Source organism: Dactylosporangium sp. NPDC051087 (assembly GCF_055586325.1).
In genome coordinates this window covers 124,618-180,878 of the sequence record NZ_JBVJIJ010000022.1, presented here as the reverse complement: position 1 = coordinate 180,878, position 56,261 = coordinate 124,618, and the positions used below count along the sequence as shown (strand labels likewise).

The following is a 56,261-nucleotide window of genomic DNA, read 5'->3' as shown; positions in this document are numbered from 1 at the left end:
CCGGCTGCGCCCGCCGACCGGCGACCCGGACCCGGCGGCCGGCGAGCCCGCGGCGGCCGCCGGGCCGAAGGCCGTGTGGCGGGACCTGGCCGTCGGGGTGCGGTTCCTGTGGCGGACGCCGGTGCTGCGGGCCATCACCCTGCTGTACACCCCGGTGACCTTCCTCAGTCTGGGCCTGGTCGACGTCTTCATCTACTACGTGCGGCACGACCTCGGCCAGGGCGACCGGATCGTCGGCGCCCTGCTCGGCGCGGCCAGCGTCGGCTCGATCGTGGCCGCGGTGATCACCCCGGCGGTCCGCCGCCGGATGGGCTTCGGCCCGGCGTGGCTGGCCGCGTACCTCGCGTGCGGGGTCGCCATCCTCGCCGCGGGGCTCGTGTTCAACCTGGTGGTGGTGCTGGTCGCGGCGGTGGCGTTCGCGTTCGGGGAGACGATGGCCGCGATCAGCTCGGCCTCGCTGCGCCAGACCGTGACCCCTGATCATCTGCTCGGCCGGGTGACCGCCGGGTTCTGGATGGTCCACCACGCGTTCGGGCCGGTCGGCGCCCTGGTGCTCACCGCCGCGGTGGCGACCGTGGGGGTGCACGGGCCGCTGATCGCGGTGGGGGTATCGTTCCTGGCGGTGGTCGCCGCCGGGCTGCTCACCCCGCTGCGGGCCAGGCACGTCACTCCCGCCGGCAAATGATCACAGTCTGGCGCCATGCCACACGTTGTGTGGTCTGTCCCGGAATCCCGTCGGACGGGCCGGATCGCTGGCTATGCTCCGCCGGTGTCGACCATGCGACTCATGGTGCTCGGCCTGGTGTCATCGCTCCAGCCCGTGCACGGTCATGACATCCGCCGCGGCCTGTTGGCGTACGACGGAAGACCAGCGATGAGCGTCCCCGCGGGATCGGTTTACCACGCACTGCGCAAGCTCACGCAGGAGGGCCTGCTCGAGCCGGTGGAGACGGAGCGCAACGGCGGCCGGCCCGAGCGCACCACCTACCGGACCACCCCGGCCGGGGTGCGCGAGTTCCGGGTGCTGCTGCGGCGGTACTGGTGGCAGTACCAGCTGCCCAGCGACCCGTTCCTGTCGGCGCTGTCGTTCCTGCCGTCGCTGCCCCGCGCCGAGGCGATCCGGGCGCTGCGCACCCGCGCCGGGATCCTCTGGTCGTTCGCCGACCAGCAGCGCCGCGACCTCGACGACGGCGCCGTCGGCCGGCCCGAGCACGTCGACTGGCAGCTGGAGCGGGCCCTGCGGTGGTTCGAGTGCGAGGCGGACTGGTGCATGGAGATCGCCGACCGCATCGAGGACGGGATGGGCGTGCACGACGCCGACCTGCTGCCGGACGCACCCGCCGAGCTCGGCGAAGCGGCACCGGACACACTGGAGGGCACGCGGGCGGGTCATGATCCCCGCCCGCGGCCCCGCCCCGCGACGGGCAACCGCGCAACCGCGCCGGCCTGACCCGCCGCACCAGCCGTCCGCAGCAATCGAGGAGCCGCATGCCTGTCGTCCTGACCAACCGTCCTCCGGGTGGCACCCGGCTGCTCGGGATCGGCGCCTACCGGCCCGACCGAGTGGTGAGCAACGACGAGGTCTGCGGGCCGATCGACTCCTCGGACGAGTGGATCCGGCAACGGTCCGGGATCGTCTCGCGCCGCCACGCGCGGCCGGACGAGACCATCGCGAGCATGGCGGCCGCCGCCGCCAGGGACGCCCTCGCGTTCGCCGGGGTCCCCGCGGAGCGGGTCGACACGGTGATCGTCGCGTCGATGTCCAACCTGCAGCAGTCGCCGCCGATCGCGCCGGAGATCGCGCACCGGGCCGGTGCCGTGGCCGCCGCCGCGCTCGATGTCGGCGCCGCCTGCTCCGGGTTCTGCCACGGTCTCGCCGTCGCCGACGCGCTCGTGCGGGCCGGCACGGCGGGGTACACGCTGGTCATCGGCGCGGAGCGGATGACCGACATCATCGACCCGCGGGACCGCTCCACCGCGTTCCTGTTCGGCGACGGCGCCGGTGCGGTGCTCCTCGGCCCCGCCACCAGTCCGGGCATCGGGCCGGTCGTCTGGGGTTCCGACGGCGCCCGCAGCGGTCTCATCGCGCACACCGACTCGTGGCTCGCGGTCCGTGACAAGCCCGACTACTGGCCGACGATGCGGATGGCCGGGCAGGAGGTGTTCCGCTGGGCGATCCAGCAGGTGGCGCCGACCGCCCGCGCCGCCGTCGACGCGGCCGGGCTCGACGTGACCGACCTGGTCGCGTTCGTGCCGCACCAGGCCAACCTGCGCATCATCGACAAGCTCGCGTCCGCGCTGAAGCTGCCCGGCTCCGTGCGGGTCGCCCGGGACGTCGTGTTGACCGGCAACACGTCGGCGGCGTCGATCCCGCTCGCGCTGCACGCCATGCTGACCGGCGACGCGCCCCCACCGGCAGGGCCCGCCCTGCTGACCGGCTTCGGCGCCGGGCTGTCCTACGCGGCCCTCGTCGTCGAACTGCCCTCCTGACCCCCCGGCACCTCACATTGTCGGTCCCCTCCCAAGGAGATTGCATGACCAGACGACTGTTCACGTCCGAGTCGGTCACCGAAGGTCACCCGGACAAGATCGCCGACCAGATCAGCGACGGCGTCCTCGACGCGCTGCTCGCCCAGGACCCGCACAGCCGGGTCGCGGTCGAGACCCTCATCACCACCGGCCAGGTCCACCTCGCGGGTGAGGTGACCACGTCCGGGTACGCCGACATCCCGGCGATCGTGCGGGACGTCATCCTCGGCATCGGCTACGACTCGTCCGTGAAGGGCTTCGACGGCGCCTCCTGCGGCGTCAGCGTGTCCCTGGACGCGCAGTCGCCCGACATCGCGCAGGGCGTCGACACGGCCCTGGAGCGGCGGACCGGCGACGCCGCCGACGAGCTCGACGGGCAGGGCGCCGGCGACCAGGGCATGATGTTCGGCTTCGCGTGCACGGAGACGCCGGAGCTGATGCCGCTGCCGATCGCCCTGGCGCACCGGCTCGCCCGGCGGCTGGCCGCGGTGCGCAAGGACGGCACCATGCCGTACCTGCGGCCCGACGGCAAGACCCAGGTCACCGTCGAATACGACGGGCACCGGCCGGTCCGGGTCGACACGATCGTGGTGTCCACCCAGCACGCCGGCGACGTCGACCTCGACGGGCTGCTCACCCCGGAGATCAAGGCCAACGTCGTCGACCCGGAGCTGCGGGCGCTGGGCCTGGAGCACGAGGGCTACCGCCTGCTGGTCAACCCGACCGGCCGCTTCGAGGTCGGCGGTCCGATGGGCGACGCCGGCCTGACCGGCCGCAAGATCATCGTCGACACCTACGGCGGTTACGCCCGGCACGGCGGCGGCGCGTTCTCCGGCAAGGACCCGTCGAAGGTCGACCGGTCCGCGGCGTACGCGATGCGCTGGGTCGCCAAGAACGTGGTGGCCGCCGGGCTGGCCGAGCGGTGCGAGGTGCAGGTCGCCTACGCCATCGGCACCGCCCAGCCGGTGAGCACGTTCGTGGAGACGTTCGGCACCGAGACCGTCCCGGTCGAGCGGATCGAGGCCGCCATCCGGCAGGTGTTCGACCTGCGGCCGGCCGCGATCGTGCGGGACCTGGACCTGCTGCGGCCGATCTACCGTGAGTCCGCCGCCTACGGGCACTTCGGCCGGGAGCTGCCGCAGTTCACGTGGGAGAGCACCGAGCGGGCCGACGCGCTGAAGGCGGCCGCCACGTCTTGAGGGTCTGGTGCTTTCACCAGAAGGCACCACCCGTACGTGCGCACACTGTAGCCGTGTGTGGCGGGCGTCAGGCACACTGCGTTCATGGGTCGCAGCGAGACACGTCGATTCCTGACCGTTGCCCTGTGCTTGGCGCTCGCCGCCACCTCCGCCTGCACCCCCGAGAAGGGTGAGGCGACCACCGGCGTCCCGGCGTATGCGAAGCCACCACGGAGTTTCGCCGACGTGCTCGACCAGTCCGGCGACCGGCCGGTCAAGGCCGACGAGCACAGCCTGTCGGTCTCGCAGCGCTCGACGTCCTCGCGCGTCACCGACGACCTCGGCCAGGGCCTCGTCCTGCGCGACGGCGGTGTCACGCTCACCGCCCGCAGCACGGGGAAGGGCAGCGGCGGCACCGCGGCCAAGGGCGTCGTCGTCTTCCGCGACGCCGTCGCCGGCACCGACGTCGCCGAGCAGCTCCTCGCCCCGGACGCCGCGCGCATCTTCTACGTCGTGAAGGACGCGAGCGCGCCGACGTCGTTCGACACCACCGTCTCCGGCGCCACCGCGCAGCTCGCCCACGGCGGCGTCGTGCTGCGCTCGAAGGACAAGACCGTCGGCGCGGTCCCGCCGTCGTGGGCGTACGACGCCAAGGGCAAGCTCGTCCCGTCGCACTACGAGGTGCACGGCGGCACCGTCCGCCTGGTCGTCGAGCACCGGGCCGCCGGGGTCGCCTACCCGGTCGTCGCCGACCCGCCGTTCATGCTCGGCGCGGGCGGCCGGCTCGTCGGCGCACAGCTGCTCGGCGGGGTCTTCGAGTGGGTGGCGCTCGCCGCGATCACCTGGGGCGTGGTCAAGTTCGACTCCAACGGCTGCCTGACGCTGAGCACGTTCGCGTCGTGCGCACTGCACCCGCTGCAGCACGACTGGAGCAACAAGGCCGCGCCGAAGGCGTCGCAGTTCGACGCGAAGATGCCCGGCCTCAAGGGCAGCCGGCTGCCGGACGCGCAGACCAGGCTCAACCAGCTCGGCCTGCGCAACGTGCACCTCGTCGACGACACCGGCCAGGACCGCAGGGTCCTCGACCCGAAGAACTGGGTCGTCGCGTCGCAGACGCCCGCCGAGGGCACCACCGTGCACGCCAACACCGAGCTCACCCTGCGGGTGCGCAAGCCGTCGGACGGCGAGGGCGGCGCCGGGGACAGCGGGACGGTGCCCGACGTCATGTGCATGAACCTGCAGGAGGCGCAGGACAAGCTCAAGGCCGCCGGCTACCCCAGCGACTCCAAGGACCACACGTCGCAGGGGCGGCGGCAGGTCCTGGACCGCAACTGGCTGGTCGTGGCGCAGTCCCCCAAGGCCGGGACGGCCGCCGCGAAGGACACCCGGGTCACCGTGGAGGTCGTCAAGTACGGCGAACCGACCGGTTCGTCGGGCTGCAAGAGCTGAGGCGTCAGCGGGTCGCGTAGAGCAGGTGCAGGTCGGTCCCCCGGTACTCCGGCAGCTGCACCGTCGTGGTCCGCAGCCCGTTCGCGGCGAACAGCTTCTCCACCTGGGCCAGGTCACCGGCCACCTCGACGACGGCGTTGCGCACCAGGCCCCAGGTCGCGTCGTCGATGCCGCGCAGCATGGCCAGCTCGGCGCCCTCGATGTCGATCTTCAGCAGGTCGATGCGGGTGAGCCCGTGCGCCGCCACGACGCCGGGCAGCGTGTCGACCCGGCAGTCGACGAGCCGCTGCTCGAAGCGGCCGTCGAGCATCTCGTCGAGCCGGCCGAGCACCACCGCGCGCAGCTCGGGCTCCAGGTCGGCGGAGGTGTTCTCGACATAGGTGCGCACCAGCGCCCGGTCCGCCTCAGGTTCGGCGTCGATGCCGCTCATCATCGTGTACTGCGGGTAGTAGCGCAGCTGGGTGTGGTGCGGGTACTCGCCGAGCGCGACCCGGTGGGGCCAGACGCTGGGCACCGTGGCCGCGTTGCGCCGCAGCACCTCGAACACCTCCGGCGCCGGCTCGAACGCGTGCACGGTCGCGCCCGGCCAGCGGTCGGCGGCGAAGAGGCTGAACAGCCCGATGTTCGCGCCGGCGTCCACGACGACCGGGGCGGCGGGCAGGTCGAAGCCGTCCGGGTGCAGGTAGACCTGGTCGGTGAAGATCTCCCGGTACAGGTAGTCGGTCTCGCTGCGGTTGAGGCTCCAGACCGTCCTGCCGTCCGGCAATCGCATGCTGTGCGTCGTCATCCTGCAAGACTCCCCGCAGAACTCTGGTGGGATCACCAGGCTCTGCGGGGAATCTTGATCGCCGTCAGCAGGGGCCGTTGCAGGCCAGGACCTTGAGGCGGTCCAGCGCGCCGTTCCACTGGTTGGAGTCGCCGGCGAACGGGCCGGTGCTGGAGTACTGCCAGAACGACCACGTCGGCGCGCCGGCCGGCAGGGTGCCGGGGCTGCTGCTGTACCGGGCGAGCCACAGCGGCGAGTTGGCCCAGAAGCCGCTGTAGTTGCCGGTGCAGGTCACCCACCAGTCGGTGGTGGTGTAGATGGTCGCCCAGCGGCCGGTGCGGGTGTGGTACTGGTTCAGGAACGCCCGGATCCAGCTGACCATGCTCGCCTGGGACAGCCCGTAGCAGGTCGCGCCGTAGGGGTTGTACTCGATGTCCAGGGCGCCGGGCAGGGTCTTGCCGTCCTTGGACCAGCCGCCGCCGTGCGCGACGAAGTAGTCGGCCTGTGCGGCGCCGCCGCCACCGTTCGGGATCGCGAAGTGGTACGCGCCCCGGATCATGCCGACGTTGTAGGAGCCGTTGTACTGCTGGGCGAAGTAGGGGTTGGTGTAGTAGGTGCCCTCGGTCGCCTTGATGTACGCGAACCGTGAGCCGGCGCTCCACTGCGCCGACCAGTTGACGTTGCCCTGGTGGCCCGAGACGTCCTGGCCGTAGGTCACGGTGGCGGCCGAGGCGGGGCTGCCGGTGAGGGCGGTAGCGACCAGGGCGGTGGCCAGGGTCAGCGCCGCCAGTGCGCCGAGTCGTCGGATGGACACGGTGCCTCCTTGCTCCGGGGAGGGGGTTGTGGCATTTAGCTTCGCCGATTAGCTCACGGGTGTCGGAAACTTTCAATAGGTATCCGTCGAACTCCGCGAGAAATTTGCAGTGACTCAGATCGATAGACAGACGCCGCTGAGCAGGTGTAATGTGCCGCGCTGCAGGAAGTTTACGAACCTCAATGGAAGCGGTAACTTAGCACCGGGAGCTCGCATGGCTCGTCTCACCCGTCGCGGCGCCCTGCGCGGCGCCGTCCTGCTCGGCGGCGCCGCGGCGCTGCTCGCCAGCACCGACGCCGCCTTCGCCGCCGTCGAACAGCCCTCGATCGCCAGCTGCGGCGCATGGGGTGCCCGCCCGCCGTCCGGCGCGCTCACCATCGTCCAGCACAAGCCCAACAAGATCGTGGTGCACCACACCGCCCTGGCCAACTCCAACGACTTCTCGCAGGCACACGCCTTCGCCGACTCCCGCGAGATCCAGAACCTGCACATGGACGGCAACGGCTGGATCGACAGCGGGCAGCACTTCACCAACAGCCGCGGCGGCTGGCTCACCGAGGGCCGGCACGGCAGCCTGTACGCGCTGCTGCACAGCCAGACCATGGTCCAGGGCGCGCACTGCGTCGGCCAGAACGACCAGGCCATCGGCATCGAGAACGAGGGCACCTACCTCACCGAGCAGCCGCCCGCCGCGCAGTGGAACAGCCTCGTCGCGTTCTGCGCCTTCACCTGCCGGCAGTACGGCATCCCGGCCACCGAGATCTACGGCCACAAGGACTTCAACAACACCCAGTGCCCGGGCCTGCTGCACGACCGGCTCCCGGAACTGCGCTCGGCCGTCGCCGCCCGCCTGTCCGCACCGTAGGTGATCGGCTCGTACCCGGACCTGCCGCGCTGCGGGGCCGGCAGCCGGCCGGTCAGCCCGATGAGTACTCGCTGACCACCTCGTCGACGACGCGCGCGGCGGCCGGGTCGCCGCCCGCGTAGACGATCAGCGCCTTCCACAGCGCCCAGCCGTGGCCGCGGGCCCAGGTCCCGGCGTCGACGTCCACCGCCTCGCGGAACGCGGCACGGCTCTCACCGGAGAACAGGGTCCAGGCGATCGCCAGGTCGCAGGCGGGGTCACCGACGCCGCAGGTGCCGAAGTCGATGACCGCCGACAGGGTGCCGTCACGGACGAGGAGGTTGCCGGGCGCCACGTCGCCGTGGAACCACACCGGCGGGCCGTCCCAGGTGGCTCGCAGCGCCGCCTCCCAGATGCCGGTCACCGTGGCACGGGGCACGTGCCCGTCGAGCGCGTCGATCGCCCGGCGGGTCTGTGCGTCGTACACCTGCAGCGGGCCGCCGCGGAACCAGTTGTGCAGGCCGGGTCCGGGGCCGCCGCCCGGCTCCGCGTGCCGCAGCGCGACGAGGAAGCCGGCCAGGTCGGTCGCGAACCGGGTCAGGTCGGCGATGCCGTCCGGCCCGGCGGGCTGCCCGGGAATCCACTCGTAGACCGACCACTGGAAGCGGAACCCGGCCGCCGGCTCGCCGAGCGCCACCGGGGCCGGGATGGGCAGCGGCACCTGCGGTGCGAGCACTCCCAGCCAGCGGTGTTCCTTGTGGACGGCCTGCGCGTACTCCGCGGCGGTCGGCAGCCGCACCGACAGGTGCTCGCCGAGCCGGAACGTCTGGTTGTCCCAGCCGCTACGGTCGACGGGCCGCACCGGCAGCCGCGCCCACCGCGGGAACTGCCCGGCCACCAGCCGCCGCACGAGCCCGACGTCGACGAGCCGCCGATCCGGCACCGGAATGTCCACACCGCAACGTCGCACCGCCGGCGCCTCGCCGGCAACCGATTTTGGTTCGCCGGACGGCGGCCGGGTACACGTGCGGTCATGCCGACCCTCCGCGCGCTCGTGCTCGTGTGTTCGTTGAAGAGGTCCCCCGCGCCGTCGAGCTCCGAGCAACTGGGCCGGGAGGTGCTGGCCGCGCTCGCCGACCACGACGTGGACGGCGAGGTGATCCGGGTCGCCGACCACGACGTCCGGTTCGGCGTCTCGACCGACGAGGGCGATGGCGACGCCTGGCCGCGGATCCGCGCGAAGCTCCTCGACGCGCACATCCTCGTCGTCGCCACCCCGATCTGGATGGGTCAGCCGGCGTCGGTGTGCAAGGTGGTCCTCGAGCGCCTGGACGCCGAGCTGTCCGAGACCGACGGGCAGGGCCGGCTGCTGACGTACGGCAAGGTCGCCGTGGTCGCGGTCGTCGGCAACGAGGACGGCGCCCACCACGTGACCGCCGAGGTGTTCCAGGCCCTCAACGACGTCGGTTTCACCATCCCCGCGGCCGGCGGCACGTACTGGGTCGGCGAGGCGATGCGGAAGGTCGACTACAACGACGCCGGCCCGAAGCCCGACACCACGGGCGCCGCGACGAAGACCCTCGCCGCGAACGCCGCCCACCTGGCCCGGCTGCTCGACGCTTCCCCGTACGAACCGTCGAACTGACACCGGCGGCCCGAACCCGGCGGTGTCCGCGCCCGTCCGCATAGGATCGGGGTGATCGACGTTTCGGGGACCGGGGGTGGGGACGGATGCAGTACGTGCGGCTGGGCGGGACAGGGCTGAAGGTCTCGAGGATCTGTCTCGGGATGATGAGCTTCGGCGACCCCGGCAAGGGCAGCGACTGGGTGCTCACCGAGGACGCCGCCGAGCCGCTCGTGCGGCGGGCCGCCGACGCCGGGGTCACGTTCTTCGACACCGCCGACATGTACTCCGGCGGCACGAGCGAGGAGGTGACCGGGCGGGTCCTGGGCAGGATCTTCCCGCGCCGGGACGACTACGTGCTCGCCACGAAGGTGTACTTCCCGATGGGCGCCGGACCGAACGACCGCGGGCTGTCGCGCAAGCACATCCTGGCCGCCGTCGACGCGTCGCTGCGCCGGCTCGGGACCGACCACGTGGACCTGTACCAGATCCACCGGTGGGACGACGGGACGCCCGTCGAGGAGACGATGGAGGCCCTGCACGACGTGGTCCGCGCCGGCAAGGCCCGCTACATCGGCGCGTCCAGCATGGCCGCCTGGCAGTTCGCGAAGGCGCAGCACACCGCCGCCGGGCACGGGTGGACCCGGTTCGCCTCGATGCAGAACCACTACAACCTGCTCTACCGCGAGGAGGAGCGGGAGATGCTGCCCCTGTGCCGTGACCAGGGCGTCGGCGTCATCCCGTGGAGCCCGCTCGCACGGGGGCTGATCGCCCGCGCCGGGTCGGCGGGGACCGGCACGGCCCGCGCGAGCGGCGACGACGCCGGCCGTCAGGCGTCGCTGTACGGGCGCGGCGACGAGCGGATCCTGGGCCGGGTGGCCGAGGTCGCCGCGGAGCTGGACCTGCCGCCGGCGCAGGTCGGCCTGGCCTGGCTGCTGAGCCGGCCGGGGGTGACCGCGCCGATCGTCGGTGCCACCACGCAGCGGCACGTCCTCGACGCGGTCGCCGCGGTGGACGTACGGCTCACCGACCGGCAGGTCGCCCACCTCGAGGAGCCGTACCAGCCGCAGGTCATCCGGATGTGAGACGCCACAGGTGGTCGGCGGTGCCGTTGTCGTCCCACTGGGTGACCTGGCCGCCGTCCTGCAGCGACATGCCGTCGACGGCCAGGACCTTGCCGCTGTGCCGGTTCTGCAGCACGAACCAGCCGTCGCCGCGGTCGATGCGGCGCCACAGGTGATCGGCGGTGCCGTTGTCGTCCCACTGCGTCGCCCAGGCCCCGTTGGCCTGTGACATGCCGGAGACCGCGAGGACCTTGCCGCTGTGCTGCACCTGCAGCCGGGACCAGCCGTCGCCGTTGTCGACGAAGCGCCACTGCTGGTTGCCGCCGCCGGTGGCGTGCCACTGCCACACCCGCGCGCCGGGCGCCTGCGACACCTCCGACACGTCCAGGACCTTCCCCGAGTGCCGGTTGACCAGGGCCGACCAGCCACCGCCGGTGTCGGTGAGCCCTTCCGGGAAGGCGGCGTGGTCCTTGTACGCGGCGATGTAGCGCGCCGTCCAGCGGTGGTACCGGTCGCCGTTGCCGCCCACCTGCCCGGGGTCCTGCGGCTCCAGGTCGCGGCTGTAGGCGGAGTCGTAGTTGTCGACGAACCGGGTGTTGCCGCTGCCGTCCAGGAACCGCTGCGCGATCCACTCGTTCCACCAGGTCAGGATCGTCACCTTCGGCCGCACCTGGAACGCCCGCCGCCACTGCTCCTGCAGCGTCACGCCGCCGCGGCGGCCGATCGCGGTGGCCGGGTCCGACATGTACGACCGCTGCAGCGCGGTGCACACGGCCAGCTGCTCGGCGGTCCCGCCGTCCATCGCCACCTGCTGCGGGTAGGCCTGCAGGAACGACCACTCGCGCTGCGGCAGGCTGCCCTGCAGTCCCCACATCTTGCGCAGCGTGAAGCGGTCGGCGACCTGCTGCGGCAGCGTCTCGGTGAAGAGCAGCAGGGGTCTGCCCTGGTACCAGGCGAAGAGGTGGTCGTTGGCGTGCGAGGCGTAGTACCGGTCCCAGACGAACCGGGCCACCGCGGACGCGTCGCCGGAGCTGGCCCAGCTGCCGACCCAGAACACGACGTGCGGGGTGCGCCGGCCGGCGCCGCGGGCCACCCGCATCTGGTCGAGCAGGACGTCGACCGGGTGCGTGAACAGGGTGTCGTAGCCGCCGTAGCCGCTGCAGTTGGTGGCGTCCACCACGATGAAGTCGACCCGGGCGTCGCTGAGCTGCTGGAAGTGCCGGTCCAGCACGGCCCGGTCGTCGCTGCGGTAGTACCCGCCGGCGGGCCGCCCCCAGTGGTGCCACCACGGCACCGGCCCCCACTGCGGCGGCTGCCCGCTCGCCGCCGCCTGCCGCAGGATGTCGGTGTTGTCGTAGATGGGCTGCCCGACACCGACGGCGAGACCGAGCCACACCGAGTAGCACATGCCGACGGCGTCGGGCGTGCTGTCCAGGTTCAGCGGCCGGGTCATCTCCGGCAACGGTGCCGCCGCGGCCGCTGTACCGGCACCGAGCGCGGCAACGGTCGGCACGGCGAGCGCACCGGCCCGGACGACGGTCCTGCGGGGCAGTCCACGCACGGTTCCTCCAAAAAGCAGCAGGACACAGCGGTCACGACTGAGCGGTCACGACGGTCACGGCAGGCGGAACACCTGCGGCGGCAGGTGGTTGCAGTCCCAGATCTGCAGCCGCACCCCGGGGCGGGTGTCGCCGCCCGGCACGTCCAGACACCGGCCGGAGGCCGGGTTGCGCAGGCTGCCGTCCGGCTGCGGCACCCACTGCTGCATGGGCCCGCCCCAGCAGTCCCACAGCTGCACCGGCGTCCCCCGCCGGGTGCCCCAGTCGGTCGCGCGGGTCGAGACGACGTCCAGGCATCTGCCCAGCGCGCGGACCGTCCGGTCACTGTGGACGGTCCACCGCTGCGCCGCGGTGCCGTTGCAGGGCCACAGGATCACCGGCGTGCCGTTGGCGGAGACGCCGCCGGCCGCGTCTACGCACCTGCCGCCGGGGGCGCCGATCGTCCCGGTGCGGGTCTGGTGCTTGAAGTCGCCGACCTCGTCGAGGGTGATGACGTTCGGGTCGGCGTAGACACGGCGCAGGAAGTCCAGGGAGTTGGACTGCCCGTCGGTGAGGAAGCCGCCGCCCCACGTGACGAACCAGCTCCAGTCCGCGCGGTACGCCCGGGTCAGCGCCGGGTCCGGGATCGAGCCGACCTCACCGAGGGCGACGAGCTTGCGGTCGCCGCCGAGGGCGCGCAGCCGGTCGTAGGTGCCGCTGACCGGGCCGTGGTCACCCGCCTGCGGGTAGGAGTCGAAGCTGACCACGTCGACGACGTCGTCGCCCGGGTACCAGTCCGGCGACACCGAGTTCCACACCCAGATCAGGTTGTGCAGCCCGTGCTGGCGGGTCAGCCGGTCGTACATCAGCCGCCACAGCTGCTTCGCCGGGCCCGGTCCTTTCGCGCCCCACCAGAACCAGCCGCCCTCCGCCTCGTGCAGCGGCCGCCACAGGACCGGGATGCCGGCCTGCTGCAGGCGCAGCAGCTGCGCGGCGATGGCGTCGATGTCCCGCAGCAGCAGCCGGTGGTCGGCCCCCGCGGGGTCGGCGAGCGCGGCGGCGACGTCGAACGTGGTCGCGTCGGTGTAGAAGCCCCGCCACCATTCCTTGCCCGGCTGGTCGATCAGGCCGCTCGGCGCGTTCCAGTGCCAGACGAGCGTGGTGATGCCGCCCCGGGCGTCCCAGGCGAGGGCCTCCTCGACGGCCTGGGAGGTGGCGCCGCGCTCGGTGCGGCTGGGCGAGTAGTCCATCAGGTCGAGCCCGGCGATGGCGGGCGCCTTGCCGACGTTGGCCTCCAGCCACTGCACGCCGGCCATGTCCTGCTGCCCGGAGAGCAGGTCCCGGCCGTAGTGCCCGGCGAGGTAGCCCATCAGCGAGCGGGCCTCGGCGGTCGCGGCCGGATCGGTGAGCGCGCCGGTCACCTGGTGCGGCGCCGGCGGCGGGGCCGGGGTGAGCTGGACGGCGTCGATCTCGTACCAGCCCCAGTTGCTCTGCAGCGCCACGGTGTTGTCGCCGGCCGCGAGCAGGACCCGGCCGGCGCTCGCCCCGGCGAACGTCTCGGTCCCCGGCAGCAGCAGGTCCCCGGCGGGCGCGCCGTTGAGCAGCAGGCGGGTCTGTTTGTCCCCGAACGGCGACCGGTACCGCACGGTCAGGTCGAACAGCCCGCCCGCCCCGCCCGGGACGGTGATGGTGACGGTGTCGGCCGGGTCGTCGAAGCCGGTGACGTACCCGCTGCCGGAGTACCCCGCCACGGCGTTCGTGACGGCGACCCCTTGCAGGACACCGGTCTCCGCCTCGTACGTGCTCGTGGCCGCCACCGCGACCGCGACGGCGGGCGGGACGGCCACGAGACTGGGCAGCAGGACGGCGGCGGCGAGCAGTGTCCACAACGGACGGCGCATGGAACGACCCCCAAAATCGATCGGAGTCGAACTTTATGAGCCATATTCCAACATGGTCAAGGTCACCGCCGGAACGTTTCGAAACCCGGCGCGCCCCCGTGAAAGTTACATCGATCAATCTCAGGAGCAGCGGCTCACTTGTCCACGTAGTCCTCGTCCTTCTCCTGCAGCATCACGTCGTTCTCGTCCTCGCTGACCTCCACATGGCCGCCGCCCTGCAGCTCGCTGAGGTCGATCACCCCGTCGGCGTCGGAGTAGTCCTCCTCGTCGTCCACGTCGTCGACGAAGACATACGCGGGCTCAGCGTTCTGGCGCCGCCGCTCCGCCTGGTCGAACCGCTGCTGATGCAGGTTGTCCGCCGGGGTCCACTGCGGCGCGGCCTGGAAGAACTCGTTGGCCTTGTAGTCGTCGCCGCCGGCCGACAGCCACACGTCGCGGATGTCGTTCGGGCACAGCTCCACCTGCCGGTTCCCGGCACCGGGCAGGATCGTCAGCTGGTACGCCTCGTTGCGGGTGCTCGGCGAGCGGTACGTGTAGATCAGCGGCCGGCGCCCGGCGTGGGCGAGGTCGTTGCCGATCAGGTTCGCGTAGGCGACGATCAGCCCGGGATTGGCGAAGTTGCACATGATGACGGTGGTGCCCTGCCGGACCAGCTGCAGGGCGGTGTTGACGATGCTCGTCTGAAACCCGGGGCCGTCGCCGCCCGGCGTGCCGTAGGTGTTGGCCGCGATCGTGCCGTACTGCTCCGGGCGGGGCTCGCCGTCGCCGGGAATCTCCAGGCTGAACTGCGGGAACGGGCAGTCCATGAAGACGATGTCCTGCCGGGTCGCGCTCGCGCAGGTGACCTGGAAGTCGCGGTGCTCGACGTCGAGGTCGATCTGCTCCACCACGTCCAGCATCGCGGCGAGCGTCCTGGTCTCCCGCCGCCTGATGTCCAGCGCGCGGTGCACCGCGTCCGGCCGGAGGTTGGCGACGAGCCCGCCGTTCGGGGCGAGCTTCGTGCCCCGGGTGCAGCGGTTGACCAGCCAGATGTACTTGCACGCGGCCAGCCGGGCACCCTTCGGGTCGGCGGCGTGGTTGAGCATCGCGGCCCGCCCGCTCGTGTTGAGGTCGTGCAGCAGCCGCTGGTAGTTGCCGGGCATGTCCTGGTCCCACATGAAGGACCAGGTGCGGTACAGGCGGGTGAACTTGGCACCGACCTGCTGCATGCCGCGGTACACGCCGACGACGTAGTGGTTCAGGTCGCCACCGACGACGGAGGTGAACAGCGGCATGCCGTGGTTGAACGCGGTGCTCCACTTGCAGGCGTTGAGGAAGACCTGCCCGGAGCCGACGAACGGCTCGATCAGCCGCGGCAGCACCCCCTGGTTGTCGGCGAACTTCGCGCGGGCGACCTTGGCCAGCAGCAGCTGGGTGAAGAACGCCCGGTTGTGCTTGTTGCCGGTGTACGGCGTGAGCCACGCGAACTGCTTCGGGTCCTGGACCAGGATGTTGGTCAGCTTGCCCACGTACGTGGTGTGCCTGCGGAGCAGCTCCTGATAGGGCCGTCCCATCTCGCCGGCGAAGTAGTTGAAGTAGTCCGGCGTGCGGACCGTCCCCTGGTGCAGGGGGGCGAAGGCGGGCACCGGCAGGCCACGCGGCACCGGCCAGTGCTCGGCGTTCGTGCTGAACCCGGCCGGCTGCTGCCCGTGCCGGTACCGTCCGACCCGGCAGGCCCGGCACGGCATTCCCGTCTGGCTCATGGCACCGCTGTAGTACATCTCGTAGCCGCACCGGTCGCAGTAGTAGTTCATGTCGCCCGCTCCCCCTCCGCGCCGGTGGCTCCGGCTCCCGGGATGCAGACGTCCCGGGCCGCCGCCTGATGCGGACAGTCGGATTCCGGACCCGGCCCGCCTGACACCACGGTCCGGCGGGTCAGCGGGTCAGCGGGACCGGGCCGGGGCCGCCATGATCGAAGGTCAGCGGACGACGGGGAGGTCGCGGTGGCGGCGTTTGTCGAGATCGACGGGGTGCGGACCTGGTACGAGGAGCGCGGCGAAGGCGAGCCGGTGGTGCTGCTGCACGGCGGGATCGTCGACACCCGCTGCTTCGACGGCAACCTGGCCGCCCTCGCCGGATCGTTCCACTGCTACCTGCCCGAGCGGCGCGGGCACGGGCACACCGCCGACCCGGGCGGTCCGCTCAGCCCGCAGGTGATGGCGCGGGACACGGTCGCGTTCCTGGAGCGCGTCACGCCCCACCCCGTGGCGCTGGTCGGCTACAGCGCGGGCGCCGTGGTCGCGCTGCTCGCCGCCCTCGCCAGGCCGGACCTGGTGTCCCGGCTGGTGCTGATCAGCGGCGCGTTCCACCAGGACGGCACGCTGCTGCCGCCGGCCTCGCCGGCGGACGTCCCGCAGGTCATCTACGACCAGCACGCCGAGGTGACGCCGGAAGGCCCCGGGCACCTGGTCCGGGTCATCGAGCGGATCGCCGGGTCGGCCCGGGCGGGCGACCTGGCGCTGACCGAGGCCGACCTGCGGCGCGTGCCGTGCCGGACGCTGGTGATGGTCGGCGACGACGACGCGGTGTCGCTGGAGCACACGCTGCGGCTGTACCGCGGGCTGCCGGACGCGGAGCTCGCCGTCGTCCCGGGCGCCTCGCACACGCTGCCGATGGAGAAGCCCGAGCTGTGCACCGGCCTGGTCACGACGTTCCTCGCCGGGCCGCCGGCACCGACGTTCATGCCGATCCGCCGGGCCGCCGCCTCGTGAGCGACGACCCGGCGGATGCCTGTGTCACCTACTGCGGCAGCGTGAACTTCTGTGCGTTGCTGCCGTTGCAGTCCCAGATCTGCATCTGGACGCCCGGCGTCGTCGACCCGTTGGGGTCGTCGAGGCACTTGTTGGACGCCGGGTTGTAGTAGGTGCTGTCGGTGCGGCGGATGAAGACCTGCGCGCCGGTGCTGTTGCAGTCCCACAGCTGCAGCTTCGCGCCGTTGGCCGTGGAGCCGCCCGGGATGTCCAGGCACTTGCCGAACGCGCGCAGCGTGCTGCCCGCCTCGACGTAGGTCCACTGCTGGGCGCCGGTGCCGTTGCAGGTCCACAGCTGGACGGGGGTGCCGTTGGCGCTGTTGGACGAGCGGACGTCCAGGCACAGACCGTCCGGGCCCTTGACCGCCTTGCCGCTGGTCGGCGGCGGCGTGGTGGTGCCGCCACCGCCGCCACCGGCGGTGTACGCCGCGACGTAGTCGACCATCATCGGCACACCGGACACGGTGGAGGCGAAGGGACCGCCGCCGAACGCGCCGGGGAAACCGCCGCCGATCGCCACGTTGAGGATGATGAAGAAGCCGTGGTGCGTGGCGTTGTTCCAGGTGTTGGCGTCGACCTGGTTGGCGTTGATGGTGAAGAAGTTGTTGCCGTCCAGGTACCACCGGATCTGCTCCGGCGACGTGCTGCGGTCCTGCTCGATGGCGTAGGTGTGGTAGCCGCTGTTGCAGCCGCCGCAGGCGCGCTCACCGCTGCCGATGCCCGTGGTCTCGTTGCAGGGACCGCCCGGGTTGGTGCCGCAGTGCAGGGCGGCGAACACCGACGGCCGGCCGTTGATGTTCTCCAGGATGTCGATCTCGCCGATGCCGGGCCAGCCGGTCGCGCCGGTGCCGCGCGCCGCCGCGCCCAGCATCCAGAACGCGGGCCAGTAGCCGGCGCCGTTGGCGGTGTTGACGTTGGGCTGCTGGATGCGGGCCTCGACGCGCAGCTTGCCGCCTGCCGGTGCGGCGATGTTGGTGCGTTGCGTCTCGATGCGGCCGCTGGTCCAGTTGCCGGCGCCGTCGCGGATCGGCTTGATCGCCAGGTTGCCGCCGCCGTCGAGGTAGACGTTGGCGGTGCTGTTGGTCATGTTCTCGATCTCGCCGGTGCCCCAGTTGCCCGCGCCGCCGGGGTAGCCGTGACCGAGGTCGTAGATCCAGTTGCCGGTGTTGACGCCGGTGCCGGCGGAGCCGTTGAAGTCGTCGGCGAAGATCTGCGTCCAGCCTGAGGGGGTGGGCGGCACCGACGCGCCGGCGTTGGGCAGCGCCGCGATCGTGGCGGCGAGCAGCACGGCAGCGCCGGCACCGGCCAGCAGTGCGATGCGGCCACGACGCTGCCGGGGTGTGCGTTCTTGTTGGATCTCCACAGTGGTGTGCCCTTCTCGAGCATGGGGCGGAGATGTTGCTGGTCGACGGTGATGCATGTCAGCGCCCACGTGGCGGACGTGAGAGCGCTCTCAGCATCGTGCTGTACTGAAAACCTTGTTGTCAATAACCGTCGATCAAACGAGCCCGCCGCCGGGTTCGCGCAAAAGCCGACAAGCACGAACGGGGCATACCGTGGACGCGTGAAAATGCTGCTGACGTCGAACGGGCTGACCAACGAAACGCTGCTCGACGCGCTCCGTGACCTGTTGGGCAAGCCGTTCGGATCGGCGGACGTCGTCTGCGTGCCGACCGCGTCGGTGGCGGAGCCGGGCGATCACGGCTGGCTCGTCCGGCGACTGCACCGGCTGTACGGGCTGGGCTGGCGGACCTTGAACGTCCTGGAGCTCAACGGCCTGCCCCGGCAGCTGGTGCTGGACCGGTTGCTGCGCGCGGACGTCGTCTACGTCGAGGGCGGCAACCACTACCATCTCGCCCGGAGCATCGGCGGCAACGACCTGGCCGGCGCCTTCCTGGAGGCGCTGCGCAGCCGGGTCTACGTGGGAGTGAGCGCCGGGTCGATGCTCTTCAGCCGGCACCTGGACGAGCACTCCGCCGCGGTGATCGGTGATCTCGCGGACCTGCACGCCCTCGGCGCGACGTCGCTGACCCCGCCGTTCGGCCTGTTCGACTGGTACCTGAAGCCGCACCTGTACTCGCCGGACTTCCCGGAGCGCGACGACGCGTGGGCCGACCGTATCGCGGCGCGGGCCGGCTTCCCGATCACGTTCATCGACGACGACACCGCCGTCCGGGTGATCGACGGCGCGGTGGACGTGGTCACCGAGGGCCGTTGGCGGCGGCACCTGTGACCGGCTGAGACCGGGCAAGCCGGGGAAGCCGGTGCGGGCATGACGCCGGGGCGCGCGGCGGTGGCCGCACGCCCCGGCGCCGGTCGCGCCGTCGCGCCTCAGACGTGTGCGAGGCGGGCGGCCTCCACGGCGTCGTTCAGGCGCTGCTCCGCCTCGCGGTTCAGGGAACTGCGCAGCATCCGGCCGCCGAGCTGGTACGGCGCCATCTCCTGGACGACCTTGTCGACGGTGATCTGGTCGACGAGCAGGAACAGCACCGCCGAGCCGGGCTCCAGCGTCGAGGTGAGGTCCTTCATGAACGCGTCGTCCACACCGACGTCGGTGGCCTTCCCGGCAAGCGCACCGGTGCCCGCGCCGATCGCCATGCCGAGGAACGGGGCGAAGAACAGCAGCCCGATGAGGCCGCCCCACATGGCCCCGCTGGCCGCGCCGACGCCGGTCGCGGACGCGGCCTGATGCACCTTGACCTTGCCGGCGGCGTTGATCTCCACCACCGCCGCGTCGCGCACGCTGATGAGCCCCTGCCGCTGCAGGTCGAGGATCTTCTCCCGGGCCGTCTTCGCCGTGGGGATGTCGCTGTACTCGATCGCGATGATGTCGCTCATGACGCTTCCTCCCACAATTGTGCGGTGAGCTGGAGCCGTGCTCCTGCATCGGATGTCATCTGCAACGCTCGCCAAGCCGCCGCCGGACCGCCTCGCCCGTGGCGAGTGACGGGCGGTCAGCGGCCCGCCGGCTGTGCCGCGGGCACCGCGCGGCGGCGCAGGATCAGCTTGCGCAGCTCGGTGACCACGATCACGGACACGCCGGCGACGATGCACACCAGCCACTGGGTCAGGTTGAGGCTGACGGTGTGCAGCATCCGCTGCAGCAGGCCCAGCTCGGTGGCGAGGACGGTCGCGATCACCGACATGCCGCTGGTGACCAGGAAGCGGCGGTCGTCGAACGTCTCCAGGGTGAACACCGAACGCACGTCACTGCGGACGGTGATCGACAGCGCCAGGTTGAGCAGCGAGAACGTCGTCAGGCCCATCGTGCGGGCGACGCCGCCCCCGTACGCCGGCCAGGCCCAGGCGATGACGATCAGGGTGACGGCGCCCAGCCACAGCCCGAGGACGGCGAGCCAGAGCAGGGTGCGGGTGGGCAGCAACGGCTCGCCGGCGCGGCGGGGCGGCCGGCGCATGATGTCCGCGTCCTGCCTGCCGTAGCCGAGGCCGATGGCCTGGAACACCTGGGTGGTGAAGTTGACCCAGAGCGTCTGCAGCGGCAGGAACGGCACGCGCCCTGCCGATCTCCACGGCCTTGACGATGGTGGCGAAGTCGTCGTCGACGAGGATCATCGCGGCGGCCTCCTTGGAGACCTCCGTGCCGGTGATGCCCATCGCGATGCCGATGTCGGCGCGCTTCAGGGCGGGCGCGTCGTTGACGCCGTCGCCGGTCATCGCGACGATCTGGCCCTGCCGCTGCAGGATCTCCACCAGCCGGACCTTGTCCTCGGGCGTCACCCGGGCGATGACCCCGATCTCGTCGATCTCGTGGCTGAGCTGGTCGTCGGTCATCGCGGTGAACTCGGCGCCGGTGATCGCGCGGCCGTCGATGCCGAGCTGCCCGGCGATGGCGGAGGCGGTCACGGCGTGGTCGCCGGTGATCATCCGGATCCGCATGCCGGCCGCCTTCGCGGTGGCGATCGCGGCCTTCGCCTGGGGGCGCGGCGGATCGACGATGCCGACCATGGCGAGCAGGGTCAGCCCGTCGAGGGTCTCCAGCAGCGCGGCCTGCGGGTCGAAGGTGGCCGCGGGGAAGTCCTTGCGGGCCGTGGCCATGACCCGCAGCCCCTGCGCGGCGAGCCGTTGGTTCTCCGCCAGGTACCGGCCGCGCTGCTCGTCGTCCAGCGGGCTGGGCGCCAGGCCGGGCCACAGCACGGTCGACGCACGGGTCAGCAGCTGGTCCGGGGCGCCCTTCACGTATGCGCGCACGACGTCCTCGCCGCCGTCGCCGGTCATCCGGCGGAACGTCGCCATCAGCTTGTACGCGGCGTCGAACGGCACCTCCGCCAGCCGCGGGTACCGCTGCCGCGTCGACACCACGTCGACCTGGCCCTTCTCGGCGAGCACGACGAGCGCACCCTCGGTGGGGTCGCCGATCAGCTCGCCGGAGCGCACCACGGCGTCGCCGGCGAGGGCCATCGGCAGCAGGAACGGCTCCAGCGGCACGTCGGGCTGGCCGGCGGTGTGCCGGATGTCGCCGTCGGTGCCGTAGCCGCTGCCCGACACGGCGTACCGCCGGCCCGGGATGGCCAGCTCGACGGCGGTCATCTGGTTGAGCGTCAGCGTGCCGGTCTTGTCGGAGTTGACGGCCGAGGTCGACCCGAGGGTCTCCGTCGACCGCAGCCGCTTGACGATCGCGTTGGCCCGGGCGAGCTGCTGGGTCCCCATGGACAGGATCGTCGTGACGACCGCCGGGAGGCCGGTGGGGATGGCCGAGACGGCGAAGGCGATCGCCGCCAGGAACACCACGTCGAACGCGTTGCCGCGGGCCAGGTTGAGCGCGATCGACAGCCCCAGCGCGACGCCGGCGACGACGAGGATCTGGTTGGTCAGCCGCGACAGCTGCCGGGTCAGCGGGGTCTCGGCCTCCTGCGCGGTCTGCAGCATGCCGGAGATGTGACCGACCTCGGTCGCCATCCCGGTGGCGGTGACCACGAACTCGGCGGTGCCGCGGCTGACGTTCGTGTTTATGTACACCATGTCGACCCGGTCACCGAGCGCCGCCCCGGTCCCGGTCACGGCCTCGGCGTCCTTGGCGACCGGGACGCTCTCGCCGGTCAGCGCGGACTCGTCGATCTCCAGGCCGGTGGACCTGACCAGGCGCCCGTCGGCCGGGACGAGGTCACCGGCCTCGATCAGCACGACGTCGCCCGGCACCAGGTCCTCCGCGGCGAGCTCGGCCAGCTTCCCGTCGCGGCGGACCTTCGCCTTGACGATCATCATCTTCTGCAGGGCGCCGACCGCCGCTGCCGCCTTGCCCTCCTGCCGCATCCCGAGGGCCGCGTTGAACAGGGTGAGCAGCAGCAGGAGCAGCCCCGTGCCGAGCTGCTTCAGCGGGTACAGGCTGCCGAGCCCGGCGCACAGCAGGACGATCTGCATCGGATCGGCGTACTGGCGGCCGAACGCCCGCCACCGCGACTCCTTGCGCGACTCGACCATCCGGTTCGGTCCGTACGCGGTGCGGCGCACCGACACCTCGCCGTCCGACAGGCCGGCCTGCGGTTCGACATGCTCCACCGCGAGCGTCTCCGTGACCGACAGAGCGTGGAAGGGTGGCGCCTCGGCCTCCCCGGCCGACATCGTGACCATGAACGTGTCGCCTCCTGAACTCCGACCCACGAATCCGACTGGAGCGGCGACCCGATACCCACTCGACGCCCGTTGATCCCAGCGGCCGGCCCGGCGACGACACCGGTTCATGAGCGTCGGGTCAGCCGGCGGCGGCGCGGGCCGCCTCGATGGCGGCGATGTGCAGCTCGGCCCAGGCCCGGACCGCGGCGAGGGGTGTGTCCAGCGACAGTCCCAGGTCGGTGAGCGCGTAGTGGACCCGCGGCGGGACGGTCGGCTCGACCCGGCGGGTGACCAGGCCGTCGCGGCGCAGGCTCTGCAGCGTCTGCGACAGCATCTTGTGCGACACCCCGGGCGTCCTGCGGCGCAGCTCCGCGAAGCCGAGCTCGCCCGGATGCGCGTCGGCGAGCACCTTGATCAGCATCGACGTCCACTTGTCGCCGATCCGGTCGAGCAGCTGCCGGGTCGGGCAGGCGGGGCTGAACAGGTCCCCGGTCGACCCGGCCGACCCGGACGACCCGGTCACCCCGGGCTCACCTGGTGACACCGAAGTGCCGTCTTGTCCGGTCATGCGGCGATCTCCACCATTGAGCAGGTAACCAATGGTAACCCGCCTGGAGGTTGGCATGGAGCACCGCAGGATCGAGACCAACGGCACCGAGCTGCACGTGACGACGGACGGCGCCGGCCCGCCGGTGCTGCTCATGCACGGCTGGCCGCACACGTGGCAGGTGTGGCGGCCGGTCCTGCCGCAGCTGGCCGGGGCGCGCCGGGTCGTCGCGCCCGACCTGCGCGGGCTCGGCGACAGCGCCCGCGCGACGGACGGCTTCGACGCCGCGACCGGCGCCGCGGACATGCTCGGACTCCTCGACGCCCTCGCGGTGGACCGCGCCGACGTCGTGGCCATCGACGCCGGGGTGCCGGCGGCGTTCCTGCTCGGCGCGCTGCACCCGGACCGGGTCCGCCGCCTGGTGCTGATGGAGGCGACGCTGCCCGGCCTGCCCGGCGGCTTCCCGGCGCCTCCGTGGTGGTTCGGCTTCCACTCGGCACCCGGGCTCGCCGAGACCGTCCTGGTGGGGCACGAGGGCACCTACCTCGACTTCTTCCTCACCGCGGGCACCTATGAGCGCCGCGGCGTGCCGCCGGGGATCCGGGACGCGTTCGTCCGGGCGTACACGGGCCGCGAGGCACTGCGGTGCGGCTTCGGCTACTACCGTGCGGCCGCCGAGAACGCGGCGGCGGCGCGCGACGCCGGGCGGCTGACCGTCGCGACCCTCGCGGTCGGCGGCGACACGGTCGGTGACCTGCTGCACCGGCAGCTGCAACCGGTCACCGACGACCTGACCGGCAAGCTCGTCCCGCGCGCCGGTCACCTCCTGCCGCTGGACCGCCCGGACGCCGTCGCGGCGCTGATCCTCCGCGTCGGCCCATGAGCGCGCCCCCGCCCGGCCGGTGACGCCGGACACCTCCCGCGGAGCGCAGGAATCGTTCAGGTCGGCGGTGGCGGTGCCGATGGGTCGGGCTGGCGATGATCGACGGCACCGGGAGGCAGGACATGCGGCGGCCCCAGGGTGTCGACGCGCTGCTGCCCGCCGGGGCGGTCGCGGCGGTCCTGGCCGTGCTCGTGGCGCTGGTCCTGCCGGCGCACGTGGCCCGGCCCGCGATCGTCTCCGTCGACCTCGCGCTGGTCGCCGCGCTGGCCTACATGTTCCACCGCACGGCCCGGGTGCCGGGGCTGCCGCGGGCGACCGCCCGCTTCTGGGCCAGCATGACCTTCGCGATGACGGTCTACACGCTCGGCATGGCCGTCGACCTCACCGCGTTGCTGGTGACGGCGGTCATCGGCCGGGCGGTGCCGATGTACGGCGCCGAACTGGTCTATCCCGTCGCCGGTGTCTTCATCATGTACGCGGTGTTCCGCTACCCGACGGTCGCCCGCACCAGGTCGGAGCGGACCCGGATCGTGCTCGACGCGGGCATCGTGCTGATCGGTGCCGCCGTGTTCGTCTGGTACTTCACGGTCAGCCGCCGATGGTCGCCGGGGCACAGCTGGCTGGCGCTGTCGGAGACCCTGGCGCTGCCGGTGACGGTGCTCGTCGCCGGGTTCGGGGTCCTGCGCGTCACGTTCTTCGGCACGCGGCTGCTCACCAGACCGACGCTCGCCTGCTACGCCGCGTGCATCGCGCTGACCGGGTTCGCCACCACCCTGCCCGACCCGCCGGACACGGTGCGGCTGGGGCCGATGGTGCTGCTGCTGCTCGCCCAGTTGGCCTCGCTCGGCGGGGCGCTGCTGCAGTACCACGCCAGCGGCGGCGGGCCCGAGCCGGCGCGCCCGCGCGCGACGGGGTCGGCGCCGCGGCAAAGCGCCTTCCGCAAGCCGTTCAGCGTCCTGCCCTACGGGGCGTCGGCCGCCGCGTTCGGGCTCCTCGTGGCCGTGGTCGGCCCCGGGCTCGACTGGCGCCGCTGGGGCGTCCTGGCCGGCACCGGCATCCTGCTGTCGCTGGTCACGACGCGGCAGCTCGCCGCGCTGCGGGAGAACGGCCAGCTGCTCACCCAGAACCAGGTGCTCACCGAGCGGCTCCAGCACCAGGCGTGGCACGACGAGCTGACCGGGCTGGCGAACCGGGCGTACCTCGGCCGGCACGTGGAGGACGCGATCGAGCGGTACACCACGACCGGCACCGACACCGCGCTGCTGCTCATCGACCTCGACGGCTTCAAGGGCGTCAACGACACGCTCGGTCACGAGGTCGGCGACCGGTTGTTGTGCGAGGTCGCCGACCGGCTCGTCAGCGTCGCGCACGACGCCATCGTCTGCCGGCTCGGCGGCGACGAGTTCGTCGTCCTCGCCCCGCTGGCGGACCAGACGCTCGCCGGGCGGCTGGTCCGGGCCATCTCGGTGCCGGCGGTCATCGGCGGGCACACCACGAGGGTCGGCGCGAGCATCGGCGTCACGTACGTCAGCCACGCCCCGACCGGCATCGCCGACCTGCTGCGCCGGGCGGACGCCGCCATGTACGCCGTCAAGTCCGCCGGCAAGAACAACTGGCGTATCAGCGAACCGGGCAAAGCGCCCCACCTGACCTTGACGCAGTGACCTGGCGGGGCGTCTGCAAAGCTGTGGCCCGTGCAAATCGCCCTGCTCGGCCCGCTCGAGGTCCGTGCGCAGGACGGGACGCCGGTGGAGATCGCCGGTGCCCGGCTGCGCATGCTGTTCGCCAGGCTCGCTCTCGAGGCGGGCCGCCCGGTCTCCGCCGAGCTGCTGATCGACGAGCTGTGGGGCGAGGAGCCGCCCGCCGGGGCGCCCGCGGCGCTGCAGGGTCTCGTGTCGCGGCTGCGCCGGGCGCTGGGCGACGCCGGGTCGGTCGACCTCGTCGCCGGCGGCTACCGGGTGGTCACGACCCGCGACGACGTGGACGCGCACCGGTTCGACGACCTCGCCGCGCACGGCCGGCGCGAGCTGTCCGCCGGCCGCCCCGAGCAGGCCGCCGAGGCGCTGGGCCGGGCGCTGGACCTGTGGCGCGGGCCGGCCCTGACGGACCTGCAGGAGGCGCCGTACGCCCGCAACGTCGCCGCCCGGCTGCACGAGCTGCGGGTCGCCGCGACCACGGACCGGTTCGAGGCCGAGCTCCAGCTGGGCCGGCACGCCGAGGTCCTCGCCCCGCTGCAGGCCGCCGCCGCCGAGCACCCGCTCAGCGAGCGCCTCGCCGGGATGCGGATGCGGGCGCTCACCGCCACCGGCCGGCAGAGCGACGCCCTCGCCGTGTACGAGCAGATCCGGGCGGCGCTCGGCGACGAGCTGGGCGTCGACCCGGGCCCGGCGCTGAAGGACCTGCACCTGGCGCTGCTGCGCGGCGAGATGGAGCAGCCGGCGGCCCGGATCGAGGTCGCGCCGAGCCGGCTGCCGGCGCAGCTCACCAGCTTCGTCGGCCGGGACGCCGAGATGGCGCAGCTCGCCGGCCTGCTGGTGCCCAACCGGCTCGTCACGGTCGTCGGGCCCGGCGGCGCGGGCAAGACGCGGCTGGTGCTGGAGACCGCCAGGAACCTGCGCGGGCGGGTCTGGTTCGTCCCCCTCGCCGCGGTCAGCGACCCCGAACACCTCGCCGACGCCGTCCTCGGCGCCCTCAACGCCACCGACGGCCGGCTGTACGAGGGCGGGCCGGCCACGCCGCTGGACCGGGTCGCCGAGCTGCTCGACGTCGGCGACGCGGTCCTCGTGCTGGACAACTGCGAGCACCTCGTCGGCGCCGCCGCCGACCTCGCCGACGCGCTGCTGACCCGGCTGCCGCAGCTGCGGGTCCTGGCCACCAGCCGCGAGCCCCTCGCGATCACCGGCGAAGCGCTGTGCCACCTCGGGCCCCTCGAAGTGCCCCGCGACTCGGTGGAGCCGGCGGAGGCGGCACGGACCGCGGCGGTGCGGCTCTTCGTCGACCGGGCGGCGACGGTACGGCCCGGATTCCCGCTGGACGAGTCCACCGTCGACCACGTCGTGGAGATCTGCCGGCGGCTCGACGGGCTGCCGCTCGCGCTGGAGCTCGCCGCCGCCAAACTGCGCTCGATGGGCGTCGAGCAGATCGCCCGACGGCTCGACGACCGCTTCCGGCTGCTCAGCTCCGGCAGCCGGTCCGCGCTCCCCCGCCAGCGCACGCTCCTCGCCGTCGTCGCCTGGAGCTGGGACCTCCTCGAGGAGCCCGAGCGGATCCTCGCCCGGCGGCTGGCGGCGTTCCCCGGCGGCGCGACGACTGCGGCCCTCGAGGCCGTCTGCGCCGACGCGGCGCTGCCCGCCGGGGACATCTTCTACGTGCTCGACGCCCTCGTGGAGAAGTCGATCGTCGGGCAGTCCGGCGACCGGTACCGGATGCTGGAGACCGTCCGCGCGTACGCCCTCGGGCGGCTCGAGGCGTCCGGCGACGACATCGGGGCGCGGTTCCGCGGCTACTTCCTGGCCCTCGCCGAGGAGCACGAGCCGCTGCTGCGCACCCGCGACCAGCTCGCGGCGATCGCCGTCTTCGACGCCGAGTACGACAACCTCGTGCACGCGCTGCGCCGGGCCGTGGACGCCGGGGACGCGCCCGCGGCGTCCCGCTTCGTCGGCGCGATGTTCTGGTACTGGGGCATGAGCGGCATGACCACCCAGTTCGAGACGTACCTGCGGTACGGCGGCGCCCTGCCCGAGCAGGCGAGGACCGCGTTCGGGGTGGTGCGGGCCAGTATGGACGTCGACTCCGCCGGCGCGCGGGAGTTCCACCCGGCGCGGCCGCTGATGCGCATGACCCAGCTGGCGCACACGACCGGGGAGTCCGACCTGGTCGAGGCGCTGACCTCGGCGGACCCGTGGATCCGGGCGAGCGCGCACTGGGCACGGGACTTCCTGCTGACCGAGCAGGGCGACCTGCGCACCGGCGCCGCGTCCCGGCGGGCGGCCCTCGACGGGTTCGAGGAGGTCGGCGACCGCTGGGGCCTCGTGCTCAGCCTGCTGCCGCTCGGCCGCGACCACTCGCTGCGCCGCGAGCACGGGCCCGCGATCGCCGCGTTCGAGCGGGCCGTGGTGCTCAGCTCCGAGCTGGGTGTCGAGGACTATCTGTACCTGAGCCGGGCCCGGCTGGCCCGGGAGCGCCGGCGCAGCGGCGACATCGACGGCGCGCTGCGCGACATCCGGGCCGCGCAGCGCCGGGCCAGGGAACGCGGCCACCGCCGCATGGAGGTGAACATCCTCGTCGGTCTCGCCAACGTGTACCGCCTCGCCGGTGACCTGTCGCACGCCAACCTGATCCTCGACGAGCTGGAGGCGCTGGTCCGGCGGGGCGCGATCGCCGAGGACGTCGCGCGGGACCTGATCGTCAGCACCCGCCTGGAGAACCGGCTGGCGGAGGGCGACGTGACGCGGGCCAGGGCGCTGCTGCCGGAGGCGCTCGCGTCGCTGCTCGCCCAGGGGTACAGCGCCGGCCTCGCCTGGGCGGCGGAGTTGCTCGCCGGGCTCCTGGCGCTGGAGGGTGAGGCCGGGCGGGCCGCCGCGGCGCTCGGCATGAGCGAGGTCATCCGCGGCGAGTTCGACCACGGCGAACCCGAGCTGCGGGCCCTCGCCGACCGGCTCACGGCCGTGCTCGGCGAGACCGGCTACGCCGCCGCCTACGCGCTCGGCGCCGGGCTTCCCCGGCGGGACGCGATCGCCCGGCTGGTCGCGCCGGCCACCGGCTGACCGCGCCGGGAACGCAGAAACGGCGGCGACGGGCGGCACCTTCGCCGCCCGTCGCCGTTGTCGCGGGTGTTACCGCGGGTCGTTGTTGAACTTCGCCGTCGCCCAGAAGTAGCCGAGGACCGCCAGGGCCACGCACCAGCCGACCGCGAGCCAGCCGTTGTAGCCGATCCCGCTGCCCAGCAGCAGCCCGCGGAGGGTCTCGATGGCGGGCGTGAAGGGCTGGAACTTCGCGATCGGCTGGAACCAGCCCGGCATCGCGTCGACCGGCACGAACGCGCTGGACAGCAGCGGCAGCAGGATCATCGGCAGCGCGTTGTTGCTGGCCGCCTCCGCGTTCGGGCTGATCAGGCCCATGCCCACCGCGATCCAGGTCATCGCCGTGGAGAAGAGCACCAGCAGCCCGAACGCCGCCAGCCACTCCAGCGCCGTCGCGTCGGTGGACCGGAAGCCGATCGCCACGCCGACCGCGCCGACCAGGACCACGCTCGCCACCGACTGCAGGACGCTGCCGATGACGTGCCCGACGAGCACCGATCCGCGGTGGATCGCCATGGTACGGAAGCGGGCGATGATGCCCTCGGTCATGTCGTTCGAGACGGAGACCGCGGTGCCGATCACGGTGCTGCCGATGGTCATCAGCAGCAGGCCCGGGACGAGGTACGCGATGTATTTCGACCGGTCCGGCGCGCCGCCGCCGATGCCGGCACTCAACGTGTCGCCGAAGATGTACACGAACAGCAGCAGCAACATGATCGGGGTGAGCAGCAGGTTCAGCGTCAGCGACGGGTAGCGGCGCGCGTGGAGCAGGTTGCGGCGCAGCATCGTGGACGAGTCACGGACGGTCAGGGCGAGCGAGCTCATCGGACAACCTCCATCGGCGTGGTGCTCTTGCGGTCGGCACTTGCGGTCGGGTCGGCGCTTCCGGTCAGGGCGAAGAACACGTCGTCGAGGTCCGGCGTGTGTACGGTCAGCTCGTCGGCCTCGACGCGGACCGAGTCGAGCCGGTCGAGGATCGAGCGCAGGTCCCGCTGGCTGCCGTCGCCGGGGATCTGCAGCGCGAGGGACTCGTCGTCGCGGGCGGCGTCCGGCAGCGCGAGGCCCGCCGCCTTGTAGGCCACCGGGTCGGTGAAGCGCAGCCGCACGTGCCCGCCGGGGACCAGCCGCTTCAGTTGGTCCGCCGTGCCCTCCGCCACGATCTTCCCGTCGTTGAGCACGGCGATCCGGTCGGCGAGCTGGTCGGCCTCCTCCAGGTACTGCGTGGTCAGGAAGACCGTGGCACCGTCGTCGACGAGCTCGCGGATGATCTGCCACATGTTGTGCCGGCTGCGCGGGTCGAGGCCGGTCGTGGGCTCGTCCAGGAAGATCACCCGCGGGTGCCCGACCAGGGTCATCGCCAGGTCGAGCCGCCGCTTCATGCCGCCGGAGTACGTGGAGGCGGGCTTCTTCGCCGCGTCGGTGAGGGCGAAGCGCTCCAGCAGCCCGGCGGCGGCGCGCCGCCCGTCGCGCTTGGACAGGTGGTGCAGGTCGCCCATGAGCAGCATGTTCTCCTCGCCCGTGATCAGGCCGTCGACGGCGGAGAACTGCCCGGTGACGCCGATCGCGGCGCGGACGGCCTGCGGGTCGCGGGCCAGGTCGTGACCGTCGACGTGGATGGCGCCGGAGCCCGGGCCGGGCGAGATGAGCGTGGACAGGATCTTCACGGCGGTGGTCTTGCCGGCGCCGTTCGGGCCGAGCAGGGAGAAGATCGTCCCCGCGGGCACGGCCAGGTCGACGCCGTCGAGCACGACCTTGTCCCCGTACGACTTGCGCAGCCCGGTCGCCGCGATGGCCAGGTTCGTCATGGTGCTGTCCCTTCAGTTGCTGCGGGCGACGATGTCGCCGTGCGCGGTCGTGGCGTGGATGGTGAGCTCGGCGGCGCCGTCGCCGTTCTTCAGCGCGTTGTGGATGCGGCCGTGGCCGGTGCCGGCGTCCAGCGAGGCGGAGACGCCGGTGGCGGCGCCGACGGTCACGTCGCCGGCCTGGGTGCGCAGCACGAGGTTGCCGCGCACCGCCTCGGCGACGGTGATGTCGCCCTTGGCGGTGCTGATCTCCGACGAGCCGTTGACCCGGCCGACGACGACGTCGGCGGCGAGGACGGTGAGGTGGACGCTGTCGGCCTCGTCGACCTTGACCGCGCCGTGCGCCCCGTCGAAGGCGACGTCGCCGAAGCGGCCGACGGCCCGGAACTCGGCGCTGGCCGCCTTCACGGTCAGCTGGGAGCCGGCGGGCAGCTGCACGGTCACGTCGACGGAGCCCGAACTGCCGAGCAGCTGGTGCCGCACCCCGGCGTCGGCCGCGATCCGCAGGACGCCGCCGGCGTATTCGACCGTGGTCTGCTCCGCCACCTTCACGTCGCGGCTCTTCGCGGCGTCGGCCGGCCGGACCTGGACGGTCGTGTCGGCCCGGTCACCGGCGATGAACTGGACGCGGCCCGCGGGGATGTCGAGCACCGCGGAGATCGGGTCGGGGGTCTCGAAGGTCTGCATCGTGCTCTCCTCTGTCCGTTCGGCTTGGTGAGAGCACTGTCGCGAGCGCCACTGACAGCGGGCTGACAGCGCGCAGACACGCCGTCCCGCCCGTGTCAGTGAGCTGTTGGCATCGCCACAGCACGGCCGCCGGGATTGACGGCACCGCATCGCCGGGGACAGACTGTCGGTCACAACTACATAGCCGTGTGTTGATGGGGGAAGTCCGGTTGAAGTCCGGCGCTGGCCCGCAACGGTAGGCGGTGAGCGATGTCTGCTCGCCGCGAGCCCGAATACCTGTCCGACACGCGTCGTCTCTTGCACCTCCCTACCCGTCGTGGCCCACGGGTCGGAGCCACCGGGCATGCCCGGTTTCTCTCGACTGCCAGGGCCGGAGAGGCACCGCCCGATGGCAGTCCCCCGGCACCGCGCCCGCACCCTCCTCACGAGGGTGCTCGCCGCGCTCGCCCTGTCCAGCGTCCTGACCGTCACGGCCGTCGCACCGGCCGCCCTGCCGGTCACAGCTGCACCACCCACCGTCAACCGGTCCGACGCCGCCGCCGGGTGGCTGGCCCACCGGCTCGTCGACGGCGAACGCTTCGAGGTCGTCTTCGACGGCGTCGCCTACCCCGACCAGGGCCTCACCATCGACGCGATCCTCGCGTCCGCCGCCGCGAAGGTCGCCGGCGCGAACGCCGCCAAGGCGACGGCGTGGCTGGCCCGGCCGGAGATCCTCACCGGCTACATCGGGGACGGCACCGAGGCGTACGCGGGCGCGACCGCCAAGCTCGCCCTCGCCGCGCAGGTCCGCGGCGCCGACCCGGCCGCGTTCGGCGGCGTCGACCTGATCGCCCGGCTGCGCGGGCTGCAGGCGCCATCGGGCCGCTTCACCGACCGGTCGGCCTTCGGCGACTACAGCAACCAGCTCACCCAGGCGTTCTCGCTGCTCGCCCTGGACCGCACCCCGGCCGGGGCGCCCACGTCCGGCGGCACGTACCTCGCCGGCACCCGCTGCGCCGACGGCGGCTACCCGCTCTACTACGACCAGCCGGCGTGCATCAGCGACGTCGACGCGACCGCGTTCGCCGTGCAGGCGCTGCTCGCCGTCGGCCGTCCCGCCGACGCGGCGCCGGCGGTCGCGTGGCTGGTCTCGGCGCAGGCCGCCGACGGTTCGTTCGCCGACTCCGCCGGCACGGCGAACGCCAACAGCACCGGTCTGGCGGCACAGGCCCTGGCCGTCGCGGGACGGCCGGTCGCCTGGCTGAAGGCCCGCGGCTTCCTGCTCAGCCTGCAGGTCCGCTGCGGCGCGGACCGGGGCGCCATCGCCTACGCCGCCGGCGGGTTCGACCCGGCGACCGCGGTCCGGTCGACCGCGCAGGCGGTGCCCGGCCTGACCGGCTCGGGCCTGGCGACGCTCACCGCACGCGGATCCCGCGCCGCCGCACCGATCCTGGTGTGCCCGTGAACACGACGCCCGGCATGCCCGTGAACACCAGGCGCCACACACCCGCGCACACCGCCGCACGCGTTCCCCTGAACACCGGACCCCGCATGCCCCTGAACACCGGCGTGCCCCTGACCACCCGACCCGGCACACCCGTGCACACCGTCCACAGTGGAGGAATCATGCGCCGGTTGCCGGCCGCTCTGTTCGCCGCGCTCGCCGTCACCGCGACGTTCGTCCTCGCCGATCCGGCACCGCGGGCGGCGCACGCGGCCGCCTGCGCGCCCGGCGCCGGGGTGAGCGTCGTGGTCGACTTCGGCCCGCTCGGCGGCGGGGTCGTGGTCGGCTGCAAGCTCGGCGACCCGCCGACCGGGCTGGCCGCGCTGACCGGCGCCGGGTTCACCGTCACCGGCACGCAGCGCTGGGGCCTGGCGTTCGTGTGCAGGATCAACGGCCAGCCGACCGCGGCGTCCGACCCGTGCGTCAACACCCCGCCCACGTCGGCGTACTGGTCGTACTGGCACGCCACGCCCGGCGGCGCATGGACGTACAGCAGCGCCGGCGCCTCCTCGTTCAACCCGGCGATCGGCACCGTCGAGGGCTGGCGCTTCGGCTCCGGTCAGGCACCGTCGATCACCGCCCCCTGAGCCATCCGGCACCGGAGGCGGTGCCCCGCGGCACCGCCTCCGTCGGCTTCGAGCCTCCGTCAGCTCTGAGCCTCCGCCAGCTTTGAGCCTCCGCCAGCTTTGAGCCTCCGCCAGCTTTGAAAGGCCCCTCATGCGCCCGCACCGCAGCGCCGCCGCCGCTCTCGCCGCCACCGTCCTCGGCGGCGTGATCGCGGCCACCGCCGTCGCCGCCCCGAGCCCCGCGCAGCAGACCGCCGGCCGGGACGCCGCCACGTGGCTCACCACCCAGTTCGAGGACGGGGTGCTCACCAACTTCGGGCTGCCCGACATCGGCCTGACCGTCGACGCGCTCCTCGCCCTGCGCGCCACCGGCGTCGCCCCGGCCACCGCCGCCGCCGTCGCCGACAAGGTCGCCGCGAACGCCGCGACGTTCAGCTACTACGAGCTCGACTACGACGAGGACGGCGACGACGACCGGATCACCGACGCCGGCTCCACGGCGAAGCTGCTCCTCGCCGCCACCGCCGCCGGCCGCGACCCGAGACACTTCGGCGGCCTCGACCTCGACGCCATGACCCGCGGCCTGATCGCGGCGGACGGCCCGCACAAGGGCAGGGTCCGCGACACCACGCCCGAGGTCTACGGCGGCGACGCCAGCAACACCTTCGACCAGTCCCTGGCGGTGCTCGGTCTGGGCCGCACCGGTGGCGTACCGGCTGACGTCGCCGCCTACCTGATCCGGCAGCAGTGCCCGGCCGGCGGCTTCCGCCTCAACCCCGACCCGACCGGCGCCGCCTGCGCCGCCGACGACGCCCCCGACGTCGACACGACCGCGATGGCCGTGCAGGCGCTGCTCGCCACCGGCTCCTCACCCGGGGCCCTCGCGGCGGCCGCGCAGGGCACCGCGTGGCTGAAGGCCAGGCAGGGCGCGGACGGATCGTTCGTCAACGGGCCGCAGCGGCCGGACCCGAACCTGCCCGCCGTCGCCAACAGCAACAGCACCGGCCTCGCCGGGCAGGCCCTCGCCGCCGCCGGCGCCACCGCCGAGGCGGACAGGGCCGCCGCCTGGGTCGCGAAGCTGCAGCTGACCGGCGGCGCCGACCGGGGCGCCGTCGCCTACTCGGCCGAGGCGTCCGCCACCGGCGCGATCGACGACCTGCTGCGCGACCAGTGGCGCCGGGCCACCGCCCAGGCGGTCCTCGCCCTCGCCCGGGTGCCGTTCGGCGAGATCGGCACGAGCCCCGCCGGCTCTCCGTCGGCGTCGGTGTCGCCGTCCGTCTCACCGTCGCCGTCCGCGTCGGCGTCGACCAGCGCGTCAGCCTCCACATCAGCGTCGGCGTCGGCGTCCGCGTCCACTTCGGCCACCGCGACGGCGGGCACCGGCGGGAACCTGCCGAAGACCGGGCAGCCGATCGTGCGGATGGCGGCGGTCGCCGTCGCGCTCATCGTCGCCGGCCTGGCGCTGGTCCTCGCGGCCCGGCGACGCCGCACACCATGACCGGCCCCCTCGCCCCACCCACGGGCGCCCGGCTCTCCCGCACCACGGCCGTCCGGGCCGCCGGGCACGCCACGGACCGCCGGGTCTCCCGGGCCACGGGCGGCCGGGCCTCCCGCGCCGTGGGTGGCCGGGTCGTCCGGGCCGGGGCGGCGGTGCTGGTCGCGGCGGCCGGCGGGCTCGTGGTGCCCGCACCGGCGCGGGCCGCCGGGTCCGCCGGGTACTGCCCCGACGCCACCGGTGTCACGGTCGTCGTCGACTTCCACGAGCTCGGCGGCGGCGTCGTCGTCCGCTGCGCGCCGGGCGCCCAGGACAGCGGGCTGACCGCGTTGCAGGGCGCGGGGTTCACCGTCGCCGGCACCAACCGGTGGGGGCTCGCGTTCGTCTGCCGGATCAGCGGCAAGCCGACCGCGGCGACCGAGCCGTGCGTCGACACGCCGCCCGCGACCGCGTACTGGTCGTACTGGCACGCCCCGAACGGCGGCGCCTGGACCTACAGCCAGACGGGGGTCAAGAACCGCACCCCGCCGCAGGGCAGCTTCGACGGCTGGTCGTTCGCCAAGAACCGCACCGAGGGCGACCGGCCGGTCCCCGGCGCCGCCCCGAGCCGCCCGGCCCCGCCACCGCCGCCCGCCACCGGCCAGGAGACCCAGCCCGGCCGGCCCCGTCCGGCGCCGACGACCGCGGCGGCCAGCACTGCGGGTCCCGCCACCGGCACGCCGTCCGCCGGTCCCGAACCGTCCTCTGTGGACACGTCGGTGGCGCCGGGAACCACAGCGCCTCCTTCGATGCCGGTCCAGCCGGACGCGGGTGACACCGCACCCCCTGACACGGAGGCCACGGTATCGGCGTCCGGCGTGCCCGTCGGTACCATCGCCGGAGCCGCCATCCTCGGACTGCTCGCCGCGGTCGGCGGACTCACCGCCTGGCGCCGCCGGCGTGAGCGCGGCTGACCACGATGGGCACTCTGCCACGGGCGGTGCATCCCGGTGCGTGGTGGCTGTGGGCGCTCGGGCTGGCCACCGCCGCCAGCCGCACCACCAACCCGATCGTCCTGGCCCTCATCGTCGCCGCGGCCGGTGCCGTCGTCGCCCGCCGCCGCGGCGACGCGCCGTGGGCGCTGGCGTTCCGGCTGTACCTGATGCTCGGCGGGCTGATCGTCGCGAGCCGGCTGCTGTTCCGGGTCGTGTTCGGCGGCGGGGGCGGCGGCCACGTGCTGTTCACGCTGCCGGAGGTGCCGCTGCCGGCGTGGACGGCGGGGATCCGGCTGTTCGGCCCGGTCGCCGCCGAGGAGCTGCTCAGCGGCCTGTACGACGGGATCCGGCTCGCCGCGATGCTCATCTGCCTCGGCGCCGCCAACGCTCTCGCCAACCCGAAGCGGCTGCTGAAGCTCGTCCCCGCGGCGCTGTACGAGGCCGGCACCGCCGTCATCGTCGCGCTGTCCGTCGCCCCGCAGCTCGCCGAGAGCGTCCTGCGGGTGCGCAGGGCCCGCCGGTTGCACGGCGGTGCGGGCAAGGGGGTGCACGCGCTGCGGGCGATCCTGCTGCCCGTCCTCGCCGACGCCCTCGACCGTTCGCTCACCCTCGCCGCCGCCATGGACTCCCGCGGCTACGCCCGCGCCGGCACGACCCCGCGCCCGGTCCGCCTCGCCGGTGGCGCCCTCGTCGTCGGCGGGCTGCTCGGTGTCTGCGCCGGCGTCTACGGCCTCCTCGACGCGACCACGCCACGCGCCCTCGGGCTGCCCGTCCTCGCCGGCGGCGGGATCGCCGCCGCGGCGGGCCTGCTGTACGGCGGGCGGCGGGTCCGGCGCAGCCGCTACCGGCCCGACCCGTGGCGGCTGCCGGAGACGTGCACCGCCCTGTGCGGGGCCGGCGCCGGGGCGCTGCTGTTCGCCACCGCCGCCGTCGACCCCGCCGACCTGTACCCGTCGCTGAGCCCGCTCACCTGGCCGCGGCTCGGCCTCCTGCCGGCGCTCGCCGTCGTCCTCGCGGCCGCGCCCGGCTGGCTCACCCCACCGCCACCCGCGTCCACCCAGGTCCCCGACCAGGTTCCCGACCAAGTCTCCGCCGAGGTGCCCGCGTGATCGAGTTCGACAGGGTCAGCGTCACCTACGCCGGCGCCGGCACCCCGGTGATCCGCGACGTCACCCTGACCGTCGGCGAGGGCGAGCTGTGCCTCGTCGCCGGGCACACCGGCACCGGCAAGTCCACGCTGCTGCGCGCCGTCAACGGGCTCGTGCCGCACTTCACCGGCGGCACCCTCGCGGGCAGGGTCACCGTCGACGGCCGGGACACCCGCACCCACCCGCCGCGCGAGCTCGCCGACGTCGTCGGGTACGTCGGGCAGGACCCCCTGCACGGCTTCGTCACCGACACCGTCGAGGAGGAGCTCGCCTACGGCCTGGAGCAGCTCGCCGTCCCCGCGCCGGTCATGCGCAAACGCGTCGAGGAGACCCTCGACCTGCTCGGCATCGCCGAGCTGCGGGACCGGCCGCTGCGCACCCTGTCCGGCGGCCAGCAGCAGCGCGTCGCGATCGGCGCCGTCCTGACCGCGCACCCCCGCGTCGTCGTCCTCGACGAGCCGACGTCCGCGCTCGACCCGACCGCCGCCGAGGACGTCCTCGCCGCGATCACCCGCCTCGTGCACGATCTCGGCATCACCGTCCTCGTCGCCGAGCACCGCCTCGAACGTGTCGCGCACGCCGCCGACCGGCTGCTGTACCTCGCCGGTGACGGCACCGTCGCCGACGGCCCGCCCGCCGGCATCCTCGCCACGGCGGCGATCGCCCCGCCGATCGTCGAGCTCGGCCGCCTCGCCGGCTGGGACCCGCCGCCGCTCTCGGTCCGCGACGCCCGCCGCCGCGCGGCCCCGCTGCGCGACCGGCTCGCCGGCCACGAACCACCGACCCGTGACCACGGCGGCGACGGTACCGTCGCACTGCGCGCCACCGACGTCGTCGTGCGCTACGGGCGGCGCGTGGCGGTCACCGGCGTCGACCTGGACCTGCGCGCGGGCACGGTCGTCGCGCTCATGGGCCGCAACGGCTCCGGCAAGTCGTCGCTGCTGTGGGCCCTGCAGGGCGCCGGCCCCCGGCAGCGCGGCACGGTCACCGCCGGTGGCGCGGACCCGGCGACGCTGAAGCCGGCCGACGCCCGCCGCCGGGTCGGGCTCGTCCCGCAGACCCCCGCCGACCTGCTGTACCTCGACACCGTCGAGGCGGAGTGCGCCGCCGCCGACCGGGAGGCCGCCGCCCCCGCCGGTCGCTGCCGCGGGCTGCTGGACGGCCTCGCCCCCGGCGTCCCCGGCGACCGGCACCCCCGCGACCTGTCCGAAGGGCAGCGGCTCGCGCTCGTCCTCGCCGTCCAGCTCACCGCCGCTCCGCCGGTGCTGCTGCTGGACGAGCCCACCCGCGGCCTCGACTACACCGCCAAGCACCGCTTCACCGGCATCGTCCGGGACCTCGCCCGCGGCGGCACCGCGATCGTCGTGGCCACCCACGACGTCGAGCTGGTCGCCGCCCTCGCCGACCGGGTCGTCGTCATGGCCCAGGGCGAGATCGTCGCCGACGGGCCCACCGCCGGCATCGTCGTCGCGTCGCCCACGTTCGCCCCGCAGGTCGCCAAGGTCCTGCATCCGCAGCCGTGGCTCACCGCCGCCGACGTCGCCGAGGCGCTGTCATGAGCCACCCGGTGCGGGTCCGGCCCCGGGCCGCCGCCGTCCTCACCCTCGCCTCCGCCGCCGGGCTGGCCGCGTTCTTCTGGCCGCTGTTCGTCGCCGCCCGGCCGGAGGCGGTCGCCCGTACCGCCGAAGCACCCCTCGTCTTCGTCGTCCTCCTGCCGGTCCTCGTCGGTGTCATGGTCGCCGAGCTCACCGGCGGCGGCCTGGACACCAAGGCCGTCGCGATGCTCGGCGTGCTGTCCGCCGTCAACGCCGCGCTCCGGCCGCTCGGCGCCGGCACCGCGGGCATCGAGACCGTCTTCTTCCTGCTCGTCCTCGCCGGCCGCGTCTTCGGCCCCGGCTTCGGGTTCCTGCTCGGCTCCACGTCGCTGTTCGCGTCCGCGCTGCTCACCGCCGGCGTCGGCCCGTGGCTGCCGTTCCAGATGCTGGCCGCGTCCTGGGTCGGCCTCGGCGCCGGGCTGCTCCCCCGCCGGGTCACCGGCCGCGCCGAGATCGCCATGCTCGCCGGCTACGCCGCGATCAGCGCCTACGCCTACGGCTTCTGCATGAACATGTGGTTCTGGCCCTTCAGCCCCGCCGCCGGCACCCAGCTGTCCTACCTGCCCGGCGCGCCGCTGCTGGACAACCTGCACCGCTTCGTCCTGTTCACCGCCACCACGTCATCGCTGGGCTGGGACACCGGCCGCGCCGTCACCAACGCCGCCGCGGTCGCCGTCCTCGGCACCGCCGTGCTGACCACCCTGCGCCGCGCGTCCCGCCGCGCCGCGTTCGAAGCCCCTGCGACCTTCACCGACCGGGCGTGAGGCCGGGCCCGTCCGCGGCGGTCCGTCAGAAGCCGGTATGGCGATCGACGTCCTGCACGAGCAGTGGGCCACCGATCTCGCCGTGCGGATCGAGGTCATCGAACGTCTCAAGTCGGTCGCCTGCGCGGCCGGTGAACGGACGGCGGAGCAAGGTGGCGGCCGCCAAGGCGGTCGAGCACTTCCTGCGGGAGGCGACCACCGCGGTGAGCCGGCGGTCGCGATGGTTGCCGGGGCGCTCGCCGCTCGACCACTGGCGTGGCGTCTCGGTCGGCCGGGCCTACGAGAACGTGCACGCCGCCGAGACGTTCCTCGTCGACCTCCTCGACGACGACCAGGTCCGGGGTCTCCTGCCCTCGGTCGTCGCCCGCGTCCAGGCGACGCTGCGCGACGACGACCCGCGCAGGCGGGACGTCGACAGCCTGGCCGACGGCGCGGGGGCCGGGCCGGTCTGCCGCGCCCGGTTCAAGCAGGCGATGCGGGTGAGCTTCCAGGCGGAGGACCAGATCTACCTGCGCATCAGGGCGCTGCGCAATCTGGTCCTCAAGTGCACGGCGCTGCTGTTCGTGTTGATGGCCACCCTCGTCGCGACGGTCATGTGGCACCCCGGTGCCATGCCGCTGTGCTTCACCCCGGGTGCCGTCGCCGCCGACCCGGTGCCGACGATCTGCCCGAGCGGTGACCACCGGCCGCCCTCACCGCAGGACATCCTCATCGTCGCCGGGCTCGGACTGCTCGGCAGCGCGGCCGCGGCGGCGTTCTCGATCCGGCGGATCCAGGGCATCCCGACGCCGTACGACATAGCGGTCGCCCTCGGCATCTTCAAGTTGCCGCTCGGCATGCTCACGGCCGTGGCGGGACTGCTGCTGCTCGGCGGCAACTTCGTGCCCGGCCTGTCCGAGCTGGACAACCAGCGGCAGATCCTCGCCTACGCCCTCGTCTTCGGCTACGCGCAGCAGCTGGTGTCACGGCTCGTCGACGCCCGCGCCCGCGACATCGTGCAGACGCTCCCGCTCTCCCACCCGCCACCCTCCCCACCGGCCCCGGCGTAGCCCGCCCGGACGACCCGGGCCGCTCAGGGGAGGTTTCAGGGGTCCGCCCGATGCGGGCCGGGGTGCCCGACCGGCGAAGCTGCTCGTATGTCACCAGCCTGGTCGCCGTCCGGCAGCTCCCGCGCGCACCTCACCGTCGTCGCGGTGTCCGGCATCGTGACCGTGCTGGTCACCCGATGGTTCCTGCAGGCCACCGGCTACCCGAAGCTCGGCGGTGGCGGGCTGCACATCGCGCACGTGCTGTGGGGCGGGCTGCTGCTCGCCGCCGGGCTCACCGTCGCCCTGGCGTACCTGGGACGCCACGCCCGGCTCGTCGCGGCGGTCCTCGGCGGGGCGGGGCTCGGCCTGTTCATCGACGAGGTCGGCAAGTTCGTCACCGAGCACACGAACTACTTCTACGCCCCCGCCGCCGGCATCATCTACCTGACGTTCGCGGCGCTCGTCGTCCTCGCGACCCGCCTGCGCGGTCCCGAGACCCCCGCGGACCGGTCCGCGGACGCGCTGCGCCAGGCCCTGGACGGTCTGCCGCGCGGCCTGACCGGTGCCGAACGCGCGGCGGCCGCGGACCTCGTCGCCGGGTCCGACCGCGACGTCGACCGGGCCATCGCCGCGCTCATCGCCACCGTCCCGGAGCGTCCGGACCCGTGGCACCCGCACCGCCGCCGCCTCGCCGCCCGCGCCCGCGCGCTCGTGACCCGCCGCGTGGTCCTGGTGGCGGTCGCCGTCGTGTACCTGCTGCCGGTCCCGCCGATCGCCGGCGCCATCGCCGAATGGGTCACCGGTGGCCTGCACGGCGACCGCGAGATCGGCGCGAGTCTCGCCATGGTCGCCACGGCCGTGGTCGCCGCCGTCCTCGCCGCCCGCGCGCTGCCCCTGCTGCGCCGCGACCGACCGCGTGCGCTGCGGCTGCTGTACGCGTCGCTGCTGGTCGACCTGCTCACCGGTCAGGTCTTCAAGTTCACGGTCCTGCAGTTCGACGCCACCGTCGGGCTGTTCCTCGACCTGCTCCTGCTCGCCGTCCTCAGCACCGAACTACGCCGCGTGGCGGACCGTCACCCACGGGCCGCGAGCCCCGCGGCGAGCAGCCGTGCGTAGCGGGCGATGACCGGGTCGGTGCCGGCGCGCTCACCGGCGATCCGGGACAGGATCTGGCAGAGCTCGGCCACGTCCTCGCCGGACAGCTCGTCGAGGTATGCGCCGATGTCCTGCTGCGCCCGGACGGCGAAGCGTGGGTCGACCTGGTCCTCACCGGCGTCGTCGAGGATCTGGAACGCGGTCAGCAGGGCCACGACGACCGGGTCGACGTTCACGGAAGGTCGACGGAGGCGCCGGGGAGGATGCGGGCGTAGTCGGTGTCGGTGCTTTCGCTGAGCCAGTCGTCGAACTGCTCGAGGCCTTCGGCGCTGAGGTTGACGTCGTGGATCGGGAAGGCGCGGGCCGGGCGGACGGCGCGGGTGAAGGTGATGGCCTCGCCGAGCTTCAGCCACGGGCCGGACGCCGGGACGAGGAGCGTGTCGACCGGCTCGGCGGGCACGAACAGCGAGTCGCCCGGGTGGTACACGCCGTCGACGATGTAGCCGACGTTGGGGCAGCCGGGCAGCCCGTCGATGATCTCGGCGTGGACGCCGCCGACGACGCGGACGGTGAACCCGGCGGCGGTGAACGTGTCGCCGACGTCGACAGGGGTCGCGCCGAGCGAGGGCGCGAGCGCCGGATGGGTGTAGACGGCGAGGCCGGGATGCGCGGCGAGCGCGTCGACGTCGACGTGGTCGGCGTGCTCGTGGGTGACGAGGACCGCGGTGGCGCCATCCAGTGCCTCGGGTGAGGAGTACACGCCCGGGTCGATCACCAGGGTGTCGAGGCGGACACAGGCGTGGCCGTGCTTGGTGAGCCGCATGCGGCCAATCTATCGCCGGCCGACGGTGAGGACGTGGCGCGCCTACGATGGCGACGGTGACGACGGACGGGGTGCTGATCGGGCGGCTGCTCGACCGGGCGGGGCTCGAGGCCGACGGCGCGGCGACGCCGATGGGCGGGCCGGGTGAGCTCAACCGGCACTGGCTGGTCCGGACCCGCGGCGGCGGCCGGGTGGTGGCCAGGGTGTTCGGCTGGCCGTTCGACGACGAGGAGCCGGTCGACCGGTTCGCGAAAGAGGCGTGGCTGCTGGACCGGCTGGCGGACGCCGGGGCGCCGGTGCCGCGGCCGCTCGCGCGGGTCCGGGCGGAGGAGGGCGCGGCGCTGCTGCTGACCTGGGCGCCCGGGCGCCCGCTCGGCGACCTGAGCGACCGCGACGACGCGTGGCGGGCCGCCGGGCGGGCGTTGCGGGCGGTCCACGACACCCGTGTCGCCGCGCTGGGGACGCCCGGGGTCGTGGTCGACGGCGGCGTGCGGCCCTTCGACGGCGGGTGGGGCGGTCACCTCGCCGCGCAGGTCGAGCTGCAGGCCGGGCGGCTGGCACCGCACCGGCCGGAGCTGGCCGGGCAGCTGCGCCGCGCGGTCGCGGTCGTACGAGGGCTGACGCCGTGGCTGGACCGGCGGCCCGTGACGGTCCTGCACGCCGACGCCCACCCGTGGAACGTGCTCGTGGACGGGTCGACGGCGACGTGGCTGGACTGGGAGTTCGCGGCCGTCGGCGACCCGCACTACGACGTCGTGCGGATGTTCCTGGGGCGGATGACGGCGATCGGCGCGCCGCCCGCCGCGTTCCTCGACGGGTACGGCGACAGCCCTCCCGAGGCGGCGCGGCGCGTGTACGAGCTGCACTACTACCTCTGGATGGCCAACGACGCCCGGCACTTCGCGCACCGGGCGACGTACGACGACGCGGCCGCCTACCTGCGAGCGCTCAGCGGGCGGCTGGACGCGCTCGAGGCAGCGCCTCTTGCCGGATCCACCGCAGCAGCCCCGGGTTCGACGCGGTCGTGATGACGCTGACGGTCCGGCGGGCGAACCGGTCGTCGTCCAGCATCGCGAGCATGCTCGCGGCCAGGTCGGCGCGGGCGGTGTACATGCCTCTGGAGACGAGAGGGCCCGGCCGGCTGTGACATGCGCGGTCAGGTGAACCATTCGGGGCGGGTGGTGGCCGCCGGGTCGAGCCGGGCGAGGATGCGCTCCTGCGCGGCGTGCAGGTCGCGGAGCTCGTCGTCGGTGAGCGCGTCGATGACGAGGTCGCGCACGGCGCCGACGTGCCTCGGCGCGGCCTCGGCGATCGTGCGCAGGCCGTCGTCGGTGAGCACGGCGCGGATGGCGCGGCCGTCGCCGGGGTCGGGCTCGCGCCGCAGCAGCCCCCGGGCCTCGAGGCGCTTGGCGACGTTGGACAGCCGGGACGGCGAGGCGCTGGTGAGCTGGGCGAGCCGGCTCATGCGCAGGGACCGGTCGGGGCGTTCCGACAGCATGGACAGCACGTGATACTCGAAGAAGGTGAGCCCGGCGTCCTTGTCGAGCTGGGCGTCCAGGGCCGCCGGGAGCACGGTGAGCAGCCGGACCATGCCCAGCCAGGCCTGCCGTTGGTCGGCGGTGAGCCAGCGCGCTGCGTCGTTCGTCACACGACCACTGTAGTTCAAGCTTGAAGCGTATTATTATTTCAACGTTGAAGTTTCTGGCAGGAGGAGCCGTCATGAGCATCGGACCCGTTCGCCTGAACCACGCCGTGCTGTTCGTCGCCGACCTCTACCGCGCCGAGCGCTTCTACACGGACGTGTTCGGCATGGCGGTGGTCGCCCGCGAGCCGCGGGCCAACGCGGCGTTCCTGCGCCTGCCGCGCTCCGGCAACCACCACGACCTGGGCCTGTTCGGCGTCGGCGCGGACGCGCCCCCGAAGCGCCCCGGCGGCATCGGGCTGTATCACCTGGCCTGGCAGGTCGACACGATCGACGAGCTGGAGCAGGCCCGGCTGACCCTGGTCAACGCCGGCGCCTACACGGGCGAGTCCAGCCACGGCGCGACGAAGAGCGTCTACGGCGCCGACCCCGACGGCAACGAGTTCGAGATCATGTGGATGCTCCCGCGCAGCGCCTGGGGCGACTACGAGACCGCCGCCCCCGTCGACCGCCTCGACCTGGCCGCCGAGGTCCGTCGCTGGGCCGGCGTCGGGACCGCGCTGTGATCTCGCCCGTCGTCGCCACCGCCGGCAGCACCGACCCCGCGGCGCCGCTCGTGGTGCTGTTCCACGGCCGCGGCTCGCACGAGGGTGAGATCCTCACGCTCGCCGAGCACCTGCCGGTCGGACCCGAATACGCGGCCGTCCGCGCGCCGATCCCTGAGGGCCCGGGCTACGCCTGGTTCGCCAACCGCGGCATCGGCCGGCCGGTCGAGAGCTCGCTGCGCATGAGCACGGGCTGGATCATGGGCTGGCTCAGCCTCGTCGCGCCGCCGGACCGGCCGGTCGTCCTGGTCGGCTTCAGCGGCGGCGCGGCGTTCGCCGGCGGCCTGCTGCTCGGCGACCCGCGGCGCTTCGCCGGCGCCGCGATCCTCTACGGCACCCTGCCGTTCGACGCCGGCGTGCCCACCACCCCGGCCCGCCTCGCCGGGGTGCCCGTCTTCGTCGCCCAGGGCGAGCGCGACACGGTGATCCCCCGCGACCTGCAGGACCGCACCTGGGACTACCTGACCGGCGAATCCGGCGCGGCCACCGTCGCCCGCCGCGACCCGGTCGGGCACATCATCGCCGCCCCGGCGCTGGCGGCGATGTCGGACTGGCTGCGGTCCCTGCTCACCCCTCAGCCGTAGAGGTCGGCGACCTCGACGCCGCGGGCGTGCAGGGCCGCGACCTCGTCCGCCGGGATCAGGTCCAGCGGGGTGATCTCGAGCCGCCGCAGGTTGCGCAGCGCCTCGATGCCCCGCAGCGAGCGGATGTCGAACTCGCCGGTCTCACCGTCCCACTGCGGCCACACGACGTGCTGGATGTCGTAGCCGCCGCCCGCCCAGTGCAGGTGCTCGACGCTGTCCAGCTGCTCCTGGGTCAGCGCGACGCCGAGGACCCGGGTCAGGTTGCCGTCGTCCAGGTGGAACTCGTCGAACGGCTCCGCGGTCGGCAGCGGCACGCCGAGCAGGTCGAGGACGGCGAGCTTGAGGACCGGGTCCGCGAAGGGCGCCGCGTCCGCGGCCGGCAGGAGCTGGTCGACGTGCACGCCACGGTCCGCGAGCGTCACCAGCACGTCGCGCTGCGCGGCGCTCAGCACCCCGTCGGCGCGGCCGATGTCGACCCGGGTGAGCCCGGCGCAGGACAGCAGCGGTCCCAGGTCCGCCGAGGCCGTGACGCCCAGGCTGAGCAGCGCCAGCTCGGGCAGGCCCGGGAGCGGGGCGAGATCCTCGACGGCCGCCTCGGGCAGCTGCAGCACCCGCAGCTCAGGAAACGCCGCGATGCCGTCCAGGCTGCGGATGGTCGCGTCGGTACCGCCGGGGACGGCGGCACGCAGCACGGCGCCGGCGGTCCAGCGCGCCCCGTCGACGTCGGCCGCGGGCGTGACGTCCCGCAGCTCGCCGAAGCGGGCCTGGCGCTGCTCGGGACGCAACCGCGCGAACGCGAGCATCGGCGAGGAGAAGTCGCATTCCAGCAGGGCCAGCCGCAGGCAGTCGTCCATGACCGCCACGCTACTGGACCATGGCGAGGGCCTTGACGATGTTGCGTTCCGCCAGGTCCAGCATCCAGTCCCGGCCGGGGAAGTCGGTGCCGGCGATGCGCAGCGGGCCCTCGATGAGCGACAGCACCTGAGCGCAGCGGTACAGCTCCAGCCGGTCGTGGTCCAGCTCCACAGGCCGCAGCGCGGGGTAGGCGTCGCCGAAGCGCAGCCGCAGGAACGCGTGCTCCCACTCGACGTCGAAATACGCGAGGCCCTCGATGTCGATGAGGACGGCAGCGCCACCGGGCGTGACGGCGACGTGGTCCGGCCCGAGCTCGCCGTGGACCAGTCCGTACGACGTCCGCGGCCGGACCGCGTCGCGCAGCTGCCGCACGTGCCCGGCGATGCGGTCGTGCCGGTCGGCGAGCCGCCCGTCGAGCGCGGCGGCGGCGCCGAGATGCACGAGCGCCCGCGCGACGACGACGTCCTCCGCCGGTCGTTGTCCTGCCACCGTACCGGCGGAGACCACCTTGCCGTAGGCCGCGCCGCGCGTCGTGTGCATGCGCCGCAACGCTTCCCCGAGGTCGGCGAGCGGCGCGGCAGCCGCGGCCGGGTCCGCCTGGAGCAGCGTCTCGAGCCGCACCGGGCCGACGTCCTCGACGAACGCGACGTCGGCGTCGATGTGCCGGCCGGACCGGTCCAGCGCCAGCAGCCCCGGCACCCCGACCCCGGCCCCGGTCAGGGCGGCGTGCGCGGCGGCGAACAGCTCCGCCCCCGACGCGTCGGTGAACGGGTCGTCCGGCACCCCCGGCGGCGCCGGCGGCCAGTAGTTCTCACCCGCCGCCCACACGTAGAGGATCACGGTGGCGCCGTCGTCGAGGCCGAGCCGGTAGACGCCCTTCTTCGTGCCGCCGGTGACCCGCTCCAGCGCCACGAGCCGCCGGTCACCCCCGAAGTGCGCCGCCACCAGCCCATGCAGCTCGTCCGACCGCAGAAACTCCCGCATCGTGCCCACTCCCCCCGTCGTGGTCCGGCCCGCCATACTGCCCGGCGCACAACCCCACCCGCAACCCGCGGACGGGCCGGCCCGTCACTGCTCCAGCGCGGTGCGGTCCAGCCAGATCCGCAGCTCGTCGAGGCGGCGCCCCAGGTCGGGGACGGCGGCACGCAGAGCGGTCAGATCGGTGTGCAGGTCCAGCTGCTGCGCCCAGAGCACCGACCGCCCGGACTCCAGCAGGGCCGTCGCAAGCCGCGGGTCGCCGGCCTGGACCGCCTGGGCGGCCGCGTCCGTCGCTCGGGGCGCGTCGGCCAGCCGGGCCTCCCGAACGGCGCGGCGCAGCCCCGGCCACGCCGCGGTCGGCAGCAGGCCGACCGCGGTCCGGTAGCCCAGCAGGGCACCGGCGGTGTCGCCGGCCGCCGCGCTCAGCTCACCGAGCCGGGCCGCCGCCCGCAGGACGTTGCGCGTCGAGCCGGCCGGGCCCGGCCGGTGCAGCAGCGCGGTGAGCAACGCCCGGGCCTCGGCGTGCGGCGGCGCGCCGGCGGGGTCGCGCCCCAGGGTCTCGGCCAGCTGGTTGACCAGCCCGGTCCGGCGGGGGTCGTCAGCGGTCAGGGCCGCCAGCGCCTCCCGGCAGGCCGCCGCGGCGCGGCGCAGGGCGGCCGGGTCGCCGGTGACGTCGAACCAGCGGCGGGCCAGCAGACCGGCCCGCTCCAGCAGCAGCGGGCGGTTACCGTCCACGCTCGCCGCGACCGCCTCCTCGGCCAGGTCGCGGGCCCGCCGCAGGTCCGGCAGGGCACCGGTGTCCAGGTGCCGCATCAGCAACGCCATCGACAGGCCACTCAGCCGGTTCGCGTGATCGACGTGCGTGGCATCGACCTGCGCGGCCTCGGCGACGCCGACCGCCTCGGCACGCACGGCCGGGTCGGCGCTGAGGCGCAGGACGATGCTGAGCTCGCCCGCGTAGTGTGCGCGGTTCGGGTCGAACCGCGACAGCGTCGCGAGCACCTCCCGTCCCGCGGCGATGGCACCGGCCAGGTCGTCGGGATCGTCGGTGAACTCGTACCGGGAACCCAGCGCACCCACGAGCGCCGCCAGCCGCAGCCCCCGGTGCAGCACCCCGGGCGCGGGCCGGCGGGCGTCGCGCAGCGCGGCGAGCAGGTCATCGAGCGACGCGGTCAGCTCGTAGCGGGCCAGCAGCGCCAGCGCCCGGTTCGTCACGGCCGGGGCGGGCTCCGCGGCAGCGCCCGCGGCGCCGCCGGTGGCGTGCTCGATCGCCGCCGTGGCGACGTCGATCGCCTCGTCGAGGTCGGCGGCGGCGCCGTACCGGATGAACCGCGACCGCAGCACCGCGGCCAGATCGCCGAGGATGACCGGGTCGCTGCCCGCCGCGCGGAGCACCGTGACGGCCCGGTCGAGGTCGGCGGCGTCGGCGGCGAGCTCGTAGCGCCACAGCAGGCCGTTGCCGAGCGCGCCGAGGACCAGCGGGCGGTCCGGGTGGTCCTCGGGCAGCCGGGCGACGGAGCGTTCGAGATGGCCGATCGCCTTCTCCAGGCTGGGCCGGTGACGCAGCAGGCGGAACCGGGCCAGCCGGACGGCCCCGCGCAGCGAATACAGCTGCCCCGCCGCGCTCACGCCCGCTCACCCGGCACGGCACTGGCAGGCATCATCGGTCCATCCTCGTAACGCGGCCGGAACCCTTGCACCGGCTCCTGACGGACCGGGTTCCTTCCACGTCGCCCGGCGGGTGGATGGGTATGCTCCGGGCCAACGGTCGTCGATGGGTGGGACGGTGGACACGCGTGGCCAGTCCGGTGCCATGGCATGATCTTTCGGCGGACCAGATCGAGCGGCTCGTCGCGGCATGGATCATCGCGGAGCACCCGGGGTCGCAGCGCGTCAACGGCAGCGGCGGCGACGACGGCGCCGACGTGCGGCAGACGGTCGACGGCGGGCTGCGCGTCTTCGAGATCAAGAGCTTCCGCGAGCTGCTCACGGCGGGGCAGAAGCGCAACATCGGCGACTCGCTGCGCAGCGCCGTCCGCCACCAGACGGGGATGCGGCGCTGGACCCTCGTCGTCCCCCGTGACCTGACGCCGGCGGAGGCCCGCTGGTTTCAGCGCGACCTGGCGCCGCTCACGACCGCTCAGATCGACTGGATCGGCCTGACCGAGCTGGAGTCCGGTCTCAGCCGGCACCCGGAGCTGCTGGCGCTGATACCGGGATCGGCCGAACGCCGCGCGATCGACATCGTCGCCGGCCTCGGCCTGCGGTCGCTGCGGACCGCCGTGATCGCCGGCGCCGCCGCCCTTGTCGCCGCCGCCGCGATCGTCATCGGGCTGTCCGTCCACGGCTCCGGAGCCACCGGCTCGGACGCTCCGCCGGCACGGTCCACGGGCGCGCCGGAGGGCGGGCCGCCGCTCGCGGCGGTCACCTCGTTCACGGCGGTCGGCTGCCGCTCGGGCTGGGTGGTGCCCGACCCGGGCGACACCCCGGTCCCCTTCGACCCGCACCAGCCGCCGGCGAAGGCGGTCCTCAGCGGCGGCGGCGCGGTCACGGTCACGGTGCAGGGCCTGACCGGCCGGTCCGTGGTCCTGCAGTCGATGACCGTCGAGGTGCTGCACCGGTCACCGGCGCTGACCGGCGTCTACCTGCCGTACGGCTGCCAGGGTGTCGTCCCGCCCAGGAAGTACCGCCTCGACCTGGACGCGACCACGCCACGGGTCGCGCCGGAGGCCGGAACGGCGACGTTCCCCTACCGGGTCGACGAGGTCGAGCCGGAACAGTTCCTGATCACGCCCGACGTCACGACAGGAGACATCGAGTGGCGGCTGCTGCTGCAGTGGACATCCGGCGCGGACGAGGGGACATTGACCCTTCCCGAGGCCGGCAAGCCGCCCTTCCGAGCCACGGCGACCACGGCCGCGCGCACGTTCTGCTTCGACATCAACGCATCGGTCTGGCGGCGGTCCTGCTGAGCGGCCTGCTGCTCACCACCGCCTGCACCGCCGAGCCGGCGCCCTCCACCGCGGGCACGCCGGCACCGGCCGCGGCGTTCGAGCCGCCGGTGTGGCATCGCGAGCCGGCGGGCAGGAGCCTCTGGCCGAACCAGGACCAGCAGGAGGCGGGCTGGGACCGGGGGCTGCTCATCGCCGGCAGCGGAGGTCCCGAGGACCGGCGGTACTTCACCTCGACCGACGGCCGCGACTGGCGCGAGACGCTACCGGAGGCCGGCATCCGCCCCGCGACCTGCTGCGACCGGATGGTGGCCGGGCACGGCGCGGCCGCCTACGTCCTGGGCTGGGGCCGGCAGGGCCTGACGCTCTGGCGCACCGAGGACGGGCGGCAGTGGACCGCGATCCCGCTGCGCGTCGACGGTCTCCCGACCCGCAACCCCTCGGACTTCGAGATCACGATCACGGCCGGCCCGCACGGCGTGATCGTCCTCGGCCGCGACAACCTCAACCCGCCGAGATACGCCGGTGTGTACCTCTGGCGGTCCGCCGACGGCCGCTCCTTCGACCCCATGACCCGGGTGCCGAAGCCCGGCGGGAGAGAACCGGTCAGCGCGGCCGTGGAGGCGACCTCGACCGGCTTCCTGCTGAGCCTGTCCGACGATCTCGGCACGACGCTGCTCTCGTCCGAGGACGGCACCCGCTGGCAGGACATCACGGCCGGCCTGGGCGAGATCGGCGCCGTCATGCACCTGGACGACAACGGCTCGACCACGGTCCTGTTCCCGTACCCGCAGAGCGACAAGGAGCCGCGGGCGTGGTACCGCCGCGACGGCACCTGGCGCCCCGCCACCGTGGACCCCGGCCGCCTCCCCGACGCCGGCGTGGTCCCGGCCGCGCAACGCAAGATCACGGCGGTCCGGCGCTGGGGCACCGGCTTCGTCGCCATCGGCAACACCTTCCCGGACGAGGGCCAGGAGCGCGCCGGCATGGTCTGGTACTCGGCCGACGGCGCCGCATGGACCCGCATGCCCGTCCGCGACAACGGCTTCGACACCGCCGAGTGGCTCATGGACCTCGCGGTCACCGGCCGCCGGGCCGTGCTGATCGCCTGGCCGGCCGACGGCTCGCCGCAACTGCTGACCTGGACCGCCGAGATCCCCGCGGCGGTGAACGCGCCCGCGACGGCACCGGCCGCGTCCGGCGCCGCGACCTACACCGGGGAGTGGAACGCCCACGCCGCCGCGCTGGTCATCGCCGCCGACGGGACCGGCACCCTCGACTGGCGCACCTACGGCGGGCGGTGCAGCACCACCCGCTGCGAGGGCCACGCCACCGTGCGGCTCGACGTCACCCCGGACGGCGCCACGCTGACCGTCCTGTCCACCACCAGACCCGCCGACCATCCCGTGGGCACCCGCTTCTCCGTCCACCACAACGCGGGTGACCTGTTGGTTCTCGCCGCGGCCGGACGCGAGCCGTTGCTCCTGTGCGGCCCCGACGCGCGTCCCGGCGCCTGCGGCGCCTGAGCACTCGACAACCTCCACGACCGCCGACCCCCGCACCGCAAAGCGATGGCGCCCCGGGACGACCGCCTGTCACGATCGGACGATGATCGCGAACATCGCCGCCGCGACCCGCTCGTTGCACGGAACGGCGCTGGGTGACGCGTTCGGCGAGACGTGGTTCTTCCGGCCCGCTCGGCAGATGCAGTGGCTGATCGATGAGCGGCTGGTGCCGCAGGGACCGTGGCCGTGGACCGATGACACCGCGATGGCCGTCTCGCTGTACCGGATGCTTCGCGCCCACGGACAGGTGGACCAGGACGCGCTGGCCGACCTGTTCGCCGGTGCGTACACCGCCGACCCGTACCGCAACTACGGTCCTTCGATGCACGGCGTGCTGAAGGCCATCGGGGACGGTGAGGCGTGGCGGTCGGTCACGGCCGCCCAGTTCGACGGCCAAGGGTCGTGGGGCAACGGCGCCGCGATGCGGGTCGCCCCGCTCGGCGCCTGGTTCGCCGACGACCTCGACCTGGTCGTGGAGCAGGCCGCCCGGTCGGCGGCGGTCACCCACGCGCACCCCGAAGCGACGGCCGGCGCCGTCGCCGTGGCCGTCGCGGCCGCGCTCGCGGTCCGGCGGGTGCCGGCAGAGGACCTGCTGCGGCAGGTGGCCGTCCGCACACCGGACAGCGAGGTCGCCGCCCGGCTGCGCCTGCTCACCCGCCGGCCGTTTTCCCGGCATCCGCGGTGGATCGCCGGTGAGGTCGGCTGCGGAACACTGATCTCCGCCCCCGACACCGTGCCCTACGCGATCTGGTGCGCCGCCCGTCACCTGGAGGACCTCGCCGAGGCGCTGTGGGCGACCGTCAGCGCCGGCGGCGACATGGACACCACCTGCGCCATCGTCGGCGGTATCGTCGCCGCCCGCACCGGCCTGGATGACATACCCGGCGAATGGGTCGACGCCCGCGAGCCACTTCCACCGTTGTAGACCATGCCACGGTCTGAAAGCACGGTCCGAAAGCACGACCCGAAAGCACGACCCGAAAGCGCGGGTCCGAAGCGCGGGTCCGAAGCGCGGGTCCGAAGCGCGGGTCCGAAGCGCGGGTCCGAAGCGCAGGTCCGAAGCGCAGGTCCGAAGCGCGGGCCACGGCTGGACGTCAGCGGCGAAGGCAGGCGGGCGGGCCGGCGGACCGGCCGGTCACGGTGCGACCGCGTCGATCAGGCGGACGCGGCCACGCAAGCCACGGCAGACACCGACCTCACGGACAGACCAGCCGGTCACAGTGCGACCGCGTCGATCAGGCGGACGCGGCCACGCAAGCCACGGCAGACACCGACCTCACGGACAGACCAGCCGGTCACGGTGCGACCGCGTCGATCAGGTGGACGCGGTCGTGCAGGCCGCGGCGGGCGCTGACCGCCCGTTGCAGAGCCAGCGGCGGCACGCGCAGGTCCCAGTCCCGCCACCGGACGGTCTCCAGGCGGGACGCCGCCAGCGGGCCGAAGTCGGTCGGCTCGGGCTCGTCGGCGGCGGGGCCCACACCGCCGACCCACTCCACGCGGGCGCCCAGCATCGCGCGGCCCCACCAGGCGCAGAACCAGTCGGCCGGGGCGACGGGCTCGACCAGGCCGTCGAGGAGCAGGTCGCCGACGCGGTGCGAGTCACCGTCGGAGACCACCAGGTCCAGGTCGCCCGGGGTGACGGGCAGCCCGCGGGCGGCGAGGGCGGCGCTGCCGGTCAGCCACCAGTCCACCCCGGCGGGGACGAGGCGGCGGCAGACCTCGGCGAGGGTCGCGGCCCACGGCACCGGGTCGAGGCCGGCGGTCTGGCGCAGCAGCGGCACGATGAGCAGGACGAAATTCTCCCAGGCCCGGTCCAGGTGCGGCGTGTCCGCCGGGAACCGCTTCGCCCAGTGGCCGTCGGCGAGGACGAACCCGGCCCGGCCGGCGGCCGGGGCGAGCGCGTCGGACACCTCCACGAGCCGGAACTCCGTGTGTGAGCCGGAGTCGTGCCGCACTGCCACCGCGTCCATGCCCCGATACCACCACACGGGTACGACAATTTTCAGCGGCGCAGCACGAGCAGCGCGGCGACCACGCCGAGGGCGACGGTCGCCAGGGCGCACAGCAGCAGTGTCGTGCTCGCGCCGGCCAGGGCCACGACGGGACCGCCGGCCATCGTGCCGAGCGGCACCGCCAGCACGAGCACCGACCCGTTCGCCGCGAGGACCTGCGGCAGGTCGGCCGCGGGTGTCGTGCGCTGGAACAGGGCCATCGACGTCGACATGTACGGCGCCCAGATCGCCCCGGCGAGGGCGAAGCTGGCCACGGCCACGGCGACCGGCACGTCGAGGCCGAGCGGGACCATCGCGGTGCCGAAGGCGATGACGATGCCGATCGTCGTCGGCCACAGTGACAGCCGCCGCAGGTAGCCGGTGGCGAGGCCGCCGAGGACGGCGCCGACGCCGAACGCCGTGTAGTAGGCGCCGAGGACCGTGGCCGAGCCGTGCAGGTCCGTGGCGACGTGGATCGGCATCGCGACGTAGAACGGGCCGAACAGGAAGAAGAACGCGAACGACAGGACCAGCAGCCCGAGCAGGGTCCGGTCGCGGCGGATCGCGCCGAACCCGGCGCCGGCCGGCGGCTTCTCGTCCGGCGGGGAAGCGGGCGCCGGGGCGACGGCGAGGCGGTAGGTGAGGGCGAGCACCGCGAAGCTGGCGGCGTCGATCGCGATGACCGTCGCGGGGCTGGTCCAGGCGATGAGCAGCCCGGCGAGCGGCGGGCCGGCGATGGTGGCGCTGTTGGCGATCGTGTTCATCACGGCGTTGGCCGGCAGATGGTGTACCGGCGGCAGCAGCTGCGCGATGAGCGTGTAGTGACCGGCCGACCCCCAGGCGGCCAGCAGCGACGAGACGGCCAGGAGCGCCACGTACAGACCCATGCCGAGACCGTCGAGCGCGGCGGCGAGCGCGATCGCGCCGAGTGCGCATGCGCGCAGGATCGCGTTCCATCCGGCGAGCCGCGCGCCGTCGCGGTGCCGCAGGAACCGGCCGAAGAGGACCCCGCCGGCGGCGCTGGGCAGCGAGTACGCCGCGACGGCGACGGCGACCCACGTGCCGCGGTGCTCCACCGGGGCGAGCTGCAGCGCGAGCCACGTGATGGCGACGAGCGACATGCCGTCGCCGAGTGCGGACACGACGAGTCCGGGCAGGAGCCGGCCGAGCTTCGGGTGGCTGACGACGGGCCAGTACGGCGAGGATCGCACTGCGGGGCTCATCGCCCCACCCGACCGCACGACCGGTCATCGATCAAGTGCGGTTCACCCGCGGCGGAATCAGCCTCCAGCGGAACGGGCCGCGATCGCGGCCTGGATGCGGCGCAACGTGCGCAGCGCCTTCTTCGCGGCGACGTCGACCCGGCCGTCGAAGACGGTGGCGGCGTGGTCGGTGGCCATCAGCCGTTCGAGCAGCGGCACGACCTGCGAGTCGCCGGTGGACCCGAGTGCGACCACCGCCCAGTACCGCACGTTGGGGTCGGGGCTTCCGGCCGCCGCGGACAGCCGCGGCAGCACCTCGGGGGCGAACCGGGCGAGGTTGCTGGCGACGTACCCGATCCGGGGGAACCGCCGGTGCTCCAGCTCCTGCCACAGCGCGGCGAGCGCCGCCGGCCCGCCGATCTCGCCGAGCGCGTCGGCGGCCTGCTGCCGGGTGAACTCCTGCGGGTCGCCGAGCAGCGGGGCGAGCGCCGGCACGACCGTGGCGTCGCCGAGCCGGCCGAGGGCGCGGACCGCCTCGCCGCGCACGTTCCAGTCGTGGTCGTCGAGGAGGTCCAGCAGCGCCGGCACCGCCTCGGTGAAGCCGCCGGCCGCGCAGCCCATCGCCGCCCACGCCTGGCAGTTGTAGCGGGTGTCCTTGAGCGCGGCGAGCAGCGGCCCGCGCAGTGACCCGTCGACGAAGACGTCCGCGCGGTTCAGCGCTCTGGTGTACAGCGACCGGTGATGCTGCTCGTAGTCGCGGACGACGGCGCGGACCTCGGCGGCGGCGGAGGGGTCGTCAGCTGCCCGGTCGAGCAACTCGTACAGCCGCTCTTCGCGGTCTTCCAGGGTGCCGGTGCGCAGGTCCACCGGACAAACGGTACACAGGCCCCCGTCGCGCGCCCGGGCCGGTGACGCCCTACGGCTGGGAGGGCCGGACCAGGCCTGACTCGTAGGCGGCGACGACGGCCTGGACCCGGTCGCGGAGGCCGAGCTTGGTCAGGACGCTGGACACGTGGGTCTTGACGGTGTGTTCGGTGACGAACAGCTCCGCGGCGATCTCCGCGTTGGACAGCCCCCGGGCGACCTGGCGCAGGGTGTCCAGCTCGCGCGGGGTGAGGGCGGCCAGCTGGACCGGCTGCGTCGCGGCGCTCCGGTTGCGCAGCACGTCGGCGATGAGCCTGCGGGTGACGGTCGGCGCGAGCAGCGACTCCCCTGCCGCGACGGTCCGCACGGCGGCGACGAGCTCCGTGCGGTGCATGTCCTTGAGCAGGAACCCGGAGGCGCCGGCGCGCAGCGCGTCGTAGACGTACTCGTCGAGGTCGAACGTGGTGAGGACGAGGACCCGGGTGGCGGGTGAGCAGGCGCTGATCTCGCGGGTGGCGCCGATGCCGTCGAGGTTGGGCATGCGCACGTCCATGAGGACGACGTCGGGGTGGTGGGCGCGGGCGGCGGCGACGGCCTCGACGCCGTCGGCGGCCTCGGCGACGACGGTGATGTCCGGCTGGGAGGAAAGGATCATGCACAGGCCGTCACGGACGAGGGCCTGGTCGTCGGCGACCACCACGTTCAGCACGACGGCAACCTACCCGGCCGGCAGGAGCGCGGAGACCTCGAACCCCGGCCCCTGCGGCGGCGCGCCGGTGCGCAGCGTGCCGCCGACGGCGGCGACCCGCTCCGCCATCCCCGCCAGCCCGTGACCGGGGACATGCACAGGGACATCGCCTGAGCCATCGCCGGGGACGGCGGAACCGCCGCCGCGCCCGTCGTCGCGGATCCGGACCCGCAGGGACCTGCCTTCCCCGGCCAGTACCACAGCGACATGACGCGCACCGGCGTGCTTGACGGCGTTGGTCAGCGCCTCCTGCACCACCCTGAACGCGGTCGCGCCGACGTCGGCGGGCACGGGCGGGACGGCGTCACGGGTGAGGGTGACGTCCAGGCCGGTCCGGCGGGCCCGCTCGACCAGCGACGCGACCGCGTCGAGGCCGGGTGTCTCGGGCCGCTGGTCGCGCAGGACGCCGAGGGTGTGCCGCAGCTGCACGAGCGCCTCCCGGCCGGTGTCGGCGATCGCGTCGAACGCGGCCTCGGCCCGGTCGGCGTCGCAACGCACGACGGAGGCGCCGCCCTCG

52 protein-coding genes, 1 pseudogene and 1 riboswitch (2 of these 54 only partly in view) are annotated in these 56,261 nt (G+C 73.7%); of the genes and pseudogenes, 28 read left to right on the top strand and 25 right to left on the bottom strand.

Annotation, left to right across the window (positions count from 1 at the left end):
* From ACZ6TV_RS37085 to ACZ6TV_RS37065, 5 genes are all read left to right on the top strand, one after another.
* Positions 1-685 carry the 3' portion of an MFS transporter gene (locus tag ACZ6TV_RS37085; RefSeq protein ID WP_465302859.1) on the top strand. It extends 590 nt beyond the left edge of the window, so 685 of the gene's 1,275 nt are visible here — the last part of the coding sequence; its start codon lies beyond the left edge, outside the window; it ends in the stop codon at positions 683-685.
* A 93-nt stretch (positions 686-778) separates the two neighbouring features.
* Positions 779-1,450: a PadR family transcriptional regulator gene (locus tag ACZ6TV_RS37080; protein ID WP_465302907.1), complete on the top strand. Its 672-nt coding sequence runs from the start codon at positions 779-781 to the stop codon at positions 1,448-1,450.
* 38 nt (positions 1,451-1,488) lie between these two features.
* Positions 1,489-2,490, top strand: coding sequence for a beta-ketoacyl-ACP synthase 3 (locus tag ACZ6TV_RS37075; protein WP_465302857.1), 1,002 nt, complete (start codon positions 1,489-1,491; stop codon positions 2,488-2,490).
* Positions 2,491-2,534: 44 nt separating this feature from the next.
* Positions 2,535-3,728 carry a methionine adenosyltransferase gene (gene metK / locus ACZ6TV_RS37070; RefSeq protein ID WP_465302855.1) on the top strand — a complete coding sequence of 398 codons (1,194 nt, stop codon included), beginning with the start codon at positions 2,535-2,537 and terminating at the stop codon, positions 3,726-3,728.
* Between the two features lie 84 nt (positions 3,729-3,812).
* Complete coding sequence (locus ACZ6TV_RS37065; protein ID WP_465302853.1) at positions 3,813-5,156, top strand: PASTA domain-containing protein; 1,344 nt, start codon at positions 3,813-3,815, stop codon at positions 5,154-5,156.
* A 4-nt stretch (positions 5,157-5,160) separates the two neighbouring features.
* Here the strand turns inward: ACZ6TV_RS37065 and ACZ6TV_RS37060 are convergent, their stop codons facing one another.
* A complete protein-coding gene (locus ACZ6TV_RS37060; protein WP_465302851.1) occupies positions 5,161-5,928 on the bottom strand; it encodes an FkbM family methyltransferase in 768 nt (255 codons plus the stop codon).
* A 79-nt stretch (positions 5,929-6,007) separates the two neighbouring features.
* A complete protein-coding gene (locus tag ACZ6TV_RS37055; protein ID WP_465302849.1) occupies positions 6,008-6,736 on the bottom strand; it encodes a lysozyme in 729 nt (242 codons plus the stop codon).
* Positions 6,737-6,950: 214 nt separating this feature from the next.
* Here ACZ6TV_RS37055 and ACZ6TV_RS37050 point away from each other — a divergent pair, with 214 nt between their 5' ends.
* Positions 6,951-7,601: a peptidoglycan recognition protein family protein gene (locus ACZ6TV_RS37050; RefSeq protein WP_465302847.1), complete on the top strand. Its 651-nt coding sequence runs from the start codon at positions 6,951-6,953 to the stop codon at positions 7,599-7,601.
* Between the two features lie 52 nt (positions 7,602-7,653).
* Here the strand turns inward: ACZ6TV_RS37050 and ACZ6TV_RS37045 are convergent, their stop codons facing one another.
* A complete protein-coding gene (locus ACZ6TV_RS37045; RefSeq protein WP_465302845.1) occupies positions 7,654-8,535 on the bottom strand; it encodes an aminoglycoside phosphotransferase family protein in 882 nt (293 codons plus the stop codon).
* Positions 8,536-8,613: 78 nt separating this feature from the next.
* Here ACZ6TV_RS37045 and ACZ6TV_RS37040 point away from each other — a divergent pair, with 78 nt between their 5' ends.
* Positions 8,614-9,225 carry a flavodoxin family protein gene (locus ACZ6TV_RS37040; protein ID WP_465302843.1) on the top strand — a complete coding sequence of 204 codons (612 nt, stop codon included), beginning with the start codon at positions 8,614-8,616 and terminating at the stop codon, positions 9,223-9,225.
* Positions 9,226-9,311: 86 nt separating this feature from the next.
* On the top strand, positions 9,312-10,289 hold the full coding sequence (locus tag ACZ6TV_RS37035) for an aldo/keto reductase (RefSeq protein WP_465302841.1): 978 nt from the start codon (positions 9,312-9,314) through the stop codon (positions 10,287-10,289).
* Here ACZ6TV_RS37035 and ACZ6TV_RS37030 read toward each other — a convergent pair.
* From ACZ6TV_RS37030 to ACZ6TV_RS37020, 3 genes are all read right to left on the bottom strand, one after another.
* On the bottom strand, positions 10,276-11,829 hold the full coding sequence (locus tag ACZ6TV_RS37030; protein ID WP_465302839.1) for an RICIN domain-containing protein: 1,554 nt from the start codon (positions 11,827-11,829) through the stop codon (positions 10,276-10,278). The genes ACZ6TV_RS37035 and ACZ6TV_RS37030 overlap by 14 nt on opposite strands.
* 54 nt (positions 11,830-11,883) lie before the next feature.
* Complete coding sequence (locus tag ACZ6TV_RS37025) at positions 11,884-13,707, bottom strand: glycosyl hydrolase (protein WP_465302837.1); 1,824 nt, start codon at positions 13,705-13,707, stop codon at positions 11,884-11,886.
* A gap of 134 nt (positions 13,708-13,841) precedes the next feature.
* The gene (locus ACZ6TV_RS37020; protein ID WP_465302835.1) at positions 13,842-15,500 is read right to left on the bottom strand and encodes a hypothetical protein; all 1,659 of its coding nucleotides are present in this window, start codon (positions 15,498-15,500) and stop codon (positions 13,842-13,844) included.
* 189 nt (positions 15,501-15,689) lie between these two features.
* Between ACZ6TV_RS37020 and ACZ6TV_RS37015 the strand changes: the two genes are divergently transcribed.
* Complete coding sequence (locus ACZ6TV_RS37015) at positions 15,690-16,457, top strand: alpha/beta fold hydrolase (RefSeq protein WP_465302833.1); 768 nt, start codon at positions 15,690-15,692, stop codon at positions 16,455-16,457.
* Positions 16,458-16,485: 28 nt separating this feature from the next.
* On the opposite strand, the gene ACZ6TV_RS37010 is transcribed toward ACZ6TV_RS37015, so the two are convergent.
* Positions 16,486-17,859 (bottom strand): ricin-type beta-trefoil lectin domain protein, encoded by a 1,374-nt coding sequence (locus ACZ6TV_RS37010; protein WP_465302831.1) that lies wholly within the window; start codon positions 17,857-17,859, stop codon positions 16,486-16,488.
* A 207-nt stretch (positions 17,860-18,066) separates the two neighbouring features.
* Here ACZ6TV_RS37010 and ACZ6TV_RS37005 point away from each other — a divergent pair, with 207 nt between their 5' ends.
* Positions 18,067-18,729, top strand: a complete 663-nt coding sequence (locus tag ACZ6TV_RS37005) for a Type 1 glutamine amidotransferase-like domain-containing protein (protein WP_465302905.1) — start codon at positions 18,067-18,069, stop codon at positions 18,727-18,729.
* A gap of 98 nt (positions 18,730-18,827) precedes the next feature.
* Here ACZ6TV_RS37005 and ACZ6TV_RS37000 read toward each other — a convergent pair whose 3' ends face one another.
* From ACZ6TV_RS37000 to ACZ6TV_RS36985, 4 genes and pseudogenes are all read right to left on the bottom strand, one after another.
* Positions 18,828-19,334 (bottom strand): DUF1269 domain-containing protein, encoded by a 507-nt coding sequence (locus ACZ6TV_RS37000; protein WP_465302829.1) that lies wholly within the window; start codon positions 19,332-19,334, stop codon positions 18,828-18,830.
* 116 nt (positions 19,335-19,450) lie between these two features.
* Positions 19,451-19,960 (bottom strand): cation transporting ATPase C-terminal domain-containing protein, encoded by a 510-nt coding sequence (locus ACZ6TV_RS36995; protein WP_465302827.1) that lies wholly within the window; start codon positions 19,958-19,960, stop codon positions 19,451-19,453.
* A 109-nt stretch (positions 19,961-20,069) separates the two neighbouring features.
* A pseudogene (locus ACZ6TV_RS36990) lies at positions 20,070-22,076 on the bottom strand (cation-translocating P-type ATPase); the annotation flags it as partial.
* 130 nt (positions 22,077-22,206) lie between these two features.
* Positions 22,207-22,635: a winged helix-turn-helix transcriptional regulator gene (locus tag ACZ6TV_RS36985; RefSeq protein ID WP_465302825.1), complete on the bottom strand. Its 429-nt coding sequence runs from the start codon at positions 22,633-22,635 to the stop codon at positions 22,207-22,209.
* A 55-nt stretch (positions 22,636-22,690) separates the two neighbouring features.
* On the opposite strand from ACZ6TV_RS36985, the gene ACZ6TV_RS36980 reads away from it, so the two are divergent.
* From ACZ6TV_RS36980 to ACZ6TV_RS36970, 3 genes are all read left to right on the top strand, one after another.
* Positions 22,691-23,497, top strand: coding sequence for an alpha/beta fold hydrolase (locus ACZ6TV_RS36980; RefSeq protein ID WP_465302823.1), 807 nt, complete (start codon positions 22,691-22,693; stop codon positions 23,495-23,497).
* Positions 23,498-23,619: 122 nt separating this feature from the next.
* Positions 23,620-25,161: a diguanylate cyclase domain-containing protein gene (locus tag ACZ6TV_RS36975; protein WP_465302821.1), complete on the top strand. Its 1,542-nt coding sequence runs from the start codon at positions 23,620-23,622 to the stop codon at positions 25,159-25,161.
* A gap of 30 nt (positions 25,162-25,191) precedes the next feature.
* Positions 25,192-28,263: an AfsR/SARP family transcriptional regulator gene (locus ACZ6TV_RS36970; protein WP_465302819.1), complete on the top strand. Its 3,072-nt coding sequence runs from the start codon at positions 25,192-25,194 to the stop codon at positions 28,261-28,263.
* Positions 28,264-28,332: 69 nt separating this feature from the next.
* Here ACZ6TV_RS36970 and ACZ6TV_RS36965 read toward each other — a convergent pair whose 3' ends face one another.
* Genes ACZ6TV_RS36965 through ACZ6TV_RS36955 form a run of 3 tightly spaced genes read right to left on the bottom strand, consistent with a single transcriptional unit; the run spans position 28,333 to position 30,788 of the window.
* Complete coding sequence (locus tag ACZ6TV_RS36965) at positions 28,333-29,124, bottom strand: ABC transporter permease (protein WP_465302817.1); 792 nt, start codon at positions 29,122-29,124, stop codon at positions 28,333-28,335.
* A complete protein-coding gene (locus tag ACZ6TV_RS36960; RefSeq protein ID WP_465302815.1) occupies positions 29,121-30,104 on the bottom strand; it encodes an ATP-binding cassette domain-containing protein in 984 nt (327 codons plus the stop codon). Before ACZ6TV_RS36960 ends, ACZ6TV_RS36965 begins: the two co-directional genes overlap by 4 nt.
* A 12-nt stretch (positions 30,105-30,116) precedes the next feature.
* Positions 30,117-30,788 carry a DUF4097 family beta strand repeat-containing protein gene (locus ACZ6TV_RS36955; protein ID WP_465302813.1) on the bottom strand — a complete coding sequence of 224 codons (672 nt, stop codon included), beginning with the start codon at positions 30,786-30,788 and terminating at the stop codon, positions 30,117-30,119.
* Between the two features lie 150 nt (positions 30,789-30,938).
* Positions 30,939-31,087, top strand: a riboswitch (cobalamin riboswitch).
* An 89-nt stretch (positions 31,088-31,176) separates the two neighbouring features.
* Between ACZ6TV_RS36955 and ACZ6TV_RS36950 the strand changes: the two genes are divergently transcribed.
* The 9 genes from ACZ6TV_RS36950 to ACZ6TV_RS36910 all read left to right on the top strand — a co-directional run bounded on the left by ACZ6TV_RS36950 (position 31,177) and on the right by ACZ6TV_RS36910 (position 40,957).
* Positions 31,177-32,232 carry a prenyltransferase/squalene oxidase repeat-containing protein gene (locus ACZ6TV_RS36950; protein ID WP_465302811.1) on the top strand — a complete coding sequence of 352 codons (1,056 nt, stop codon included), beginning with the start codon at positions 31,177-31,179 and terminating at the stop codon, positions 32,230-32,232.
* Between the two features lie 161 nt (positions 32,233-32,393).
* On the top strand, positions 32,394-32,858 hold the full coding sequence (locus tag ACZ6TV_RS36945) for a hypothetical protein (RefSeq protein WP_465302809.1): 465 nt from the start codon (positions 32,394-32,396) through the stop codon (positions 32,856-32,858).
* A 130-nt stretch (positions 32,859-32,988) separates the two neighbouring features.
* Positions 32,989-34,335 (top strand): prenyltransferase/squalene oxidase repeat-containing protein, encoded by a 1,347-nt coding sequence (locus tag ACZ6TV_RS36940; protein ID WP_465302807.1) that lies wholly within the window; start codon positions 32,989-32,991, stop codon positions 34,333-34,335.
* A gap of 119 nt (positions 34,336-34,454) precedes the next feature.
* Positions 34,455-35,285, top strand: a complete 831-nt coding sequence (locus tag ACZ6TV_RS36935) for a hypothetical protein (RefSeq protein ID WP_465302903.1) — start codon at positions 34,455-34,457, stop codon at positions 35,283-35,285.
* 5 nt (positions 35,286-35,290) lie between these two features.
* Positions 35,291-36,415 (top strand): energy-coupling factor transporter transmembrane component T family protein, encoded by a 1,125-nt coding sequence (locus ACZ6TV_RS36930; protein WP_465302805.1) that lies wholly within the window; start codon positions 35,291-35,293, stop codon positions 36,413-36,415.
* Positions 36,412-38,013 carry an ABC transporter ATP-binding protein gene (locus tag ACZ6TV_RS36925; RefSeq protein WP_465302803.1) on the top strand — a complete coding sequence of 534 codons (1,602 nt, stop codon included), beginning with the start codon at positions 36,412-36,414 and terminating at the stop codon, positions 38,011-38,013. Before ACZ6TV_RS36930 ends, ACZ6TV_RS36925 begins: the two co-directional genes overlap by 4 nt.
* Positions 38,010-38,813 (top strand): ECF transporter S component, encoded by an 804-nt coding sequence (locus ACZ6TV_RS36920; protein ID WP_465302801.1) that lies wholly within the window; start codon positions 38,010-38,012, stop codon positions 38,811-38,813. The genes ACZ6TV_RS36925 and ACZ6TV_RS36920 overlap by 4 nt, the downstream gene beginning before the upstream one ends.
* Positions 38,814-38,944: 131 nt before the next feature.
* The gene (locus tag ACZ6TV_RS36915; RefSeq protein ID WP_465302800.1) at positions 38,945-39,862 is read left to right on the top strand and encodes a hypothetical protein; all 918 of its coding nucleotides are present in this window, start codon (positions 38,945-38,947) and stop codon (positions 39,860-39,862) included.
* An 87-nt stretch (positions 39,863-39,949) separates the two neighbouring features.
* Positions 39,950-40,957 carry a hypothetical protein gene (locus ACZ6TV_RS36910; RefSeq protein WP_465302799.1) on the top strand — a complete coding sequence of 336 codons (1,008 nt, stop codon included), beginning with the start codon at positions 39,950-39,952 and terminating at the stop codon, positions 40,955-40,957.
* Here the strand turns inward: ACZ6TV_RS36910 and ACZ6TV_RS36905 are convergent.
* Both ACZ6TV_RS36905 and ACZ6TV_RS36900 read right to left on the bottom strand, forming a co-directional pair.
* Positions 40,915-41,172, bottom strand: a complete 258-nt coding sequence (locus ACZ6TV_RS36905) for a hypothetical protein (RefSeq protein WP_465302798.1) — start codon at positions 41,170-41,172, stop codon at positions 40,915-40,917. The two genes, ACZ6TV_RS36910 and ACZ6TV_RS36905, sit on opposite strands and share 43 nt — an antisense overlap.
* A complete protein-coding gene (locus tag ACZ6TV_RS36900; protein ID WP_465302797.1) occupies positions 41,169-41,759 on the bottom strand; it encodes an MBL fold metallo-hydrolase in 591 nt (196 codons plus the stop codon). The genes ACZ6TV_RS36905 and ACZ6TV_RS36900 overlap by 4 nt, the downstream gene beginning before the upstream one ends.
* A gap of 56 nt (positions 41,760-41,815) precedes the next feature.
* Between ACZ6TV_RS36900 and ACZ6TV_RS36895 the strand changes: the two genes are divergently transcribed.
* Complete coding sequence (locus tag ACZ6TV_RS36895) at positions 41,816-42,787, top strand: phosphotransferase enzyme family protein (protein ID WP_465302796.1); 972 nt, start codon at positions 41,816-41,818, stop codon at positions 42,785-42,787.
* A 128-nt stretch (positions 42,788-42,915) separates the two neighbouring features.
* Here the strand turns inward: ACZ6TV_RS36895 and ACZ6TV_RS36890 are convergent, their stop codons facing one another.
* Positions 42,916-43,407, bottom strand: coding sequence for a MarR family winged helix-turn-helix transcriptional regulator (locus ACZ6TV_RS36890; RefSeq protein WP_465302795.1), 492 nt, complete (start codon positions 43,405-43,407; stop codon positions 42,916-42,918).
* A gap of 71 nt (positions 43,408-43,478) precedes the next feature.
* Here ACZ6TV_RS36890 and ACZ6TV_RS36885 point away from each other — a divergent pair, with 71 nt between their 5' ends.
* Both ACZ6TV_RS36885 and ACZ6TV_RS36880 read left to right on the top strand, forming a co-directional pair.
* Positions 43,479-43,967, top strand: a complete 489-nt coding sequence (locus tag ACZ6TV_RS36885; RefSeq protein ID WP_465302794.1) for a VOC family protein — start codon at positions 43,479-43,481, stop codon at positions 43,965-43,967.
* Positions 43,964-44,590, top strand: a complete 627-nt coding sequence (locus ACZ6TV_RS36880) for an alpha/beta hydrolase (protein ID WP_465302793.1) — start codon at positions 43,964-43,966, stop codon at positions 44,588-44,590. The genes ACZ6TV_RS36885 and ACZ6TV_RS36880 overlap by 4 nt, the downstream gene beginning before the upstream one ends.
* Here ACZ6TV_RS36880 and ACZ6TV_RS36875 read toward each other — a convergent pair.
* From ACZ6TV_RS36875 to ACZ6TV_RS36865, 3 genes are all read right to left on the bottom strand, one after another.
* Complete coding sequence (locus ACZ6TV_RS36875; protein WP_465302791.1) at positions 44,581-45,444, bottom strand: DUF6892 domain-containing protein; 864 nt, start codon at positions 45,442-45,444, stop codon at positions 44,581-44,583. The genes ACZ6TV_RS36880 and ACZ6TV_RS36875 overlap by 10 nt on opposite strands.
* Positions 45,445-45,454: 10 nt before the next feature.
* Complete coding sequence (locus tag ACZ6TV_RS36870; protein WP_465302789.1) at positions 45,455-46,429, bottom strand: phosphotransferase family protein; 975 nt, start codon at positions 46,427-46,429, stop codon at positions 45,455-45,457.
* A gap of 84 nt (positions 46,430-46,513) precedes the next feature.
* Positions 46,514-48,052 carry a hypothetical protein gene (locus tag ACZ6TV_RS36865; protein WP_465302787.1) on the bottom strand — a complete coding sequence of 513 codons (1,539 nt, stop codon included), beginning with the start codon at positions 48,050-48,052 and terminating at the stop codon, positions 46,514-46,516.
* Between the two features lie 167 nt (positions 48,053-48,219).
* On the opposite strand from ACZ6TV_RS36865, the gene ACZ6TV_RS36860 reads away from it, so the two are divergent.
* The 3 genes from ACZ6TV_RS36860 (at position 48,220) to ACZ6TV_RS36850 (ending at position 51,864) form a co-directional block, all read left to right on the top strand.
* A complete protein-coding gene (locus ACZ6TV_RS36860) occupies positions 48,220-49,395 on the top strand; it encodes a hypothetical protein (RefSeq protein ID WP_465302785.1) in 1,176 nt (391 codons plus the stop codon).
* 89 nt (positions 49,396-49,484) lie between these two features.
* A complete protein-coding gene (locus ACZ6TV_RS36855; protein WP_465302783.1) occupies positions 49,485-50,900 on the top strand; it encodes a hypothetical protein in 1,416 nt (471 codons plus the stop codon).
* Between the two features lie 82 nt (positions 50,901-50,982).
* Entirely contained in the window at positions 50,983-51,864 is an 882-nt protein-coding gene (locus ACZ6TV_RS36850) for an ADP-ribosylglycohydrolase family protein (protein WP_465302781.1), read from the top strand.
* A 370-nt stretch (positions 51,865-52,234) separates the two neighbouring features.
* On the opposite strand, the gene ACZ6TV_RS36845 is transcribed toward ACZ6TV_RS36850, so the two are convergent.
* The 5 genes in view from ACZ6TV_RS36845 to ACZ6TV_RS36825 are tightly spaced (at most 57 nt apart) and all read right to left on the bottom strand, a layout consistent with a single transcriptional unit that may run on beyond the window.
* Positions 52,235-52,909, bottom strand: coding sequence for a nucleotidyltransferase family protein (locus ACZ6TV_RS36845; protein WP_465302779.1), 675 nt, complete (start codon positions 52,907-52,909; stop codon positions 52,235-52,237).
* A gap of 32 nt (positions 52,910-52,941) precedes the next feature.
* On the bottom strand, positions 52,942-54,153 hold the full coding sequence (locus tag ACZ6TV_RS36840) for an MFS transporter (RefSeq protein ID WP_465302777.1): 1,212 nt from the start codon (positions 54,151-54,153) through the stop codon (positions 52,942-52,944).
* Positions 54,154-54,210: 57 nt separating this feature from the next.
* Positions 54,211-54,999 carry a HEAT repeat domain-containing protein gene (locus ACZ6TV_RS36835; protein WP_465302775.1) on the bottom strand — a complete coding sequence of 263 codons (789 nt, stop codon included), beginning with the start codon at positions 54,997-54,999 and terminating at the stop codon, positions 54,211-54,213.
* A 49-nt stretch (positions 55,000-55,048) separates the two neighbouring features.
* Positions 55,049-55,705 carry a response regulator gene (locus ACZ6TV_RS36830; RefSeq protein ID WP_465302773.1) on the bottom strand — a complete coding sequence of 219 codons (657 nt, stop codon included), beginning with the start codon at positions 55,703-55,705 and terminating at the stop codon, positions 55,049-55,051.
* A gap of 9 nt (positions 55,706-55,714) precedes the next feature.
* On the bottom strand, positions 55,715-56,261 hold the end of the coding sequence (locus ACZ6TV_RS36825; protein ID WP_465302771.1) for a sensor histidine kinase. The gene runs 551 nt beyond the window's last position; 547 of the gene's 1,098 nt are visible here — the last part of the coding sequence; the start codon falls outside the window, past its right edge; it ends in the stop codon at positions 55,715-55,717.

Coding starts and splice junctions, on each gene's coding strand:
- ACZ6TV_RS37080 (WP_465302907.1), top strand. CDS start 779: ATGCGACTCATGGTGCTCGGCCTGGTGTCATCGCTCCAGCCCGTGCAC.
- ACZ6TV_RS37075 (WP_465302857.1), top strand. CDS start 1,489: ATGCCTGTCGTCCTGACCAACCGTCCTCCGGGTGGCACCCGGCTGCTC.
- metK (WP_465302855.1), top strand. CDS start 2,535: ATGACCAGACGACTGTTCACGTCCGAGTCGGTCACCGAAGGTCACCCG.
- ACZ6TV_RS37065 (WP_465302853.1), top strand. CDS start 3,813: ATGGGTCGCAGCGAGACACGTCGATTCCTGACCGTTGCCCTGTGCTTG.
- ACZ6TV_RS37060 (WP_465302851.1), bottom strand. CDS start 5,928: ATGCGATTGCCGGACGGCAGGACGGTCTGGAGCCTCAACCGCAGCGAG.
- ACZ6TV_RS37050 (WP_465302847.1), top strand. CDS start 6,951: ATGGCTCGTCTCACCCGTCGCGGCGCCCTGCGCGGCGCCGTCCTGCTC.
- ACZ6TV_RS37040 (WP_465302843.1), top strand. CDS start 8,614: ATGCCGACCCTCCGCGCGCTCGTGCTCGTGTGTTCGTTGAAGAGGTCC.
- ACZ6TV_RS37035 (WP_465302841.1), top strand. CDS start 9,312: ATGCAGTACGTGCGGCTGGGCGGGACAGGGCTGAAGGTCTCGAGGATC.
- ACZ6TV_RS37025 (WP_465302837.1), bottom strand. CDS start 13,707: ATGCGCCGTCCGTTGTGGACACTGCTCGCCGCCGCCGTCCTGCTGCCC.
- ACZ6TV_RS37020 (WP_465302835.1), bottom strand. CDS start 15,500: ATGAACTACTACTGCGACCGGTGCGGCTACGAGATGTACTACAGCGGT.
- ACZ6TV_RS37005 (WP_465302905.1), top strand. CDS start 18,067: ATGCTGCTGACGTCGAACGGGCTGACCAACGAAACGCTGCTCGACGCG.
- ACZ6TV_RS37000 (WP_465302829.1), bottom strand. CDS start 19,334: ATGAGCGACATCATCGCGATCGAGTACAGCGACATCCCCACGGCGAAG.
- ACZ6TV_RS36985 (WP_465302825.1), bottom strand. CDS start 22,635: ATGACCGGACAAGACGGCACTTCGGTGTCACCAGGTGAGCCCGGGGTG.
- ACZ6TV_RS36980 (WP_465302823.1), top strand. CDS start 22,691: ATGGAGCACCGCAGGATCGAGACCAACGGCACCGAGCTGCACGTGACG.
- ACZ6TV_RS36975 (WP_465302821.1), top strand. CDS start 23,620: ATGCGGCGGCCCCAGGGTGTCGACGCGCTGCTGCCCGCCGGGGCGGTC.
- ACZ6TV_RS36965 (WP_465302817.1), bottom strand. CDS start 29,124: ATGAGCTCGCTCGCCCTGACCGTCCGTGACTCGTCCACGATGCTGCGC.
- ACZ6TV_RS36960 (WP_465302815.1), bottom strand. CDS start 30,104: ATGACGAACCTGGCCATCGCGGCGACCGGGCTGCGCAAGTCGTACGGG.
- ACZ6TV_RS36955 (WP_465302813.1), bottom strand. CDS start 30,788: ATGCAGACCTTCGAGACCCCCGACCCGATCTCCGCGGTGCTCGACATC.
- ACZ6TV_RS36950 (WP_465302811.1), top strand. CDS start 31,177: ATGGCAGTCCCCCGGCACCGCGCCCGCACCCTCCTCACGAGGGTGCTC.
- ACZ6TV_RS36945 (WP_465302809.1), top strand. CDS start 32,394: ATGCGCCGGTTGCCGGCCGCTCTGTTCGCCGCGCTCGCCGTCACCGCG.
- ACZ6TV_RS36940 (WP_465302807.1), top strand. CDS start 32,989: ATGCGCCCGCACCGCAGCGCCGCCGCCGCTCTCGCCGCCACCGTCCTC.
- ACZ6TV_RS36930 (WP_465302805.1), top strand. CDS start 35,291: ATGGGCACTCTGCCACGGGCGGTGCATCCCGGTGCGTGGTGGCTGTGG.
- ACZ6TV_RS36920 (WP_465302801.1), top strand. CDS start 38,010: ATGAGCCACCCGGTGCGGGTCCGGCCCCGGGCCGCCGCCGTCCTCACC.
- ACZ6TV_RS36910 (WP_465302799.1), top strand. CDS start 39,950: ATGTCACCAGCCTGGTCGCCGTCCGGCAGCTCCCGCGCGCACCTCACC.
- ACZ6TV_RS36900 (WP_465302797.1), bottom strand. CDS start 41,759: ATGCGGCTCACCAAGCACGGCCACGCCTGTGTCCGCCTCGACACCCTG.
- ACZ6TV_RS36885 (WP_465302794.1), top strand. CDS start 43,479: ATGAGCATCGGACCCGTTCGCCTGAACCACGCCGTGCTGTTCGTCGCC.
- ACZ6TV_RS36875 (WP_465302791.1), bottom strand. CDS start 45,444: ATGGACGACTGCCTGCGGCTGGCCCTGCTGGAATGCGACTTCTCCTCG.
- ACZ6TV_RS36870 (WP_465302789.1), bottom strand. CDS start 46,429: ATGCGGGAGTTTCTGCGGTCGGACGAGCTGCATGGGCTGGTGGCGGCG.
- ACZ6TV_RS36850 (WP_465302781.1), top strand. CDS start 50,983: ATGATCGCGAACATCGCCGCCGCGACCCGCTCGTTGCACGGAACGGCG.
- ACZ6TV_RS36845 (WP_465302779.1), bottom strand. CDS start 52,909: ATGGACGCGGTGGCAGTGCGGCACGACTCCGGCTCACACACGGAGTTC.
- ACZ6TV_RS36840 (WP_465302777.1), bottom strand. CDS start 54,153: ATGAGCCCCGCAGTGCGATCCTCGCCGTACTGGCCCGTCGTCAGCCAC.